50 protein-coding genes (2 of these 50 only partly in view) are annotated in these 57,544 nt (G+C 65.9%); 14 read left to right on the forward strand and 36 right to left on the reverse strand.

The genetic code is table 11. The features are described from left to right. Window positions 1-758: the final stretch of a valine--tRNA ligase gene (locus KW836_RS27315; RefSeq protein ID WP_175139243.1), read on the forward strand. Its footprint begins 2,137 nt before the window's first position; only the last 758 of its 2,895 coding nucleotides appear in the window; its start codon lies off the left edge, out of view; its stop codon occupies window positions 756-758. Between the two features lie 114 nt (window positions 759-872). Here the strand turns inward: KW836_RS27315 and KW836_RS27320 are convergent, their stop codons facing one another. The 8 genes from KW836_RS27320 to rpsP all read right to left on the reverse strand — a co-directional run bounded on the left by KW836_RS27320 (window position 873) and on the right by rpsP (window position 7,239). Beyond that, window positions 873-2,162 (reverse strand): FAD-binding oxidoreductase, encoded by a 1,290-nt coding sequence (locus KW836_RS27320; RefSeq protein WP_218345279.1) that lies wholly within the window; start codon window positions 2,160-2,162, stop codon window positions 873-875. A gap of 13 nt (window positions 2,163-2,175) precedes the next feature. Then, window positions 2,176-2,907 (reverse strand): amino acid ABC transporter ATP-binding protein, encoded by a 732-nt coding sequence (locus tag KW836_RS27325; protein ID WP_175139245.1) that lies wholly within the window; start codon window positions 2,905-2,907, stop codon window positions 2,176-2,178. Then, window positions 2,904-3,557, reverse strand: a complete 654-nt coding sequence (locus KW836_RS27330; protein WP_175125042.1) for an amino acid ABC transporter permease — start codon at window positions 3,555-3,557, stop codon at window positions 2,904-2,906. The genes KW836_RS27325 and KW836_RS27330 overlap by 4 nt, the downstream gene beginning before the upstream one ends. A gap of 145 nt (window positions 3,558-3,702) precedes the next feature. Continuing rightward, complete coding sequence (locus KW836_RS27335; protein ID WP_218345280.1) at window positions 3,703-4,458, reverse strand: ABC transporter substrate-binding protein; 756 nt, start codon at window positions 4,456-4,458, stop codon at window positions 3,703-3,705. 96 nt (window positions 4,459-4,554) lie between these two features. Then, window positions 4,555-5,226: a helix-turn-helix domain-containing protein gene (locus KW836_RS27340; RefSeq protein ID WP_218345281.1), complete on the reverse strand. Its 672-nt coding sequence runs from the start codon at window positions 5,224-5,226 to the stop codon at window positions 4,555-4,557. Between the two features lie 105 nt (window positions 5,227-5,331). Beyond that, window positions 5,332-6,234: a tRNA (guanosine(37)-N1)-methyltransferase TrmD gene (gene trmD / locus KW836_RS27345; RefSeq protein WP_255596368.1), complete on the reverse strand. Its 903-nt coding sequence runs from the start codon at window positions 6,232-6,234 to the stop codon at window positions 5,332-5,334. Next, window positions 6,234-6,851 (reverse strand): ribosome maturation factor RimM, encoded by a 618-nt coding sequence (gene rimM / locus KW836_RS27350; RefSeq protein WP_175125044.1) that lies wholly within the window; start codon window positions 6,849-6,851, stop codon window positions 6,234-6,236. The genes trmD and rimM overlap by 1 nt, the downstream gene beginning before the upstream one ends. Window positions 6,852-6,978: 127 nt before the next feature. Further along, window positions 6,979-7,239: a 30S ribosomal protein S16 gene (gene rpsP, locus KW836_RS27355; protein WP_008165084.1), complete on the reverse strand. Its 261-nt coding sequence runs from the start codon at window positions 7,237-7,239 to the stop codon at window positions 6,979-6,981. Between the two features lie 482 nt (window positions 7,240-7,721). On the opposite strand from rpsP, the gene KW836_RS27360 reads away from it, so the two are divergent. Next, window positions 7,722-8,303: a hypothetical protein gene (locus KW836_RS27360; RefSeq protein WP_175125045.1), complete on the forward strand. Its 582-nt coding sequence runs from the start codon at window positions 7,722-7,724 to the stop codon at window positions 8,301-8,303. 122 nt (window positions 8,304-8,425) lie between these two features. On the opposite strand, the gene KW836_RS27365 is transcribed toward KW836_RS27360, so the two are convergent. From KW836_RS27365 to panD, 14 genes are all read right to left on the reverse strand, one after another. Further along, window positions 8,426-8,695, reverse strand: coding sequence for a sulfurtransferase TusA family protein (locus KW836_RS27365; protein ID WP_175125046.1), 270 nt, complete (start codon window positions 8,693-8,695; stop codon window positions 8,426-8,428). Continuing rightward, window positions 8,695-11,319: an alanine--tRNA ligase gene (gene alaS, locus KW836_RS27370; protein ID WP_191577042.1), complete on the reverse strand. Its 2,625-nt coding sequence runs from the start codon at window positions 11,317-11,319 to the stop codon at window positions 8,695-8,697. Before alaS ends, KW836_RS27365 begins: the two co-directional genes overlap by 1 nt. An 80-nt stretch (window positions 11,320-11,399) precedes the next feature. Beyond that, window positions 11,400-12,425: a type II secretion system protein gene (locus KW836_RS27375; protein WP_218345282.1), complete on the reverse strand. Its 1,026-nt coding sequence runs from the start codon at window positions 12,423-12,425 to the stop codon at window positions 11,400-11,402. A 47-nt stretch (window positions 12,426-12,472) separates the two neighbouring features. Continuing rightward, a complete protein-coding gene (locus KW836_RS27380) occupies window positions 12,473-13,090 on the reverse strand; it encodes a type 4 pilus major pilin (RefSeq protein ID WP_175184951.1) in 618 nt (205 codons plus the stop codon). Window positions 13,091-13,151: 61 nt separating this feature from the next. After that, complete coding sequence (locus KW836_RS27385; protein WP_218345283.1) at window positions 13,152-14,288, reverse strand: general secretion pathway protein; 1,137 nt, start codon at window positions 14,286-14,288, stop codon at window positions 13,152-13,154. Further along, window positions 14,281-16,056: an ATPase, T2SS/T4P/T4SS family gene (locus tag KW836_RS27390; RefSeq protein ID WP_255596371.1), complete on the reverse strand. Its 1,776-nt coding sequence runs from the start codon at window positions 16,054-16,056 to the stop codon at window positions 14,281-14,283. The genes KW836_RS27385 and KW836_RS27390 overlap by 8 nt, the downstream gene beginning before the upstream one ends. Further along, a complete protein-coding gene (locus tag KW836_RS27395) occupies window positions 16,053-16,547 on the reverse strand; it encodes a hypothetical protein (RefSeq protein WP_218345284.1) in 495 nt (164 codons plus the stop codon). Before KW836_RS27395 ends, KW836_RS27390 begins: the two co-directional genes overlap by 4 nt. Then, the gene (locus tag KW836_RS27400) at window positions 16,534-17,895 is read right to left on the reverse strand and encodes a hypothetical protein (RefSeq protein WP_370633083.1); all 1,362 of its coding nucleotides are present in this window, start codon (window positions 17,893-17,895) and stop codon (window positions 16,534-16,536) included. Before KW836_RS27400 ends, KW836_RS27395 begins: the two co-directional genes overlap by 14 nt. 2 nt (window positions 17,896-17,897) lie before the next feature. Then, complete coding sequence (locus tag KW836_RS27405) at window positions 17,898-19,523, reverse strand: hypothetical protein (RefSeq protein WP_255596392.1); 1,626 nt, start codon at window positions 19,521-19,523, stop codon at window positions 17,898-17,900. Next, window positions 19,520-20,431: a TcpQ domain-containing protein gene (locus KW836_RS27410; RefSeq protein WP_218345285.1), complete on the reverse strand. Its 912-nt coding sequence runs from the start codon at window positions 20,429-20,431 to the stop codon at window positions 19,520-19,522. The genes KW836_RS27405 and KW836_RS27410 overlap by 4 nt, the downstream gene beginning before the upstream one ends. A gap of 211 nt (window positions 20,432-20,642) precedes the next feature. Beyond that, window positions 20,643-21,983, reverse strand: a complete 1,341-nt coding sequence (locus KW836_RS27415) for an extracellular solute-binding protein (RefSeq protein ID WP_175125053.1) — start codon at window positions 21,981-21,983, stop codon at window positions 20,643-20,645. A gap of 4 nt (window positions 21,984-21,987) precedes the next feature. Next, a complete protein-coding gene (locus KW836_RS27420; protein WP_175139256.1) occupies window positions 21,988-23,244 on the reverse strand; it encodes a D-amino acid dehydrogenase in 1,257 nt (418 codons plus the stop codon). Between the two features lie 127 nt (window positions 23,245-23,371). Then, window positions 23,372-24,418, reverse strand: a complete 1,047-nt coding sequence (locus KW836_RS27425; RefSeq protein ID WP_175139257.1) for a CDP-6-deoxy-delta-3,4-glucoseen reductase — start codon at window positions 24,416-24,418, stop codon at window positions 23,372-23,374. Between the two features lie 69 nt (window positions 24,419-24,487). Further along, a complete protein-coding gene (gene panD, locus KW836_RS27430) occupies window positions 24,488-24,856 on the reverse strand; it encodes an aspartate 1-decarboxylase (RefSeq protein ID WP_039883066.1) in 369 nt (122 codons plus the stop codon). A gap of 207 nt (window positions 24,857-25,063) precedes the next feature. Between panD and sugE the strand changes: the two genes are divergently transcribed. Beyond that, entirely contained in the window at window positions 25,064-25,381 is a 318-nt protein-coding gene (sugE, locus tag KW836_RS27435) for a quaternary ammonium compound efflux SMR transporter SugE (RefSeq protein WP_175125056.1), read from the forward strand. A 67-nt stretch (window positions 25,382-25,448) separates the two neighbouring features. Here the strand turns inward: sugE and KW836_RS27440 are convergent, their stop codons facing one another. From KW836_RS27440 to KW836_RS27465, 6 genes are all read right to left on the reverse strand, one after another. Continuing rightward, window positions 25,449-26,321 carry an MOSC domain-containing protein gene (locus KW836_RS27440; RefSeq protein WP_218345286.1) on the reverse strand — a complete coding sequence of 291 codons (873 nt, stop codon included), beginning with the start codon at window positions 26,319-26,321 and terminating at the stop codon, window positions 25,449-25,451. A gap of 122 nt (window positions 26,322-26,443) precedes the next feature. Beyond that, window positions 26,444-27,370 (reverse strand): ectoine hydroxylase, encoded by a 927-nt coding sequence (gene thpD, locus KW836_RS27445; protein WP_175125058.1) that lies wholly within the window; start codon window positions 27,368-27,370, stop codon window positions 26,444-26,446. Between the two features lie 15 nt (window positions 27,371-27,385). Further along, entirely contained in the window at window positions 27,386-27,784 is a 399-nt protein-coding gene (locus KW836_RS27450) for an ectoine synthase (RefSeq protein WP_056571502.1), read from the reverse strand. Then, entirely contained in the window at window positions 27,781-29,088 is a 1,308-nt protein-coding gene (gene ectB / locus KW836_RS27455) for a diaminobutyrate--2-oxoglutarate transaminase (RefSeq protein ID WP_175125059.1), read from the reverse strand. Before ectB ends, KW836_RS27450 begins: the two co-directional genes overlap by 4 nt. A 124-nt stretch (window positions 29,089-29,212) precedes the next feature. Beyond that, window positions 29,213-29,773 carry a diaminobutyrate acetyltransferase gene (gene ectA, locus KW836_RS27460; RefSeq protein WP_175125060.1) on the reverse strand — a complete coding sequence of 187 codons (561 nt, stop codon included), beginning with the start codon at window positions 29,771-29,773 and terminating at the stop codon, window positions 29,213-29,215. Further along, complete coding sequence (locus KW836_RS27465; protein WP_246282994.1) at window positions 29,770-30,318, reverse strand: MarR family winged helix-turn-helix transcriptional regulator; 549 nt, start codon at window positions 30,316-30,318, stop codon at window positions 29,770-29,772. Before KW836_RS27465 ends, ectA begins: the two co-directional genes overlap by 4 nt. Before the next feature lie 274 nt (window positions 30,319-30,592). Here KW836_RS27465 and KW836_RS27470 point away from each other — a divergent pair, with 274 nt between their 5' ends. Both KW836_RS27470 and KW836_RS27475 read left to right on the forward strand, forming a co-directional pair. Beyond that, window positions 30,593-31,525, forward strand: a complete 933-nt coding sequence (locus KW836_RS27470; RefSeq protein WP_218345287.1) for a MurR/RpiR family transcriptional regulator — start codon at window positions 30,593-30,595, stop codon at window positions 31,523-31,525. Between the two features lie 47 nt (window positions 31,526-31,572). Then, the gene (locus KW836_RS27475; protein WP_218345288.1) at window positions 31,573-32,913 is read left to right on the forward strand and encodes an aspartate aminotransferase family protein; all 1,341 of its coding nucleotides are present in this window, start codon (window positions 31,573-31,575) and stop codon (window positions 32,911-32,913) included. A 52-nt stretch (window positions 32,914-32,965) separates the two neighbouring features. Here the strand turns inward: KW836_RS27475 and KW836_RS27480 are convergent, their stop codons facing one another. From KW836_RS27480 to parE, 4 genes are all read right to left on the reverse strand, one after another. Continuing rightward, a complete protein-coding gene (locus tag KW836_RS27480) occupies window positions 32,966-34,168 on the reverse strand; it encodes a DUF418 domain-containing protein (RefSeq protein WP_218345289.1) in 1,203 nt (400 codons plus the stop codon). 79 nt (window positions 34,169-34,247) lie between these two features. After that, on the reverse strand, window positions 34,248-36,584 hold the full coding sequence (parC, locus tag KW836_RS27485; RefSeq protein WP_218345290.1) for a DNA topoisomerase IV subunit A: 2,337 nt from the start codon (window positions 36,582-36,584) through the stop codon (window positions 34,248-34,250). Window positions 36,585-36,629: 45 nt separating this feature from the next. After that, entirely contained in the window at window positions 36,630-37,229 is a 600-nt protein-coding gene (locus tag KW836_RS27490; protein WP_218345291.1) for a YcxB family protein, read from the reverse strand. After that, window positions 37,229-39,190 carry a DNA topoisomerase IV subunit B gene (gene parE, locus KW836_RS27495; RefSeq protein ID WP_191577059.1) on the reverse strand — a complete coding sequence of 654 codons (1,962 nt, stop codon included), beginning with the start codon at window positions 39,188-39,190 and terminating at the stop codon, window positions 37,229-37,231. The genes KW836_RS27490 and parE overlap by 1 nt, the downstream gene beginning before the upstream one ends. A 324-nt stretch (window positions 39,191-39,514) precedes the next feature. Between parE and trxA the strand changes: the two genes are divergently transcribed. Both trxA and rho read left to right on the forward strand, forming a co-directional pair. After that, complete coding sequence (gene trxA, locus KW836_RS27500) at window positions 39,515-39,841, forward strand: thioredoxin TrxA (protein WP_006218534.1); 327 nt, start codon at window positions 39,515-39,517, stop codon at window positions 39,839-39,841. 116 nt (window positions 39,842-39,957) lie between these two features. Continuing rightward, the gene (rho, locus tag KW836_RS27505) at window positions 39,958-41,217 is read left to right on the forward strand and encodes a transcription termination factor Rho (protein ID WP_043541410.1); all 1,260 of its coding nucleotides are present in this window, start codon (window positions 39,958-39,960) and stop codon (window positions 41,215-41,217) included. A 63-nt stretch (window positions 41,218-41,280) separates the two neighbouring features. Here rho and KW836_RS27510 read toward each other — a convergent pair whose 3' ends face one another. Beyond that, window positions 41,281-44,913: a YhdP family protein gene (locus tag KW836_RS27510; protein ID WP_218345292.1), complete on the reverse strand. Its 3,633-nt coding sequence runs from the start codon at window positions 44,911-44,913 to the stop codon at window positions 41,281-41,283. Between the two features lie 103 nt (window positions 44,914-45,016). Here KW836_RS27510 and glnE point away from each other — a divergent pair, with 103 nt between their 5' ends. Together glnE and KW836_RS27520 are read left to right on the forward strand one after the other, a co-directional pair. Next, complete coding sequence (glnE, locus tag KW836_RS27515; protein ID WP_218345293.1) at window positions 45,017-47,812, forward strand: bifunctional [glutamate--ammonia ligase]-adenylyl-L-tyrosine phosphorylase/[glutamate--ammonia-ligase] adenylyltransferase; 2,796 nt, start codon at window positions 45,017-45,019, stop codon at window positions 47,810-47,812. 48 nt (window positions 47,813-47,860) lie between these two features. Beyond that, window positions 47,861-48,535 (forward strand): epoxyqueuosine reductase QueH, encoded by a 675-nt coding sequence (locus tag KW836_RS27520; protein ID WP_218345294.1) that lies wholly within the window; start codon window positions 47,861-47,863, stop codon window positions 48,533-48,535. Window positions 48,536-48,649: 114 nt separating this feature from the next. Here the strand turns inward: KW836_RS27520 and KW836_RS27525 are convergent, their stop codons facing one another. Next, on the reverse strand, window positions 48,650-49,639 hold the full coding sequence (locus KW836_RS27525) for a quinone oxidoreductase (protein WP_175125070.1): 990 nt from the start codon (window positions 49,637-49,639) through the stop codon (window positions 48,650-48,652). A gap of 50 nt (window positions 49,640-49,689) precedes the next feature. Further along, window positions 49,690-50,667: a DMT family transporter gene (locus KW836_RS27530; protein ID WP_175125071.1), complete on the reverse strand. Its 978-nt coding sequence runs from the start codon at window positions 50,665-50,667 to the stop codon at window positions 49,690-49,692. Window positions 50,668-50,736: 69 nt separating this feature from the next. Between KW836_RS27530 and KW836_RS27535 the strand changes: the two genes are divergently transcribed. The 5 genes from KW836_RS27535 (at window position 50,737) to KW836_RS27555 (ending at window position 56,515) form a co-directional block, all read left to right on the forward strand. After that, window positions 50,737-51,624: a DMT family transporter gene (locus KW836_RS27535; RefSeq protein ID WP_175184936.1), complete on the forward strand. Its 888-nt coding sequence runs from the start codon at window positions 50,737-50,739 to the stop codon at window positions 51,622-51,624. Between the two features lie 31 nt (window positions 51,625-51,655). Beyond that, window positions 51,656-52,180 (forward strand): MarR family winged helix-turn-helix transcriptional regulator, encoded by a 525-nt coding sequence (locus KW836_RS27540; RefSeq protein WP_175185189.1) that lies wholly within the window; start codon window positions 51,656-51,658, stop codon window positions 52,178-52,180. Window positions 52,181-52,274: 94 nt separating this feature from the next. Next, window positions 52,275-53,690: an efflux transporter outer membrane subunit gene (locus KW836_RS27545; protein ID WP_175125073.1), complete on the forward strand. Its 1,416-nt coding sequence runs from the start codon at window positions 52,275-52,277 to the stop codon at window positions 53,688-53,690. 21 nt (window positions 53,691-53,711) lie between these two features. Next, window positions 53,712-54,905, forward strand: a complete 1,194-nt coding sequence (locus KW836_RS27550; RefSeq protein WP_175125074.1) for an efflux RND transporter periplasmic adaptor subunit — start codon at window positions 53,712-53,714, stop codon at window positions 54,903-54,905. After that, complete coding sequence (locus KW836_RS27555) at window positions 54,902-56,515, forward strand: DHA2 family efflux MFS transporter permease subunit (protein ID WP_255596380.1); 1,614 nt, start codon at window positions 54,902-54,904, stop codon at window positions 56,513-56,515. The genes KW836_RS27550 and KW836_RS27555 overlap by 4 nt, the downstream gene beginning before the upstream one ends. A 91-nt stretch (window positions 56,516-56,606) precedes the next feature. On the opposite strand, the gene KW836_RS27560 is transcribed toward KW836_RS27555, so the two are convergent. Then, window positions 56,607-57,544, reverse strand: partial view of a hypothetical protein gene (locus KW836_RS27560; RefSeq protein ID WP_175125075.1) — the 3' portion only. The gene runs 22 nt beyond the window's last position; 938 of the gene's 960 nt are visible here — the last part of the coding sequence; its start codon lies off the right edge, out of view — the gene reads right to left on this strand; its stop codon occupies window positions 56,607-56,609.

Genomic DNA, 57,544 nt, shown 5'->3' on the forward strand with positions numbered 1-57,544 from the left:
GTTTCGACAACATCGCCAACGCGCTCTATCGCTACGTGTGGGACGAATACTGCGACTGGTATCTGGAACTGGCCAAGGTGCAGATCCAGACCGGCACGCCGGCCCAGCAACTGGGCACCCGCCGCACGCTGATCCGCGTCCTGGAATGCGTGCTGCGCCTGGCCCACCCGATCATCCCGTTCATCACGGAAGAGCTGTGGCAGAAGGTGTCTGTCGTGGCCGGCAAGCGCAAGGAAGGCGTTGCCGCCAGCGTCAGCGTGCAGCCCTACCCGAAGGCCAACCCGGATGCGGTGGACACCGCCGCCGAAGCCGACGTGGCCGAACTGAAGGCGCAGGTCGAAGCCGTGCGCGCGCTGCGCGGCGAGATGAGCCTGTCGCCCGCCCAGAAGGTGCCGCTGTGCGCCCAGGGCGACGCGCCGATGCTGACGCGCAACGCGCCGTACCTGGCCGCGCTGGCCAAGTTGAGCCAGGTCGACGTGCTGGACGTGCTGCCCGACGCCGGTGCGCCGGTGCAGGTCGTGGGCAGCAGCCGCCTGATGCTGCACGTTGAAGTCGACGTGGCCGCCGAGCGCGTGCGCCTGGACAAGGAAATCGCCCGTCTGGCCGGTGAAATCGCCAAGGCCAAGGGCAAGCTGTCCAACGCCAGCTTCGTCGAACGCGCGCCCGCTGCCGTCGTCGAGCAGGAAAAGGCCCGCATGGCGCAGTTCAGCGAAACCCTGCAGAAGGTGCAGGAGCAGCGCGCCAAGCTGGGCGACTGATCCCAGCGCCTGATGTGAAGCCCAGAAACCCCGGACACCGTTGCGGGGTTTTTGTTTTGGGGGGTTGTTTTTTGATGGGGTTGGCGGGGATCGGGTCGCGGACGCGGCCGTTCCTCAAACCCCGCCGTCCGTCATCCGATACCAGCTCACCACCGCATTGACGTACAGGCGGCGGAGCGGATACAGCGGAAACGGCACGATCGGCGACAGCGGCACGGGCAACGCATTGGCATCGCCGGTGGCGACGTATTCGGCCATGGCCGCGCCCATGCAGGTCTGCAAGCCGACGCCGCGGCCCTGACAGCCGATGTCCACCAGCAACCCGGGCTGCGGCGCATGCAGATGCGGCAGATAGTCGCGCGTGACGGCAACCCGGCCGCACCAGCGGAATTCAAAGGGCGTGCCCGCCACCTGCGGAAACATCTTCACCATCACGCGCTCAAGATGCGCCCAGTCCGACTCGCCCTTGGGCTCGCGGAACGGACCGCGGCCACCCATCAGCAAGCGGCCCTGGTGATCCAGACGAAAGTACAGCAACAGATTGCGCGTGTCGGAAGTGACGTGGCCCTCGGGGAATATGCCCGCGCGGACGCGGTCCGGCAGCGGCGCGGTTGCCACCTGGAACGTGTTGGCGTCGATGATGGACGGCTTGAGACCGGGCCACAGATCGCCGCCGTAGGCATTGGTGCACATCACCACGCGATCGGCGCTGACCGAGGGACCGCGAGCCGTGGACACCGTCCACTTGCCGCCGTCACGCCTCAGACCGGTGACAGGCGTGTCGGTGTGCAGCGTCGCGCCCGCATTCAGCGCGGCGCGCGCCAGGCCCCGCGCGTAACTCAGCGGCTGCACCGCCCCTGCCCGCCGGTCGACCCATCCGCCCAGGTATTTGTCCGCGCCGATCAGGCGCGCGACCTGCGCGCGGTCCAGCGGCTGGGCGTCCACACCAAGGCGCGCCCATTGCGCCGCGCGGCCTTGCGCGATGCGAAGCGCCTGCGGCGTGTGCGCGCCCTGGATCCATCCGGCGCGCACGCGCGGCACGTCCATCGCATGCCGTTCGATCAGGTCAAAAACCACGTCCGCCGTCGCGCCGGCAAACCGTGTCAGCCGCTCGCCGCGCTCGGGGCCGAACATCGAAATCAGATCATCCGGGTCGTACTTCAAACCGGGAATGACCTGACCGCCGTTGCGGCCCGATCCGCCGAAGCCAATCTCGCGCGCCTCCAGCAGTACGACCTTCACACCGCGCTCGGCCAGGTGCAACGCGGTGGACAAGCCGGCATAGCCGCCACCGATCACGGCGACATCGGCCTGCGCGGACGCGTCCAGCGGCCCGGTGGGCGGCGGCGGCGCCGCGGTGGCCGCCCACAGTGACGGGGAAAGCGGAAACGGCGCTGGCTGCATGGGGCTTCCTTCCTTACATGGGATGCAGCACGCGCCGCAGGAAGTCCTGCGTGCGCGGATGCTGCGGATGATTCAGCACTTCGCGGGCGGCGCCCTGCTCCACCATGACGCCGCCGTCAAAGAACATGACACGGTCGGCGACCTCGCGCGCAAAGCTCATTTCGTGGGTGACGACGACCATCGTCATGCCGGCCTCGGCCAGCTTGCGCATGACGCCCAGCACATCGCCGACCAGTTCGGGATCGAGCGCCGAGGTGGGCTCGTCGAACAGGATCGCCTTGGGTTGCATCGCGAGCGCCCGCGCGATCGCCACGCGCTGCTGCTGGCCGCCGGATAGCTGATTCGGATGCGCGTGCTCCTTGTCCGCCAGCCCCACGCTGGCCAGCAATTCGCGGCCGCGCTCCACCGCCTGGGCGCGAGGTTCCTTCTTCACGAAGATCGGGCCTTCGATGACGTTTTCCAGCGCCGTGCGATGCGGAAACAGGTTAAAGCGCTGGAACACCATCGCCACCTGCGTGCGGATCGACACGATGGAAGGCGCATCGCAATCGACGAGCTCGCCGTCCACGGTGATGCGACCGGCGTTGTAGCGTTCCAGTCCGTTGATGCACCGCAGGATGGTCGACTTGCCCGAGCCGGACGGACCCACCACACACACGACCTCGCCCTGCTCGACTTCGGCGTCGATGCCCTTCAGGACCTCGAGCGGACCAAAGCTCTTCCTTACGCCTTGCAGGCTGATCATTTGATGGCGCTCCGCTTTTCCAGATGCCGCACCAGCAGGATGAGCGGCACGCACATCACCAGGTACATCAGCGCCACCAGCGTGAACACCGTGGCGTTCTTGAAGGTGGATACGGCGATGAGCTTGCCTTGCAGCGCCAGCTCGGCGACGGTAATGGTGGACGCCTGCGACGAGTCCTTCAGCATCATGATCATGATGTTGCCGTACGGCGGCAGGACGATCTTGACGGCCTGCGGCAGCACGACGCGCCGCATCGTCAGGCCCCAACCCATGCCCATGGCCATCGCCGCCTCGATCTGACCTCGGTCGATCGCCTGGATGCCGGCGCGGAAGTTCTCCGCCTGATAGGCCGAATAGGCGATGCCCAGGCCGATGATGGCCGCATGCACGGCGCTCAGCGACACGCCCATGTCCGGCATCACGAAGTAGATGTAGAAGAGCAGCACGATGATCGGAATGCCGCGCAACAGATTGACAAGGCCCGCGCTGAAGCCCGACAGATACTTGTTGCCGGACACCCGCATCAACGCCCATACCAGGCCCAGCACCGTGGACAGCGCAAGGGAACCCAGCGTGACCAGAATGGTAAGCTTGGCGCCCTCCAGCAGGATCGGCATGAACTCTGCCGCGTCTTTCAAGAATTCCGTCATGAGTCCACCCGCTCCGAGAAGACAGCCCGCGATGACCGCTTGGGAAACGGCCAGAGAAGTGCCGCGGATGCGCTGCGTCCGCCGACGCGACCGAACGCGCCGGCGGGATGCTGCAAATGCTTGAACTGAGGCGGCCCGACCGGCATCACGCGCCGCCCAGGCCCCACTTCTTCAGGATCGCGTCGATGGCGCCGTCGGCTTTCAGCTTGACCAGCGCCTTGTTGATCCGATCAAGCAGCTCGGTGTCGTCCTTGCGCGTGGCAAGCCCAAGGCTTCCCATGATCGTCGGCTGGTACGACTGCGCCATCTTCAGGTTGGGATAGTTGCCCTGCGACAGGACGTACGCGGCGATGGGATAGTCCATGAAGCCGCCCTGGATGCGGCCGGCGTTGGCGTCGCGCATCATGTCTGGCGGGTTGTCGTAAAGCTTCACTTCCTTGAAGACGCCGCTCTTTTGAATGGGCTCGACAAAGGCAGTGCCGACCTGCACGCCGACGGTCATGCCCTTCATATCGGCGAAGGACTTGTATTCCTTGTTGTCGGTCTTGAGCACCATCAGGCCCTCGCCGTAGCGATAGACGGGCTCGGAAAAACTCACCACCTGCTGGCGCTGCGGCGTGATGAACATCGCCGCCGACACGATGTCGATGCGCTTGGATGTCAGCGATCCGATCAGCGCGGAAAATGCCATGGGCTCGATCTGCACCGAGAAACCGGCCTCCTTGCCCACCGCTTTCACGATATCGACCATCACGCCCTCGATGCTGTTCGTCTTGGTGTCGAGAAAGGTGAATGGGCTGCCGGTGGGCGTGGACCCCACCTTCAATACCGTCTGGGCTTGGGCGCCCGCCGCCATGGACAATGCTGCGAATACAGAGACAACAAGAGTCTTGAATTTCATGACATATCCTCATCGTGGCAAAGAAGGCCGGGCCGCGCGTGACGCGTCCGGTGGCGGCACGCTCCCCGCGCGTTCCGCCGCTTGAGTGCTGCGCGCTCAGGGCGCTTGTGGCGTGTTGTCCTCCGCGGCTTGAGTGATGTTGGAGATGGCCCAGATGACCTCGGTCGTCTGCGTCCCCGGATTGCACCAGCGGCGCGGCGTGCTGCTGGCGTAGCAAAAGCTGTCGCCCGCTTGCAGGCGGATGACGCGGTCGCCCACCCACAGTTCGAGCACGCCCTTGAGCACCAGGCCGATCTGCTCGCCCTGCCCCGTCACGAAGAGCTCGGTGCCGGTGGAGCCGCCGGGCGCGATGGATGCGCGGCACAGGTCCATGCTGCGGCAGGCCGCGGGCGTGAACATCTCTTTGCTGATGCCCTTTTCCTTCAGGTCGATATGGCGGTGCGTGCCCGCGCGGGCTACGCGGCCATCCTCTTCGCCGCCGGTATGCTCGGCGTTGCGCAACAACGCATTGACCGACACGCGAAACTCGCGCGCCAGGAGATGAAGGACTTTGACGGAGGCCGAGCTCAACCCTCTTTCGATCTGGCTCAGCAGGCCGAGCGACATGCCGCAGGCCCGGGCGACGTCAGCCAGCGACCGTCCCTGTTGCTTGCGCAACTGACGCAACTGCTGACCCAGCCACAGATCGACGGCCGACTCCGGCCGCTGCGCGTGGGCGGGCGACGAGGGTGCTGCGCTGGCACGGCGAACGGCGGCAGAGCGGCTCATATGAAAATTTCATGTGCATGTAATTTTCAATACTAAGGAGCCGCAAAAACGCCCACAATCCAGGGACTTCCCTAGCGTTGTGGGCGTGGCGGGCCGGCGCTACCGTCAGGAAGCGTCGGACGAATTGGGCTTGGGATCGGGGCTGGAATCCGGGGTGGTGTCGGGCTGGTTCTGCCCCGTGGGCGCGGCATCCGCGGCGGGCTTGCGCGGGCGACGGCGTCTTGTGCCCGGCTCCGCAGGCAACGGCGTGCCGGCCAACTCGGCCAGATAGCGCTCGTCCAGCTTGCTCAGCCAGCCTTTCGCGCGCGCCGATTCGATGAGTTCGGGCCGGCGTGCGGCAGTCAACGCCAGCGACCGCTCGCGCCGCCAGCGCGCGATATTGGCGTGATGGCCGCTTAGCAGCGGCGCCGGCACCGCTTCGCCCTCGTAGACTTCCGGGCGCGTGTAGTGCGGGCTGTCCAGCAGGCCGGACAAGGTGTCGTTGAAGGAATCCTGCAGGGCGGAATCGCCGTCGTTGAGCACGCCTGGCAAAAGACGCACGGCGGCATCGATTACGGCAAGCGCCGCGATTTCACCACCGGAGAGGACGAAGTCGCCGAGCGAGATTTCCTGCGTGACGCAGCGATCAATGAAGCGCTGGTCCACACCTTCGTAGCGGCCGCAGATGAGAATGAGGCCATCGCTGGCAGCCAAGGCTTCGGCGCCCGCCTGGTCATAGCGCCGGCCGACCGGCGCAAGCAGCGCCACCGGGGCGGGACCCAGGCCCTGTCCGGCGCGCGCCTGCTGGGCGGCATTGACGGCGGCTTCCAACGGGCCCGGCATCATCACCATGCCGGGGCCGCCGCCATAGGGGCGGTCGTCCACGGTGCGATGTACGTCATGCGTGAAATCGCGGGGATTCCAGGCATGAAGCTGCCACCGGCCATGGGCGTGGGCCCGGCCGGTGACGCCGAGGTCGCGCACCACCCCGAACATTTCGGGAAATAGCGTAACGACGTCGATACGCATCAAAAATCCGCGGGCCAGTCGCTGTCGATGCGGCGGGCAGCCAGATCAACGGCGTGGATATGCGCGCGTACGAACGGCACAAGCATTTCGGCGGGTCGGCCCTTGGCGTCCAGGACGGGTTCGGGGCTTTCGCCTTCACCCTTCTGCAGCAGGACCTTCAACACGGCGTGAGCGCCGTTGTCGAGGACCTCGCTGACCACGCCAATTCGGGCGGGTTCGCCGTTGGCGCTGGAGTACAGCGCGCAACCAATGAGATCAACCCAGTAGTATTCGTCTTCCTCGGGCGCGGGAAATGATCCGCGCGGCGCTTGCACGGTATGTCCGCGCAACGCTTCGGCCTGGTCGCGATCCGTGATGCCCTGCAGTTGCGCCACCACGGTGGCTCCCTGCGAACGGACTTGCAAGATCTTGAATGCGACAGGCGCAGACGCGACAGCGCCCCGCGCCAATTCAGGCACAGGGCGAGTCAACCACCATTGAGACGCTGAGAGCAGCACTTCGGCGTTGGCCGAATGCGGCTGCACTTTAACCCAGCCTTTCACACCGTAGGCTGCAGTGATGCGGCCCAGCTCGACCAAATCCGTAGGCGCCGCGTTTGAGGTTGCGGCATCAGGCATTTATCGTGCTCTTTATCAGGCTTGGATAGCAATGAAGCAGCCAGGAATATCCGCTTTCAAGCGCGAGGCTCTAAGCGTGGAAAAACCTGCTGCTCCAGAATCAGCTAAGGATGTGCGTCGCGGGCAATTAGGCCGCGGCGGAAACCTTGGCCGAGTATTCCTTGACCAGACGCTCGACGGCGGGCGACAGTTGCGCGCCGGTGCCGGTCCAGTACTGCACGCGATCCAGCGCAATGCGCAGGTTTTCCGTGCCTTCGCTAGCCACGGGGTTGTAAAAACCCACGCGCTCGATAAAACGGCCGTCGCGACGGTTACGCGAATCGGTGGCCACCAGGTTGTAGAACGGACGCTTCTTGGACCCACCGCGGGCCAGGCGAATCACCACCATAGGTAATCCCTTGAATTAGTTGTGAAAAACGGGAAATTCTAGCACTGAAAGGAGCCTGCTGGCAAATGCGAGTGCCGAAGAATCTGTGATGCGGTGCGATTTGTATCCTAAAACACCACATCCGGGTATTCTACAAGCACGAGCCCAGCCCTGCTGCGGCTCGATCTGCAGGTGCCCCCGGCATCATTGCGTTCGAGGCTGAGCGCGCGGTTTCGCCGGCGCCCACATCTGCGGCCTACCCCGGTTGTCATGCGTTTGAGCAGTTGGTGCGTCTGAAGAGCAATCTGATTGGAGAGATCGGATTTCATGTCGACCCGCGCAATACGCTACGCCCTGCCCTTGCTGGCCGCCATGAAGCGGCAGCCTCCTCCTGCCACCTCGACTTTGCTGCAAGCGCCCGGAAGATCCAGGCTGCGTTGCCGCGCCCCTGCCTGACTCCGCTTTTTCCCCACAAAAAGTCGTTTAACTGGAGTGTGCAAACCATGAAGAACCAAAAATCAGTCTTCTCACCCGTTGCGCGCCTGGCGATGGCGGGATTGCTGGCGGGAGCGCTGGCGTTGCCCACCGAGGCGCCCGCGCGCGTGATCGGGGCGGCACTGACGACGGCCTCCGGCCAGGTGACGGCGGTGGACCAGGCCAGCCGGACCATCACCCTGCGCGGCGCCGACGGCAATACCGTGGACATCGTGGCCGGACCGGACATCCGCAACTTCAAGCAGATCAAGGCGGGCGACACGCTGACGCTGGACTATTACGAGTCGGTGGCCGTGGACGTGCGTCCCGCCGGTTCCGGTGCGCCTGAAGTCGTGACCGAGACCGCCGCGACACGGTCGGCCAAGGGCGCGATGCCCGGCGGCGCAGTGGGCCGGCAGACCACGATCACGGCCGAGATCTGGCACATCAACCGGAGCGCAAACCTGGTGATCCTGAAGGGCCCCCAAGGCGGCAGGCGCACCATCCAGGTCAGGGATCCGGCGCTGCGCGCAAAACTTCAGCAGTTGAAGGAAGGTGATCTGGTGGACTTCACGATCACGCAGGCGGTCGCCGCGGCCATTCACAGGTAGGCAAGGACACGCCGGTATAAAGGGCCGCCCCAAAAAGGCAAAAAAATTCGCCAAACTGACGCCCGCAAAGAACAAGGCCCGCTTTCAAGCGGGCCTTGTTCATGAAGCGAATGCCCGCCCGGCTAGCGCCGGCGCAGGAAATGCACGCAGCGGCCGTCGGCCTCTTGCTGCGCGACCAGCGCATTGCCGGTCTGACGCGCAAACGCCTGAAAATCGCGGATCGCATTGCGGTCCGTCGTGATGACGCGCACGACCTGCCCGCTTTCCATCGTTGCAAGCGCCTTCTTGGCGCGCAGGATGGGCAAGGGGCACGTCAGCCCGCTGGCATCGACATCTTGGTCGAACACCGGCGCCTCGGCGCCGGCATCGAGACGGGAATCGACGTCGCTCATCAGAGGCGCTCGTCCACCCACTTCTGCACGCCAGCGATGGCTGCGGGCAGCGCAGCGATATCCGTGCCGCCGCCCATGGCCATGTCGGGACGGCCACCGCCCTTGCCGCCCACCTGGCTGGCGACAAAGCCCACCAGATCGCCCGCCTTGATGCGGTCGGTCAGGTCGGCGGTGACGCCACCGACCACGCTGATCTTGCCATCGGCCGAGCCGGTGGCCAGCAGCACGACAGCAGGCTTCAGGCGATCTTTCAGGTTGTCGACCATGCCGCGCAGCGCCTTGGGATCGACGTCGCCGATGCTGGCCGCCAGAACCTTGATGCCCTTGACGTCGACCGCGGCGCTGGAGGCCAGGTCATTGCCGGCGCTGGCCGCGAGCTTGTTGCGCGACTGCTCCAGTTCCTTTTCGAGCGTCTTGACCTGGTCTTGCACCTGCGCAATGCGCGCCGGCAGATCGGCCGGGGTGCTGCGCAGCATGCCGGCCACCTGGGTCAGCAAGGCGTTCTGGTTCTGCACCCAAGCCAGCGCATTGTCGCCGGTGATGGCTTCGATGCGGCGGACGCCCGCGGCCACGCCGCCTTCGGACACGATCTTGAACAGGCCGATGTCGCCCGTGCGGGTAACGTGCGTGCCGCCGCAGAGTTCGCGCGAGAAGCCGATGTCGAGCACGCGCACGGTATCGCCGTATTTTTCACCGAACAGCGCCATGGCGCCGCCCTTGACCGCATCGTCGTAGCCCATGACCTGGGCAACGGTGGGATGGTTGGCCAGGACTTCGGCGTTGACGATGGCTTCGACTCGGGCGATCTGCTCAGCCGTCAACGGGGCATCCTGCGCGAAGTCGAAACGGGTCTTGTCGGGATCAACGAGCGAGCCGCGCTGCTGCACGTGCGCGCCCAGCACCTGGCGCAACGCCTTGTGCATCAGGTGCGTGGCCGAGTGGTTGCGCACCGTGCGGGCGCGGCGGACGGCGTCCACGCGGGCCAGCAGCGTGTCGCCGACGGCCAGCGAGCCGGATTCCAGCGTGCCGTGATGGCCGAACACGCCGGACTGGATCTTGAGGGTGTCGGCGACGGCAAAGCGCACGCCATCGGCTTCGAGCAGACCGGTATCGCCGACCTGGCCGCCCGACTCCGCATAGAACGGGGTGGCGTCCAGCACGACGACGGCGCTTTGGCCGGCCTTGACTTCCTGCACCTGCGTGCCGTCCACGTACAGGGCCGTGACCTTGACGTTGTCCAGCTCAAGCTTTTCGTAGCCTTCGAAGCGCGTTTCGGCGCCTTCGTAGCTGAGGCCTTCGGCCATCTTGAACTTGCCGGCCGCGCGGGCCTGGTCACGCTGGCGTTCCATGGCGACTTCAAAGCCGGCCATGTCGACTTCGACTTCGCGTTCACGGCAGATGTCGGCCGTGAGGTCGACCGGGAAGCCGTAGGTGTCGTACAGCGTGAACAGCGTGGTGCCGTCCAGCACGCCGCCCTTGGGCACGTTGGCCAAGGCGGTGTCCAGGATGCGCATGCCGTGTTCGAGGGTTTCGCCGAAGCGTTCTTCTTCCTGCTTGAGGACCTGGGCCACGCGATCCGCGGCGGCGGCCAGTTCCGGGTAGGCCTCGCCCATTTCGGCGACGAGATCCGGCACCAGGCGATGGAAGAAGGGTTTGGTCTGGCCCAGCTTGTAGCCGTGCCGCAGCGCGCGGCGCACGATGCGGCGCAGCACGTAGCCGCGGCCTTCGTTGCTGGGGATCACGCCGTCGACGATGAGGAACGAGCAGGCGCGGATGTGGTCGGCGATGACCTTGAGCGAGTTGTCTTCGAGGTCCTTGATGCCGGTTTCGCGCGCGGCGGCGGCGATCAGATGCTGGAAGAGATCGATTTCGTAGTTGGAATGCACATGCTGCAGGACGGCGGCGATGCGTTCCAGACCCATGCCGGTGTCGACACAGGGACGCGGCAGGCGCGGCATGTTGCCGGCGGCGTCGCGTTCGAACTGCATGAACACCAGGTTCCAGATTTCGATGTAGCGGTCGCCGTCTTCTTCGGGGGATCCCGGAGGGCCGCCCCAGATCTCGGGGCCGTGGTCAAAGAAGATTTCGGAGCACGGACCGCAGGGGCCGGTGTCCGCCATCTGCCAGAAGTTGTCGGACGCGTAGCGTGCGCCCTTGTTGTCGCCGATGCGGATGATGCGTTCGGTCGGCACGCCCACTTCCTTGGCCCAGATGTCGTAGGCCTCGTCGTCTTCCTGGTAGACCGTCACCCAGAGCTTTTCCGCCGGCAGCTTGTAGACCTGCGTCAACAGCTCCCAGGCGTACTGGATGGCGTCGCGCTTGAAGTAGTCGCCAAAGCTGAAATTGCCCAGCATTTCGAAGAACGTGTGGTGGCGGGCGGTGTAGCCCACGTTCTCCAGGTCGTTGTGCTTGCCCCCGGCGCGCACACTGCGCTGCGACGAGGTGGCACGCGTGTACGACCGCGATTCCTTGCCCGTGAAGACGTCCTTGAACTGGACCATGCCCGAATTGGTGAAGAGCAGGGTCGGGTCGTTGCCCGGGACGAGCGACGACGAGGGAACAATGGTGTGTCCCTTGGACTTGAAGAATTGCAGGAACTGCTGGCGAATCTCGGAGGATTTCATCGTGGATGAAGCAGAATTTAGGGCGAATCGCCAATTATAGAGGGTTGGCGGGGATACGCGGGATATGGGCGGAATGGCCATCATCGGACGCAGACGAAACCCGTGGTCCAACCCTCGGTTTCCGTCCATTTCCCGCCGGCGGACACGATGACCTCGGCGTAGCCGGGCGGGCAGGAACACTGGCCCGTGCGAGGATTGGCCGTAGACAAGCCCGTGTAATGGAAGCAGCCGAGCGGATAGTTGGTGCTGTAGGCGCCCCCAAAGCCTCCGCTTGCCTGCGTCCAGATGCCGGATTCGCAGGAAAGCAGCTGACCGGCGGCCGAGGTGGCCAGCGTTCCGCTTGAAACGCCGCAGGCATGGCCTGGGATCTCCCGGGCCCCGACGGTGACGTAACCACCGGCGTCCACGTTGCCTGCAACAGACAGATCGCCTTGCAGATCCGGATCGCGGGTGTCGCGCATCTTTACATAGCCGCTCATGTCAGGCTGCCCGGCGCCAGCGCCCGCCCACAGGGCAAGCGTGCCAGGCGGATACGCGAGCGCGTCGGCCGCCGGCGGGTTGGGAAACGCATAGGCGGCGCCTCGCAACTGGAACGGCGCTTGTGGCCACACGGCCCCGCCATAGCCGCCCGCGGACGCGATGACCGAAGCCATGGCGACCTCGTCCGGCAATTGCGTCCCCTTTTTCAGCAAAGGTTTGTCGGCAGCGACGACGCCGTCGATCCGGCAAGGCTCGTCGGGGCAGGCCTGGCTGCGCAGGAGCCGGATGTCCGCGCCGAAACCCAGCGCCGACCGGTCGGGAAAGTCCGCAGGCAGGTGGCCTTGCACCCGAAGCTCGGAAAGCGTGGGCCGCAGCGCGTCGGCGAACAGCGGCTGGCCCTGGCTGTCCTGAGGCGGCTCCCCCTTGGTCAGCGCCTCGGAGTGCCGGGACAGCACATCCGTCACCGCCAGCCGGATCTGCGTCAGCCAAACGCCCGTTGAACGGGCGGCAGATGCCTCGATGCCGTGGACGACCGCGTTGGATGCCCAGATGGCGATGGCCGTGGTGATGGCCAGCGCCAGCGCCAGGCCGATGAGAGAAAAGCCTGCCTGCTGCCGGGACAACAACGGACGCTGATGCCCCGCCGGGAAAAGCCGAACCTCCCGGTGCGCGCTCATCGTGCAGTGAAGACAAAAGTGTTTACGTCGCCCTGGCTGCACTGCGCCTGGGCCTGCGCGGCGCGGTATGGCGTCGCGGGATTGGCGATTGAATCCTTGACGACCTTGGCGCCGCTGCTGCCGCTGATGGAGATGATTTCCGACACGCGTTGAAGCACGGACGCGAGCGCTGGGCAGGCTGCGTGGCTGACATTGGTGAGCGTGAGCGTGAACGCCGAGCCCATCCCCGCGCCATCGACGGACGCGGGCTCGACCTGCACTACGCCGCTGCCGCCGATGCCGGAGCCGCCCAGGCCGTGCGCCACGCTCGCCGCGGCGCCCGCGCCCTGCACCGAGAGAACCGTGGAGTCGCGCAGCGCGTTGGCCAGGGCGCCGGTGTCCAGCCCCGTGTACGGTGTCACGCCACCGCCTTGCGCGTTGATCTTCATGCTGGCGATGAACCGCTGCAATTCTTCGCCGACCTTCGGCACTTTGTTTTCAATGACATACCCGCCAATGGCAGGGATGCCGACGATGGCGATGAGCAGGACGATGGCCGTGACGATGGACACTTCCATCAAGGAAAATCCACGCTGGTTCGCACCAAGGGATCGGGACAGACTGACTGCGTTCATGAATATCCTCATTGATTAAAGTGCGCGGCGAGCCGCGCCGTTTCCGCCAACCCGCGGAGCACTACTGGCTGGCATAGAAATTGGTCAGTGCTTGACGCAGCTCGTCTATCACCGCGTAATGCCACAGCGTGATGCCCAGCACCGAGGCCAGGGAAAGGATCAGCAAGCACCAGCGCAGCACGAGCGCCTGGCGCCGCACCCGGGCCAACAGGCGGACCTCGACGCGCTGGCGCACGCGGGCCAGGCCCGGCTCGACGCCGAGCGCGTCCATCAGGTCCGCCATGTACCACCACGTTTGGGAGTCCAGCAGTCCGGTGCCGAAGATTTCTGCGCCGCTGGCGCCTGCGTCGATGCGGCCAAGCATGGCGTGCAGATGCGAGAGCAGCCACGGCGAGGCGTCGCGCGCCTGCACGGCCAGCGCGCGGCGCAATCGCGTGTCGGCCGCGCCGTGCTGCCGGATGAGCACGGCCAGCAGCGACAGAAAGCGGATGGCCTGGAAATCGCGATACAGCCGCCAGAGCAGCCAACGGTCGAGCACGGCGCGAAGATCACCGGTGAAGTTCGCCAGCGACCAGAGGGCGAGCATGACCACGCCAAATATCAGGACGACCCACAGCGCAAGCCACTGCTTCAAGCCGCCCGCCAAAGCGAACAGCCCGCGCGTGAGCGACGCATAGTCTTCGGCGGGCACGGCCTGAAAGACCTGCTGCAGCCGTGGCACGCTGAAGAACGGAATGGCGCACAGCAACGCGAAGGCTACCAAGGCGGCAACGACGCCCGTGGCGGCTGCCGACAGCAATGCCGACCAAGCCTCGGACGCCAAGCGGACGGCGCGCGCCAGATCGCGCAGCGCCGCGGGCAGATCGCCGCCTTCTTCCTGCACGCAACTGAGCAGCAGGCATTCGTCGTGCGGCAGCGTGTCGGACCAGGCGACGCCCAGATCCCCGCCGGCGCCCAGATACGCGGCGGCCCAGTGCTGACAGAGGCGGCCGCGCACCGTCTCGGGCCCGTACCGGCTGGCGTCGTCCTCGAAGATGTCGCGCAGGCTCTTTCGGCCTTGCGTGCCTTCGACGACATCCGCCAGATATTCGTAGTAATCCGCGCGCTGCGGCCGAAAGCGCAGCGCGTCCAGCCGTAGCTGGCGTGTACCTACTGACCGCAGGGACCCGCGCGATGCCGGCAACGCGAGATCAGCCATGGTGCGCTCCTTCAGAGCGGGCCGTGCCGGCCTCCTGCGCAAGCGCCGCGGGCTGTAGCGAAGCGGCCGATCCCGTGCGCAGGCTGGGCACGATGGGCAATTCGAACCGGCGCAACAGCGTGCGCGGATCGATCTCTCCCAGGCTCGTCCGATACAGCGCGCAATCCAGCGCCCGCGCGCCGCGCGTGCCGGCGTCTCGCCACGCACTGCGCGTGGCAGGCTGGAACTGTTGCTTCAGTGCGTGGTTGTCGCGCTGACGCACTTGGTCTAGAAAGCCCGGCACGCGATCGGGTTCGATCATTTCGGCGGCAACGCTGCGCCCCGCCGTTCCGTTCAATTCCGGCATGTGATCGCGCCGGCACGCGGGGCAGCCTGCTTCGTTTCTGACCCGGAGCGACTCGGCGTGCAGATCGAACGCGTCTTGCATGCCCAGCACCCAGCCGCGCCAGTCCCATGCTTGCGCATGCCGAGCGTAGACGCCCGACCACAGGCTATCGACGGGCAATGCGCAGCCGGGGCACAGGCGTGGCAGCAGCGTCTGATAGATCAGGAGCTTCAGGATGCCGGGCGACGCGAGAAACTCGCGTGACACGCCTATGGCGTCGGATGCCAGGCGCTCGGGAATCATCGCGGCCGATCCGGCGTGTGTCGTGGCGTACAGGCTGACGCCGGAACTGGCGAGATCCATGAACGCGCGGCCGGTCTGCGTGTCGCGGATCTCGCCGATCAGCAGGTCGTTCATCGCCGAGCGCTTGATGGTCTTGAGCTTGGCATCCAGCGTCGGCCACGCCGCGTCCGCCAGCGCGCCCGACAGCGTGTTCTGCAACGCGTTGCCAATGTGGTATTCCACCGGGTCTTCAAGCGTGATGACCTTGCGCGTGGGCGCGATGCCGCGCATCAGCGCGGCGATGGTGGTGGACTTGCCCGAACCGACCACGCCCGCCAGCACGATGGCCCCACCCTCGCGCTCACGCACCCGCAACAGGGTTTCGGCCTGGCCGGGCAAGTATCCCAAGGCCAGGAGGTCGCCGTTGACGGTTGCGTCCAACCGCAGGATCCGCAGGCACACGGAAGGCCCCGCGTCCGCCGCCAGCGACGCCCAGCGCAGCACGATGGGCGCCGCGTCCACGGTTAGCGAAATGCGCCCCTGCTGCTCGAGCGCCGGATCGAACACGGCGCCATTGCCGCCGCGTACGTCCATCCACGCCACGGCAAGGACTTCGAGCAGCGTGGCGCTGGACAGGCCGGCGAAACGGTCGGAGCCGACGTACTCGCCGTGGATGGTGTAGCGAATTTCGCTGGCGTCACGCCGCTGGTCCACGTTGATGTGGACGTCGCTGGCGCCTTGAACCACGCCCCAGCGGACGATGTCGAGAAACAGGGCAGCGAGCGCCGAGGCGCGTTCGGCCGGGTTGGCCCGCGCTGAGCGCCCGGGGCTGGGCGCCGTGTACTGGCCGCGCGCGATCATCAGCAGGAGCGGCGCCGGGACGACGTATCGCGCGGGACTTGCCATGCGATAGCCAGCCGCCTTCACCATGCGCTCGACCTCGTCGATCTGATCGCCGACGGTGTATTCCTTGACGGCAAAGATCGCGGCCAGGCCGCCCTCGAGCAGGACCGGGCACAAGCGTCCGGCCAGCGCCGCCAGATCAAACTGACGGCTCAGAGCGCGCACAAAGGCGGGATCCATGCCAGCGACGTCTTCGGGCGTATGCAGCTCGGGCGGGCGAACGAGCGTGTCCGCGATGGGCTGGGTCTGCGTCATCATGGGTGTCCGCCCCCGGCGTCAAGGCACGCGGTCTGGTCGCGGCCGTCGCGCTGCACGCGGACGCAGGCGCCGTCGATGGCCAGCAGACGATACGGCGCGGCCAGGCTGCCTCCCGCCACGGGATCGGCGCGGCCAGCCCGATAGCGCTGCAACGTGCCATTGACGACGATGTCAACGTTCAAGCGGCTCGCTGTGCCGAAAATTGCGGTCACGCGTATGTCGTCCGCCGGGCGTCCCGCGGGCGGCGCCATCAGGCCTTTCCCTTCGTTCATCGTGCAAAGACCCGGGATCTGGCAGTCGGACATCGCGGCCGCCGCGTCCGCGCGCAGCAACGTGCGTACGGTTTCGACCTCGGGCCAAGGTTGCGGCGCGGACGCCGGATCCGCGCCTTGCGCATGGCCCGCCGACACTACCGCGGCGCTCAGTGCAATACCGGCAAGCGTTCGCCCGGCTACGCACCCGCGCGGGATGCAAAGCTCATTCCTGTTCATAAAGTTCTCCCTGCAATTCGGCGACTAGCGCACTGGCCACGAGGCTGGGCCGCGGTTGCGGCTGCACGGTCACCACAAGGCGCGACCAGCGTGCCGCGGATACCGGTCCCGGCATCAACGCCATGGACCGCAATGGCCCATGCAAGGCCAGACTGCGCCGCCGCACGACGGGCATGCCCGACCGCGCTGGATTGGATTGCACTGCGCTCGCCTGCCTGGCCGCCGGCTGCTGGGCCGCAGGCTGGCGCGGCCCATGCGGCATGAGCGGCACGGAATGCGACAGCGCGACGGAAGCGAATGCTGGGCGTAGTCCTTGCAGTCCGCCCGCCACCCGCGTGTCGACGTGCAGCGACGAAGGCAACGTCATGTCGGCAATCCGGATCGGCTCGGACGCCAGGCGCCACGCCAGCGTGGCTTCCTCGAGCGGCTTGAACGACACCTGCCAGCCCGCTGGCAACAACGCGTGCAGGCCATGATTCGTGGCCAATGGGTGAACGCGGGCGTACACGGCCGCGCAATTCCAATGCTGCGCGCCAGCGTCGCAGTGCGCGCGCCGCAACGCCCAGCCCTGCACCTGCACCGGCAGCGCCGCCACGCTTGCGAGCAGGCGCGTCAGCTCCGTCGGCGGCTGGACTGTGGTGGCGCGCAACATCGCCTCGTAGGCATCGGCCACCGGGTCCCGAACGGCAACGGGCTGCGGCGGCGCTGCCTGTCTTTGCGAGAACGTGCTGGCGCCGGCGTTCCACAGTGGCGGCGCTGCCGCGGCAAGCCCGACGCACGCCAGAAAGAGACGCAATGCGACGGGCAGCTCGGCCCAACGCGAAGGCAGCGCGGTAAGCGCGGCGCCGGCATCCACGGCCTGAATCAACGCGGACCACACCTGGTCTGGCGCGCGCTCCGCGAGGGACGGACGCTGCGCGAGCAGTGCCCGCTGTTCCTGCTGGGCTTCGTCAAGCGAACCGAACACCCGGTCGGTCTGCGAGAGGACTGCGCCGCCGTGCGCGGCGACAAGCCAATGGCGCCCGTCCGGCAGCCGAACCAGGCTATGACCGCCATCGGGGTGCAGCAAGGCGAACAACTGCGCGGCCGATTGCGGCGGCATCGCGGACGGCGCGCCAGCGCGGCGCTTGAATCGCGCACCCCGGAGTCCGGCGCGGATGCGTCCATAGCCCGCGACCATGGCGGGCGATCCGCCCACCACGTAATGCGTGGCGCGCAGGCGCCGTCCGCGCGACCGCGCGAGCTTGGGGACGTTGGAACCGATAAGCGCGAACCAGCGCAAGCCGAACGCCAGCGTTCGTTCGGCGCCCGGGCAGTCGATCAGCAGGAGTTGAGGGGCCCGGTTCACGATCAGTACCCTTCCTCGACCTGAGCCGTCACGAGGATCAGCGTCGTGTGGCGTTCAGTGGCGGCGCGGTCCACGCCGCCCGCGAGCAGCGGCAGTCCCGGCGCCAGCCGTTGGCGATCGTGCTGGTCCTGCGTGCGGTCAAAGCCAGCCACAATCATGGGCTGCCCCGGCCGCAGTTCGATCTGCTGTACCGTGCCGCTGCCATCGACCGTGATCTGCTGCACTTGCACCTGATTGGCGCTTTCGCCGAAGGTGATTGTTTTCAGGGGCTGCGCGACCGCGTTGTCATACGCGATGGAAAGCAGGATCTGCCCGTCTTCCTGGATGTCCGGCACCAGGGTCAGGAACGAGCCGACGGTTTCTTCTTTTTGGCTGATCGAGACGGCAGGCAGCGATCCGTTCGCGCCAGTGGCGGTCATGCCGGGCATGGCAGTGCTCTGCACGCGATCAATGTAGGAGAACGTAGTCCTGACGGCATGCGAGACCGGCCGGCGGTTCAAGGTGAGAACCGGGATCTTGCTGTGCCGCACGACCGCGCCCATCGCACTGAGGGCGGACACGATGGCCTGCGAGCCCTGGAATGGTCCCGCGCTCGATGCGGCTTGAAGCAACCCTGCGCCGGTGGCCGGCACGCCGGGCACGGCCAGCCGCGCCGTGGCGCCTGCGGCTGCATAAAGGGCATTCCAGTCGAGTCCCCCCGCGGCTTCCGTGTTGGCGATAAAGGTGATTTCCTCGAAAAGCAGGCGGACACGGCGGGTCAACGCCTTGTTCTCGCGTTCCAGATAGCGTGCGACCCGGTCCAGTGCGTCCGGCGTATCGGTGACGACCAACGTGGCTGCGCCTTCCACCGGCTCTGCAATAACGCCGGATCGAGTGAGGAAAGGCAGAACGTTTGCGCGCAGGATGGCCAGCGCGTTGTGTTCGCCCGCGGCCAGCGTCGTGTTGGAGGTGCTTTCGAAGCCCTCGCCTTCCGCGCTGCCTGAGCGGCCGAGCCGCACGTCGACCTTGCTGGCGAGCGTCAGGGCGCGCAGATCGAAGACGCGCGTTTCGGTGCGGTAGAACTCGAGCGCGTTGTGTTCGTAGCGCCAGTGCACCGAAAAGCGTGCGGCCAGCGCGTCGAGCAGATCGGCGAGCGGCTGAGGATCCGCCCGCACTTCAATGCGCGCCGGTGCGGCGAGAGCCACCGCGCCGCTGACGGCAAGACGCGGCAGGAATTGGTCGGGGGGAAGCAATGCGTCGGGACGCACTCGAACCGCAATGCCCGTGGCGGCTGTCAGGCGCTGCGCCAGCGTGGAAAGATCTGCGTCGTCGGCCAGCATGAGCGTGGTTTTGACGTTTTCGCGTAATGCGGGCGGCAGCGCGACCTCGCGCGCGAGCGGTTGCGGCTTGCCCGCCAGCCAGGGCGTGGAGACTTCCTGCGCGGCGATGCGAGCCTGCCGATCAGACAAACCGTCCGCAAAGGCCTGATGGCGGGTGGCGGCGTCCGCATGCCGGCCGCTGGCCGCGCGTTGCATGATCGTGACCTGCTCGGACACCGAACAGCCACCGAGAACGCACGAGAGCACCGTGCAGGCAAACGTTCTGGTTGCCGGAGCGCGCGTGGCGCAAGCAAAAGAAAGGAACCTCATGCCGCGGCTCCTTTGGGCGTGGCCGCCCGCGAGCACGATTGCGCAAGCGGCACGACGCGCAGGACGCGGTTGCCATAGAAGCAGGGTTGCAGCGGCCGGTCGGCCAGTTCGGTGGCGCCGAGCAGCCCGCGCACTGCCGTTTTGAAGTCGCCGGAGAATTCGGCCGTGGCCGCCAGCGGGATATCGACGTCTACGGCCCAATGCTGTGGTTCGAACGTCCAGCCCGACGCGCCGGCCCAGCGCGCCAGCACCGCGCGCAGCGTGGCGTCGGGTGGCGCGGCCCGAAACGGGGCAGCCTGCGCGCCATCGTGCGTGTCGGTGGACGTCGCGCCCGCAAGCGTGGCGGACTGCGCGGCATGACGGCTCGACGCTTCTGTGCCGGCCAGCGCGCTCCCATCCGAGCGCGGAGCCAGGTCATCGACGAGCTTGGTGTGCGAGGTGAAATCCGCCCGCGGACGCTGCGATGCATCTACGGCAGTTGCCGGGGTCTGCACCATACGCGAGGCGGATTGGGTCAAGGGCGACGAAATGTCCGCCGCACCATGCGCCCGCTGCGCGTGAGCAGTCAGCCTGCCGCCGCGAAAGCGCAGTGCTTTCCATGCACCAGCGACCACGACGTAAGGGTCGCGGCGCACATAAGGCAACGGGAGTTCGCCGCCATCACCTGCACCGAAGATGGCCGGCAACGGCTGGCCCGGCTGGAATTGCAGCCAGGTCTCGCGCCCGTCGTCGAAGACCTGCAGCGGCGCGACGGCGGGATCGCCGGATAGTTGCCAGTCGAAGCGGAACCCTTGCGAGAACGGCTTGGCCGCCTGCCAGGAGGTGGTGTCTCGGCCTGAGCCCGGGCCCGACCACGTGCATGCGCCCAGGCAAGACAGCCCGGCCGCCAGAAAGAAGATTCGTACCATGCCTCACCGCGAACAAAGCGCGCATCGGAAGCGACACGCTTGAACGGCATGGTGGCCGAGCGCCGGAGGCGCCGCCAGACTGGCATGTACGGACGGATGGATTCATCCACCCAGCGCGCGCGACGAATCCGGACAACAAAAAAGCCTGGTCCGTAGACCAGGCTTTCTTCTGCTGCGCGGCGCTGCGAGAGCGCGCCGCTATGCGGCGCGATCAGCGCTGCGTGGCAATGGTGCGCGCCTGCGCGGCGGCATTGTTCAGCGCAGAAACGGGAGGCACCTTGCCATCGAAGGCGTCGGTGAGTTCCTTGTTCAGCACGGGTTCGATGCGCTCGTAGTTGGCCATGCGGAAACCGCGTGCGTTCTGGACGGGCTTGGCGCTCATCGAAGCCACGAACGCCTGCGCGCCCGGGATCTTGCTGTAGAACGACACGTCCGAGGCACGGAAGGCGGCTTCGGTCAGCGGCAGGTAACCCGTGCGCTGATGCCATTCGGCGGCGACCACCGGCTTGGACAGCCACGCCAGGAACTGCGCGGTGGCCTTTTCCTGGGCCTGCGGATGGCCTTCAAGCGCCCACAGCGCCGAACCGCTGACGAAGGGCTTGCCGCCCTCCTTAGTGGCTTGCTCGTAATAAGGCAGCGGCGAGACGCCGAAGGACAGCGACTTGGTGGCGAGGAACTGGCCGAGCGCGCCCGAATTGGCCGTCAGCACGGCGCATTCGCCCTTGGCGAACAGCTTGTCGGAGGCGTTGTCGCCGGAATACGCCGTAAACAGCAGCGAGCGCTTCCAGCTGACCATCAGCGAGATGTGGCGCATGTACAGCGTGTCGAACTGCATGGCGGGCGCGGCGGATTTCTTGGTGACCGCGTCCAGGCCGTTGTTGTTGCTGGTGAACAGCTGGTTGTTGACCGGCGCCAGGTTCTCGAGGTGGACCGCGACCTGATCGCTGGATGCGTACGGGCAGTCGATATCGGCCACGTCGCGCAGCTTCAGGAGTTCGGCCTGCAGCGCGGTCCAGGTGCGCGCCGGCTTGTTGGGATCGAGACCAGCCTTCTTGTAGGCGGCGGTGTTGTAGAACATCACCGGCACTTCGGCCATCCAGGGGAAAGCCAGCAGGCGGCCCTTGCTGTCGCGGGTGAAGCTGCTGGTGGCCGGCACGAACCAGTTCAAGTCCTTGATCGGATACTTGGCCAGCAGTTCGTAGAGCGGCAGCACGGCTTTGTGCTGGGCCACGACTTCGGGCGAGTGGTTATCGGACAGTTGCAGCAGGTTCGGGCCCTTCTTGGCCTTGACCGCGGACACCGCCTCTTGCTCCAAGGCAGTCGGCGACGCGAAGCCGCGCAGCGTCACTTTGACGTCGTCCTGCTCCTTGTTGTATTGCTTGGCGAGCTTTTCGAACTCGGCCTTGTTTGCATCTGTCAGGGTGTGCCAGACCTGGATTTCGACGGGTGCGGCGTTTGCCACGCCGGCCATCGCCATCGCGGCGCCAAACACCCATGCACGCCGGCTGGCGAACATCGCGCGGGCAACGCCCGCCAATTGCAGTTTCTTCATAGGTTCACAGACCAAGAAAAGGGAATTCCGGTTCTGGCCGCCGTCCACTGAGCAGATCGGCCAATGCCCGGCCCGAGCCAACACCCATCGTCCAGCCAAGCGTACCGTGTCCGGTATTGATATACAAATTCGGAATACGGCTGCGGCCGATGATGGGCACGTTCGAGGGAGTGGACGGGCGCAGGCCCGACCAATAGCTGACGCGCTCGAAATCGAGCGCGTCGGGAAAGAGTTCTTTGGCGAGGCGGGTCAGGGCCTCGCAACGGCCGGTATTCAGGCTGCGCGAATAGCCGGAAAGTTCCGCCGTGCCTGCCATGCGCAGCCGGTCTCCCAGCCGCGAAAAGACAATCTTGTGGCTGCTGTCCGTCAGGCTGACGGTGGGGGTCGCACCCGGATTGCGCACCGGGAACGTGGCCGAATAGCCCTTTGCCGGATACACGTTGCACGGAATGCCGAGGGGACGCAGCATCGCGGGGCTGAAGCTGCCCATGGCGACCACATAGGCGTCGGCCGACAGCGTGGCATAGCGGCCGTCGGGCTGGATGAGTTCGATGCCCGTGACCGCGCCGCCCTGCGTCAGGAGCCGGGTGGCGCGCGTGTTGTACTGGAATTCGACACCCGCACGGGCGCAGTGTTCGGCCAGCGCGACGGTAAAGAGGTGCACGTCCCCGCTTTCGTCCTCGGGCGTGTAGTCGCCGCCCACGATCGTGGCGCGATGCGGCGCCAGCGCGGGCTCGATGGCGATGACTTCGTCGGTGTTCACGACGCGGCGCTCGACGCCGAAGTCGCGCATCAGGCCGGCGGCACGCTGGGAGTTTTCGAATTCGTGGGGATCGCGGTAGAAATTCAGGATGCCGCGTTCCAGGTGGTCGTACTGGATGCCGAGTTCGGCGCGCATGCCGCGCAGGGTGGCGCGGCTGTATTCGGCCATGCGCACCATGGCGCGGATGTTGGGGGCCAGCCGGCCAGGCAGGCATTCGCGCAGGAATGCCAGGCCCCACATCCACTGCCGCCAGTCCAGTTGCGGACGGAACAGCAGCGGCGCGTCGTCGCGGAACATCCACTTGAGCAGCTTCATCGGCGCCTGGGGATTGGCCCAGGGCTCGGCGTAGGAGACGGAAATCTGCGCGCCATTGGCAAGGCTGGTTTCCTGCGCGGGACCGGTGCAGCGGTCTATGACCACGACGTCATGACCCGCCTGGCTGAGCCACCAGGCGCTGGAGATGCCGATAATGCCGCTACCCAATACCGCTACTTTCATGCCCGCATCGCTCCTTGCATGCCGGTTGCGTGCGCGGACCCGATGTCCGCGTACCCCCGGCAGGCCGCTGCCAAAGCAGTTTACCTTGCCGCTTTGCAGCCGCCTAAGTAATAAAAAAACATATTACTTAAGACCCGGCCTTCGCCAGATCGGCCTCGGACGTGAAGGCGTCCGCGTAGAACTCTTCCGGCGGCAGACCGTTCTGGGCGCTGAACTCGCGGCGGGCCGCATCGACCATCAGCGGCGTGCCGCAGGCATAGACCTGGTGCCCGGAAAGATCCGCGATGTCGTGCATCACGGCTTCGTGGACGAAGCCGGTGCGGCCGGTCCAGTTGTCTTCCTGCAGCGAATTGGACACCACCGGCACGTAGCGGAAGTTCGGCAGTTGCGCGGACCAGGACTGCGCCAGCGCGTCCATGTAAAGGTCTTGCGGACGGCGGCCGCCCCAGTACAGCGCGACCGGGCGGTTGATGTTCTTGTGGATCATGTGTTCGACGATCGCCTTGACGGGCGCGAAGCCCGTGCCGCTGGCCAGCAGAACGATCGGCTTGTCGCTGTCTTCGCGCAGGAAGAACGATCCGAAGGGCCCTTCCAGGCGCAGGATCTCGCGTTCCTTCATCTGCGTGTCGCCGGCGCCGAACACGTGATCGGTGAAGAGGCCCCCCGGCATGTGCCGGATGTGCAGTTCCAGCGGGCTGCCGGTGTGCGGCGCGCCAGCCATCGAATAGCTGCGGCGGCGGCCGTCCTTCAGGATGATTTCGACGTACTGACCCGCGTAATAGCGGAACTGTTCGGAAGCCGGCAATTGCAGCTTGAGGACCGTGACGTCCGGCGCGACGCGTTCCATGGTCTGGACGCGCGACGGCAGCTTGCGAATCTGGATGTCGCTGGCCAGCCGGACCTCGGTGGATTCGACCACGAGGTCGGATTCCGGCCGGGCCTGGCAGAACAGCGTGTAGCCGTCGGCCAGTTCTTCCGGCGACAGGATCTGCGCGGGGTACTGGCCGGCGTCGAACTCCCCGGACACCACTTTGCCCTTGCAGGTGGAGCACGCGCCGTTGCGACAGCTGTAAGGCAGGACGATGCCCGCCGCCAACGCGGCGTCGAGCACGGTCTGGCCGGGCTCGACCGGGAATTGATGCTTGCTGGGTTGGATGATGACCTGGAAGCTCATGATGAAACGGTTCAGAGGCGACGAAGCGCTATCCGGCTGTGCCGGGAAGGCGCTCCGCCCGGCCCGGCGTCATGCCGGGAACTTGCGGATTTCCTTGACGCGGTTGGCGTCGTCCACGAGCACCACCTGGGGCTTGTGCTTGGCCGAATCTTCTTCGGACATCGGACCGTACGTGCAGATGATGAGCAGGTCGCCCACCTGGGCCCGGCGCGCAGCCGCGCCGTTCAGCGAGATGGCGCCGCTGCCGCGGGCCGCCTTGATGATGTAGGTGTCGAAGCGTTCACCGTTAGTCACGTTGTAGAGTTCGATGCGTTCGAACTCGCGCATGCCGGCAGCGTCGAGGAGGTCTTCGTCGATGCCGCAAGATCCTTCGTAGTGAAGGTCGGCTTCGGTGACCGTGACGCGGTGCAGCTTTGCCCGCAGCATGATGCGTTGCATAAAAAATTCCTGGTTTCGCGGCCCGGACCGCGAAGTGTTGCAAGGTTGATGCCCGGCATCCGGATTTGCCGTCGAAAGCCGGTATTCTATAATTTTTGCCGCAGCGGGACGGCCCGTTGCTGCGCACAGTCAAACGGCTGGCGCGTTTTCCGGGGACGACCCCATTTATGCCGGCGCCTTGCCGGCAACGCAACATGGGAGTCGTGAATGACCTGGATCATCCTGGTATTGGCTGGCCTATTTGAAATCGTCTGGGCCGTCGGCCTGAAATACACGCACGGATTCACCCGGCTTGGCCCCTCCATCGTTACGGTGGGCGGCATGCTGGTCAGTTTCTGGCTGCTGGCCCTGGCCATGAAAACCCTGCCGCTGGGCACGGCCTACGCCGTGTGGGTGGGTATCGGCACGATTGGCGCCTTTGTGGCCGGCATCGTGCTGTTCGGGGAGTCGGCGAGCTGGCTGCGAATCGCCAGCGTCGCGTTGATCGTGCTGGGCCTCGTTGGCCTGAAGCTTTCCACGCCGTAAGGCTCCGACCGGGCTGGGCTTAAGGCACAGGGTCCAGACCAGCCCCCAGCCCCGTTCGGGCGGCGCGTCAGAAATCCAGTTCGATCTCGACGGCGTCGCCCACCTTGAGCCGCGCCCCCGCCGGCGCATCCAGGATGGCGTTCTGGCCGAACACCACGCCGATGTCCAGATTGCGGTAACCCGCCAGCGTACGGCCCGGTTCCTCGTACTGCTTGGCCGTGCGCTGATCGATGTCCGGAATCGAGCAACGCGTGCACGGCTTGACGAACGCCATCCGCACCCCGGCCGCCGAAATCATGGCGGTGTGGTCTTCCTCGAAGGCTTCCCATTCGCCCTCGACCACGATATTGGGACGGAACCGGTCCATGGGCACGGCGTCGACGCCCTTGGCCTGCAGCCGGGCATTCAGGTCGTCCAGCGACGCCTGGTTGGCGATCAGCAGCGGGAACCCGTCGGCAAATCCGAAGCAGTGCTCGCCCACGAAGGCGTCGGCCAGGTCCGGGTGCGCATCGACCCAGCGCGACACCCAGTCGGGCTTGGCGTCGCGGCGCGCCGCGGCGTCCACCTTGAGCAGGCCGCACGGCGTTTGCAGGAACTGGGTCAGCCATTGGGCGGCCGCTTCGCTTTCGCGCCGGGCCGTGGTGGTGTCGGCCCAGACGCCGACCGTGAGGGCGTCGCCGTGCAGACCCGATCCGTCCAACGCGATATCCAGGTCAGCCATGCCAGGCGCCGACAGCCGCAGCGCGTCAGCAGTGAGCGCCGTGCGGATGAGCGCCATGGCCGGCCATTGCCGTTGCGTCATGAACTGGCCCGCGGCGTCCACCACCATCCAGCGCCGGTCATGCGCAAGGCCCGCGCGATCGATGGGAGATTCGGTCAGATCGATGCCCGCGCAGGATTTGACGGGGTAGATATGCAGGCTGAGGATGCGGGCGGACATGGCGGCGATGGCTCAACGAGTGGCGAATGCCGCAGAGAATACAAGAAATGCGGCGCGTCGGACCGCCCGAAAGAGACAAAAAAAGCCCGGGACTAGCCCGGGCCAGATGAGGTGGCGGTTGCTCAGCCGCCGACCAGCTTCAAGGTGTCCAGCGGCGTGACCGCCTTGAATCCCTTGCGCGTCGCGATGTGCTCGGGACGCGGGGTCAGCCCGTACTTGGGCGGGTTCAGGGTGTTCTCCATGCTGTTGTAGACCATGAAGACATTGGCGCGGGGCCACGGCGAAATGTTGCTGTTCGAGCCGTGCATCGTGTTGCAGTCGAAGAACACCACGGAGCCGGCCTTGGCCGTCATCGTGCTGATGCCGCCCTGCTCCACCAGCAATTGCAGGCTGACAGGATCCGGCACGCCGTATTCCTGTTTCTTCAGCGACTGCTTGTAGTGCTCGTTCGGCGTCTCGCCGACGCACGAGATGAACTGCCGATGCGAGCCGGGCACCAGCATCAGCGGGCCGTTGCATTCGTTGTTGTCGGTCAGCAGCACCGAGCAGCTGAGCGCACGCATCGACGGCATGCCGTCCTCGACGTGCCAGGTTTCAAAGTCGGAGTGCCAGTAGAACTCCTTGCCCTTGAAGCCCGGCTTCATATTGGCGCGCGACTGGTGGATGTAGACCTCGGAGCCGAGAATCTGACGTGCCACGTTGACCAGGCGCGGATCGCGCACCAGCCGTGCCAGCATCGGATTGAGCACGTGCACCATGAAGATGGAACGCACGGCGTTGCTGCCCGGCTCGGTGATGGCCTCTTCGCGGCGGACGATGGACGGGTCGCGCGTCATGCGCTCGACCTCGGCCGACAGCGCACGCACCTCGGCCTCCGTGAACAGGTTCTCCAGCAGCAGGAAGCCGTTGCGGTCGTACTGGCCGACCTGCTCTTCGCTCAGGGCGTTGGCATACTTGCCGTCTTCATAGACGACCGGATCCTGGCGGGAAATGATGGCGGAACTGCGATCCGTACGGGAGGCGTACGGATCCTGCGCGGGTGAGATCATGCGAACCTCCTTTTATCAGGCCGCGACCGCATCGGGCAGCGCGTAGACACCTTCCTTGTCGTGCACTTCCTGGCCGGTCAGCGGCGGATTGAAGACGCAGATGACGCGCAGCGGCTCCTTGCCGCCGCACAGCCAGTGCTCGTCGTTTTCGTTCAGCGCGTAGACCACGCCGGGGCCCAGGTCGTATTTCTTGCCGTCGGCAATGGTCTCGATCGAACCGTCGCCCTCGATGCACCAAACCGCCTCAAGATGGTTCTTGTAGTGGATGTGCGTGCGGCCGCCCGGGAAGATGGTGGTCTCGTGGAATGAAAAGCCCATGCCATCCTTCTTCAGCAGCACGCGGCGGCTGACCCAGGTGTCGGTGCGGACTTCGTCGGCAGTGCCGATCACATCTTTGACATTACGTACGATCATTGACGTTTTCCTCCAAATTTCAGGATGCGGGCAGACTGCCCCTCATCGGCCAGCGCTTCGGCCACGCTGGCCTCGATCAGATCCAGGCCCTTGGCCAGCAGGTCTTCCTCGATCGTCAGCGCGGGCAGCAACTTCAGCACTTCATCGTGCGCGCCCGACGTTTCGATCACGACGCCCTTCTTGAAAGCGCATTGGGCGATGCGGTTGGACAGCGCCGGATTGCCGTTGGACACGAGGCCCTGGATCAGGCCGCGGCCACGCGCCGACAGGCCGGCGTTGGGATAGCTGTGCACCAGGTTTTCAAGCCAGTCGCCGACCAGGCGTTCCTTGCGCTGGATGTCGGCCGTGAATGCGGCGTTGGTCCAGTAGGTTTCCAGCGCCTGCGTGGCGGTGACGAACGCCAGGTTGTTGCCGCGAAAGGTGCCGCTGTGCGCGCCAGGCTTCCAGATATCCAGTTCGGGCTTCATCAGCACCAGCGACATCGGCAGGCCAAAGCCGGATAGCGACTTGGACAGCGTGATGATGTCGGGGCGGATGCCGGCGGTTTCGAAGCTGAAGAACGTGCCCGTGCGGCCGCAGCCGACCTGGATGTCGTCCACGATCAGCAGCATGTCGTGGCGCTTGCACAGCTTTTCCAGCTCTTTGAGCCAGCGCAGCGTGGCCACATTGACGCCGCCTTCGCCTTGCACCGTTTCCACGATGACGGCTGCCGGCTTGTCCATGCCGCTGCTCGGGTCTTCCAGCATGCGTTCCATGTACGCCATGGTGTCCACGTCCGGACCGAAGTAGCCGTCGTAGGGCATGAAGGTCGTGTTGCCGAGCGCGTAGCCGGCGGCGTCACGGAACTTCATGTTGGCCGTCGCGGCCAACGAGCCGCCGCTCACGCCGTGAAAGCCGTGCGTGAACGAGATCACGTTGGGACGGCCCTTGACCTGGCGCGCGATCTTCAGCGCGGCTTCGACGGCATTGGTGCCGGTCGGGCCGGTGAATTGCAGCGTGTACTGCCAGTTGCGCGGCTTGAGCAGCACGCGATCCACCGTCTCCAGGAAACGCTTCTTCGCGCTGGTGGCCATGTCCAGGCCGTGGACGACGCCGTCCGCCTGCACATACTCCAGCAGCTTTTCCTTGAGAACAGGATTGTTGTGGCCGTAGTTCAGCGTGCCTGCGCCGCTGAAGAAGTCGATGTATTCGGTGCCATCTTCATCGATGAGCGTCGAGCCACGGGCCTGATTGAATATCACGGGAAACGACCTGATGTAGCCCCGCACTTCAGACTCCATGCGGTCAAAGATCTTCAAGTCCATGATTAATCCTCCCTTTTCAACTCATTAATTGACGGACGGCCTGATCCCGCCAGGTGCGGCAAGCGCACCCGGACAGTTAGAACCATCCCGGTAACTCGATAAGCCCTTCAGGCCTGTGACGCCCCTATGGGGACGGCAAGGCGAACGGACCTATCCTTAACAGCATCTCGTCGTCATGGTCCGCGCCGCCGAAGAGTTGCCGGTCGAAGAACGGCTGTTCGGAAACGTGGGCGCCTACTTCGGCGGCCAGGCCGGCGAAGGTGCGGCGCGAAGCCTGGTTGTCAGGCCCCACCGTGGTTTCAAGATAGCGGACATGCGCCAGGCCCTTGCGCTGCAAGAGTTCCCGGAGCATGGCGCGGCCAAGGCGTTGGCCGCGAGCGCGGGCGTGCACCGCAACCTGCCAGACGAACAGGACGTCGGGGCGGGACGGGTCCACATATGCGGAGATGAAACCATTGATGCGTCCCCCGGCGCTTTCAGCCAGGACGCAGGTGTCGCGGAAGTGCTCGCACAGGAGCAGGTACGCGTAGAGGGAATTCAGGTCGAGCGGCGGGCACTCGGAAATGAGGCGGTGGATCGCGGCGCCGTCTTTGCGGTCGGGCAGACGCATGGTATGGGTCTGCGCGCTGACCGCCGGCGCCACGGCACTTGAGAGTATGGGGGAGTCCAGTTCGTTTTTCTTCATGCAACGATTCCCGATTCTGGGGGTGCCCCGCCCGTGGGCACTTCAAGGATGGGCGACGACACGTCTCCATGCGTGTCGACTGCGGCCTGACCGTCCTGTTCCATGAGCGTCACGATGCGCTCCAGGGACAGGGTGATGGTGGCCTGTTCCAATTCCGGCAAGGCATTGAGCGCGTCAGCCAGATGCTTTTGCAGCGGCGACGGCGCGCCTTGCGCCAATTCCTGTCCCGCCTCGGTGGCGGTGACGAACACGATGCGGCGGTCTTCACGGCCCCGCTCGCGGCGGATGAGCGCCTTGTCTTCCAGGCGATCCAGGATGCCGACCACCGTGCTGGGGCTGACGTGCATCTCGCGGCTGATCGCGGTGGCGGTCATCGGACCGTTGGCGATCACGGTGCGCAGGCACATCAGCTGCGGCGCAGTGATGTGACTGACCGCGGACAACTGGCGCGAATGCAGCGCGATCGAACGCGTGATGCGGCGCAGGGCTCGCAAAATGCGCAGGTCGTACTGCTGAGTGGTTTCGGTTTTCGCGGCGTCAGTCATGGATACAGATGGTTCGGGCAAAATCATTTCTACACGAATCATATGCGCCCGATTTATTCGAGTCAAACAAAAACCCGGGCACGATGTAAATAAATGAACGCGGATTTGGCGAGGATGACCGCAGTATGAATGGACTTGTCAGCACGCTGGTTCCGCTATGCCGGGGGGCTGTGAGCGGCATCCGCCTGCTGGCTGGCCCGAACAAAAAAACATATGTTTTGTTCATGATGTTTTATTTATCATATGTTTTTACCGTTTATCCGGTCCTGCCAACATGTCCTTGCCCGTTTCCCTGCTCGCCACCCTCCAGGCAAAGCTGGAACAACTGCCGCCCGAATTGCAGCGGGCGGCGCGCTGGGTCGTGGCGAATCCCGCGCAGGTGGGACTCTGGTCGATGCGCCGGCAGGCGCAGACGCTCGGCGTGGCGCCCGCCACGATGTTGCGCCTGGCTCGCGCATTGGGCTATGGCAGCTACGAGGATTTCCGCCAGCCGTTCCAGCAGGCGCTGGCGGCACAGGGCGAGCCGGGCCTGCGCGACCGCGCGGCTGCCCTGCAGGCTGCGGCGGGTGCGTCCGCCGAACCCGGCCACGATGCATTGACCGGGTATCAGGTCCAGGCCATTTCCTCGGTCTGCGCACTGAACCCGCCCGCAACGTTCGACGCCACCGTGCAAACCCTTTTGGACGCGCATCAGGTCGGTTTCCTGGGCACGCGCTCGGCCTTCGGCATCGCGTTCCAGATGCGCTACGCCTATCAGCTCGTGCGGCGCAACAGTGTCCTGATCGACGGGCTGGGCGGCGCGCCGGCCGAGCAGATCGACAACCTGGGCGCGGGCGATGCGCTGATCGTCATCTCGCAGGCCCCCTACCCCGCCGCCACCGTGGATCTGGCGCGCCAGGCCGCGCGGCGCGGCGTGGCCGTGGTGGCGCTGACCGACGACCCGCTGTCACCGCTTGCCGGAGACGCCCGCCACACGCTGCGCTTCGCCCCGTCCGACCGCGATGGCGTGCAAGCCAGGCCGGCGCGCCAGGGGCCGGGCTCGTTCTTCCACACGACCGCCGGTCTGCTTGGGCTGGCCGAACACCTGATCGCACGGCTGACGGCCCTCGGCGGCGACGCGGTGCTGGACCGGCTGGCCGAAGTCGAGCAGCGCCTGCGCACTGACAACGTCTATTGGACCGGCGCCCCCGCGCGCCGCCACGGCTGAGGCGCCCGAGCCAACGCCACCCTCAACCTGACCCAGGAACCCGCAGCATGAGCCAAACCCACATCCTGCATCGCTCCCTTCGCCATACGCCCCCCGTCGCCGTGCGCGGCCAGGGCGTCTGGATCCATGACAGCGCGGGCCGCGCGTATCTGGACGGCTCAGGCGGCGCGGCCGTGTCCTGCCTGGGCCACAATCATCCGGACGTCCAGGCGGCCCTGCACGCGCAGATCGACGCGCTGGCCTATGCCCACACCAGCTTCTTCACCACCGAGGTCGCTGAAAAGCTGGCGGCCCGCCTGGTGGCGGACGCGCCCGCCGGCACCTCGCACGCCTACTTCGTGTCGGGCGGGTCGGAAGCGGTGGAAGCGGCGCTCAAGATGGCGCGCCAATATTTCGTCGAAATCGGTCAGCCGCAGCGCCGCCACATCATCGCGCGGCGGCAGAGCTATCACGGCAATACGCTCGGCGCGCTGGCGGTCGGCGGAAATGCCTGGCGGCGCGCACAGTTCGCGCCGCTGTTGATTGAGGTCGAGCACGTTTCGCCGTGCTATGCCTACCGCGACCAGCGCAGCGACGAAACCGCCGAACAATACGGCGAGCGGCTTGCAGAGGAACTGGACGCGGCCATCCTGCGCCTCGGCCCCGACTCCGTCATGGCATTCGTGGCCGAGCCGGTGGTGGGCGCGACGTCTGGCGCGGTGACCGCCGTGCCGGGGTACTTTCGCCGCATCCGCGAGGTCTGCGACCGCCACGGCGTGCTGTTCATCGCCGACGAAGTGATGTGCGGCATGGGCAGGACCGGCACGCTGTACGCCGTCGAACAGGAAGGCGTGACGCCGGATCTCATCACCATCGCCAAGGGGCTGGGCGGTGGCTATCAGCCGATTGGGGCAGTCATGGCGCAACAGCACATCGTGCAGGCCATGCAGCAAGGCAGCGGTTTTTTCCAGCATGGCCACACGTATCTTGGCCACGCGCTGGCGTGCGCGGCCTCGCTGGCGGTGCAGGACGTGATCCGGCGCGACGGGCTGCTTGAGCGCGTGCGGGTGCAGGGCGCAGGCCTGGCGCAGCGTCTGCAGGCGGCGCTGGGCGAACACCCGCATGTGGGCGACATCCGCGGCCGGGGTCTCTTCATGGGCGTGGAGCTGGTTCAGGACCGCGCCACCAAGCAGCCCTTCGATCCCGAATTGACGCTGCATGCGCGGATCAAGCGCGAGGCGATGGGGCGGGGTTTGATGGTGTATCCGATGGGCGGCACCCTCGATGGACGACAGGGCGATCACGTCCTGCTCGCGCCGCCCTTCATCATTTCCGACGACGAACTGGATCAACTGACGGAACGGCTGACCGGCGCCATCGACGCCGCGATCGCGCAGACGCGGGGTTAGGCGTCCACCGCAACGGCCGCCGAGCGGCGATCCTCCGCCCCGCGCCGCCTGATCAGCCTGCGCCCGCCCGCCGCCAGGGCGGGCGCGCGCCGATGGTGAGCGCGCGCAGGAACCATTCCACGGGTCCATAGGCGTGATGCCGCAGCCACCAGGCAGACAACGGCAACTGGGCGGCAAAGATGGCCACCGCAATCAGAAACGCGGCCAGAGGCGTCACGGCGGCGTACAGCCGCAGGCCCCACGCCGTGAAAAGAAACGCGCAGACCACCGATTGCATCAGGTAGTTGCTCAGCGCCATCCGCCCCGCCGGGGCCAGCCAGACCCCAAGGCGCTCGCCCGGCCCCGTGCCGAGCGCCAGCAGGAACGCCGCCCCGTACGACAGGCTCAGGAGCGGCGCGGTGAACAGGCCCACGGCCAGGCCCGGCAATTCCCACATCACGCGCGCCTGCGGCAAGGCGCTGGTGGCATACGCCGCTGCGCCGGCCAGTCCGGGCAGGACGCACAGTGCGCACAACAGCCCCAGGGCGCGGCGCGAGCGCCAGGGATCCGCCAGCGCATTGCGCCGCCCCAACGCGTACCCGGCCAGGAACATGGCGAAGACGAACGGCCCTTGCACGAACAGCACCGTGAACCAGATGGCTTCGGTGAGTTCCTTGATGTGCTGCGCGATCGTAGTGCCGACGGTGCCGCGGTACGCCTCGATGGAGGCCAGTGCGTCGGCTTTGTATTGCAGCGCGTAGCCGGCCGGAACGGGGTCCAGGAAGCTCAACGCGCCCAGAATCCCCCACACCGCCGACGCCAGCGCAATCAGCCACAGGGCAACGCGCAGCGCCCGGCGCGGGTCCATGCGCCGACATAACAGCAGCGCAAGGCCCAACAAAGCGTAGGTCACCAGGATGTCGCCCTGGTAGAACAGGATGGCGTGCGCCATGCCCAAGGCCGCCAGTCCCAATAACCGGCGCAGAAAGCGCGGCGCGAAGGCCGCGTCGGCGCGCTCGGCCGCCGACATCTGCAGCGTGAAGCTGTAGCCGAACAGGAAGGAAAACAGCAGGTAGAACTTGGTTTCGAACAACCAGGCGACCAGCCAGCGGACCGTCACGTCCACGGGGCTGGAATACACCGGATCCGGCACGCCTCCGCCATAGAACGGAAAGGCGAAGACGTTGATGTTGACGACCAGGATGCCGAAGAGCGCGAAGCCGCGCAGGGCATCGACGTGCGCAAGGCGCGGCCGGGCGGCGAGGTCGATGCTCATGCGGGCCTCTGGAAGGCAACCCGGCGGCGCAAGTGGCGCGCGCCGCCGGGCGTTTTCGGCGTCAGGTGGCGCGCAGGCGTCAACCCAGCACCGGCGACAGCAACGGCTGCTTGGGCCGCACGTCCAGCGCGCGGCCCTTGCGGGCCCGCTTGCCGACGTAGACGGCCAGGTCCGCACCCGCCAGGATGTCCTCGGTCATCTTGTTGCGATAGATGCCGGTGGCGCGCAAGCCCTTCGGGCCGATCGGCACGGTCTGGTCGAGCTTGTCCGCACCGTCCAGTCCCATCAGGATGGTGCCGCGTCCGCCGCCCGACAGCGACTTGACCTCGTCCAGGCCGAAGACCAGGAACTTGCCCTTTTGCGACAGCAGCGCCAGTTGCTGGGCTCCCGCAAACAGCGGCACCGGACGCAGCAGTTCGTCGCCCGTTTCCAGCGTGATGAACTGCTTGCCTGCACGCTGGCGGCTGACCATGTCGGACAGCTTGGCCGCGAAGCCATAACCGCCGCGGGTGGCCAGCAGCCAGCGGCTGTCGGCCGAGGCAGCGATCGTATGGACGATGCGCGTGCCGGATTCCAGGTCGATCATCGTGGTGACCGGTTGGCCGTCGCCACGCGCCGACGGCAGCCCGGACACCGGCACCGAGTAGACCCGCCCGTTGTCGCCGACCGCGATCAGCGTGTCGGTGGTGCGGCATTCGAAGGCGCCGTACAGGTCGTCGCCCTGCTTGAAGCCGAATTGCGAAGCGTCATGGCCGTGGCCCTGACGCGCGCGCAGCCAGCCCTTCTGCGACACGACCACGGTGACCGGCTCGTCCAGCACCTTGGTTTCCAGCACGGCGCGCTCGGCGGTTTCGATCAGGGTGCGGCGCTCGTCGCCATATTGCTTGGCGTCGGCTTCGATTTCCTTGATCAGCAGGCGCTTGAGCGTCGTGGGGTTGTCCAGCAGCTCCTGCAGCGAGATCTGCTCCTTGCGCTTGTCGGCCAGTTCCTGCTCGATCTTGAAGCCTTCCAGGCGCGCCAATTGGCGCAGGCGCATTTCCAGGATGTCTTCGGCCTGGCGCTCGGACAGCTTGAAGCGTTCCATCAGGGCGGCGCGGGGCTCGTCGGATTCGCGGATGGTCTGGATGACCTCGTCCACGTTCAGGTAGACGACCATGCGGCCTTCCAGCACATGGATGCGGTCGATGACCTTATCCAGGCGGAAGCGCGTGCGGCGCACGACGGTGTTGGTGCGGAACGCCAGCCACTCGACCAGGATGTCGCGCAGGCCCTTCTGGCGCGGCCGGCCGTCGGTGCCGATGCACACCAGGTTGACGCTGGCGCTGCCTTCCATGCTGGTCTGCGCCAGCAGCGTGTTGACAAACTCGTCGCGGTCCACCCGCGAAGTCTTGGGTTCGAAGACCAGACGCACCGCGGCGTCCTTGCCGGATTCGTCGCGCACGGCATCCAGCAGGTTCAGCATCACGGCCTTGGCCTGCGTCTGCTCGGGCGTCAGGCTCTTCTTGCCCGTCTTGACCTTGGGATTGGTGATTTCCTCGATTTCTTCCAGCACCTTCTGGCCGGACGTGCCCGGGGGCAGCTCGTTGACGACCAGTTGCCACTGGCCGCGCGCCAGTTCTTCAAACTGCCAGCGCGCGCGCACCTTGAGCGAGCCGCGGCCCCCTCCGTAGATTTGCGCGATATCGGCAGCCGGGGTGATGATCTGTCCGCCGCCCGCGAAGTCCGGGCCGGGGATCATGGCGTACAGCTCCTCGTCCGGCAACTGCGGCTGCTTGATGAGCGCCACGCAGGCCTGGGCGACTTCGAGCAGGTTGTGCGGCGGAATCTCGGTGGCCATGCCGACCGCGATGCCCGACGCGCCGTTCAGCAGCATCACGGGCAGCCGCGCCGGCAGCATCTGCGGCTCTTGCTGGCTGCCGTCGTAGTTGGGCACGAAATCGACGGTGCCCTCGTCCAGCTCGTCGAGCAGCAGCTTGGCAATGGGCGTGAGCCGCGCTTCCGTGTAACGCATGGCGGCGGCGTTATCGCCGTCGCGCGAACCGAAGTTGCCCTGGCCGTCGATCAAGGGATAGCGCAGCGAGAAGTCCTGCGCCATGCGGACCATCGCGTCGTACGCAGCCTGATCGCCATGCGGATGGTATTTACCCAGCACGTCGCCCACGACGCGCGCGGATTTGACGGGCTTGGCGCCGGAGCCCAGCCCCATCGCCTGCATGGCAAACAGGATGCGGCGCTGAACGGGCTTCTGCCCGTCGCCCACGTCGGGCAGCGCGCGGCCGCGCACCACGGAAACCGCGTAGTCCAGATAGGCCTGTTCCGCGTAGCGCGCCAGCGTGATGGCGGCGTTGCCGTCGCCGTCGCCGTCGCCGCCGGGCGGGTTGGAGTCAAACAGGCCGGGTTGATTGCTGTCGGTCATGATGGTTTCAGGTAAACAAATTCATCGAAACGGCGTCAATGCGCCTCAGGCGGACGGGGCCATGAGCTGGGTGTCGGCAACGTGCGCGCGGATCTGGGCGCGCACGGCTTGCAGCGTGGCGGCGTCCTGCCCGCGCTTGGGGATGATCACGCCCTGCAGGGTGCCGAGGATGACGTAGAGATGTTCGGGGGTTTCTTCGACCCGCCGCACGTCGGTCCACGCCATCTGCCCGGAGGCGGAGGCCGTACTGTCGGTGACGCCGTCGGGGCCGAAATCAAGTTCGTGCCGCCCCAGATACAGGGTGTCCGGCTGCTTGGCCAGCATGCGGCGCGTGTTCATCCGCACGAGTCCGGGCAGCACGTATTCATAGGCCAGGGCCAGCAGCGCGAGGATGCCCAGCCCGACCGCCAGCCCCTGGAAATACACCGGCAGAATCGCGCCCCAATTGGGTCCCTTGCCGTCCCAGGTCTGCCAGATCAGGTACGCAAGCAGCGCGACGATCATCAGGATGCCGAAGCGCAAATGAGACCGGTAGCGGCGGCGGCGAAGTTCCGGCCGTTTGTACACATAGGCGGCAAAATCCGCGTAGTCGTCGGCGGTCAGGTCGACGACCATGCGGGATTGCCCGGGCGCGGACGGCGTCATCAGATGTCGAGCTCCGCCAGGTTGCCCTTTTCTTCGATCCACGCGCGGCGTTGCGAGGACTCGCCCTTGCCCATCAGCATGTCGAACATGCGGGTGGTGTCGTCGGGCGTCTGGTCGCCGTAGCCCACGGGCAGCAGACGGCGCGTGTCCGGGTTCATGGTGGTTTCCCACAGTTGCTCGGGGTTCATTTCGCCCAGGCCCTTGAACCGGCTGACGGCCCACGCGCCTTCGCGCACGCCTTCCTTGCGCAGCTTGTCCTGCGCGGCTTCAAGTTCGCCTTCATCAAGACAGTAGATCTTGCGCGCGGGCCGCTTGCCCTGCGCGGGCACATCCAGGCGGAACAGCGGCGGCTTGGCGACGTACACGTTGCCAGCCTCGACGAGCTTGGGGAAATGCCGGTAGAACAGCGTTAGCAGCAGCACCTGGATGTGCGAGCCGTCGACGTCCGCGTCCGACAGGATGCAGATACGGCCGTAGCGCAGGCCGGACAGGTCGGGCGAGTCGTTGGGACCGTGAGGGTCGACGCCGATGGCCACGGAAATGTCGTGGATCTCGTTGTTGGCAAAAAGACGGTCGCGGTCGACTTCCCAGGAATTGAGCACCTTGCCGCGCAGCGGCAGGATGGCCTGGAATTCCTTGTCGCGGCCCATCTTGGCCGAGCCGCCGGCCGAGTCGCCCTCGACCAGGAACACTTCAGTGCGCGTGGCGTCGCTGGACTCGCAGTCAGTCAGTTTGCCGGGCAGCACCGCCACGCCGGAACTCTTGCGCTTTTCGACTTTCTGGGCCGAACGCTGGCGCGCCTGCGCCTGCCGGATGGCCAGTTCCGCGAGCTTCTTGCCGTATTCGACGTTGCTGTGCAGCCAGAGGTCGAGCGCGCTCTTGGAAAAACCGCCCACCAGCCGCACGGCGTCCCGGCTGTTCAGGCGTTCCTTGATCTGGCCCTGGAATTGCGGATCCAGCACCTTGGCCGAGAGCACGAAGCTGGCGCGGGCGAACACGTCTTCGGGAAGCAGCTTCACGCCCTTGGGCAGCAGGCTGTGCAGTTCGGCAAAGCCCTTCACCGCGCCGAACAGACCTTCGCGAAGGCCGGATTCATGCGTGCCGCCGGCCGGCGTGGGAATGAGGTTGACGTAGGACTCGCGTACCGCGTTGCCGTCGTCAGTCCAGGCCACCACCCATTGGGCGCCCTCGCCTTCGGCGAAGTTTTCATGGTCGGCGCCCGCGTACTGTTCGCCTTCGAAGAACGGCACCATCAGTTCGGCGCCCGCCAGGGCCTCGGCCAGGTAGCCGCGCAGGCCGTCCTGATACTGCCAGGTCTTGGTGTCGTTGGTTTTCTCGTTGACGAGCGTGACCTTCACGCCCGGCAGCAGCACGGCCTTGCTGCGCAGCAGATGCGTCAGCTCGCCCAGCGGTATATTGGGGCTGTCGAAGTATTTGGCGTCCGGCCAGACGCGCACGCGTGTGCCGGACTTCTTGCGGCCGCCCTGATCGTAGGGCGCCAGGGGTTCGGCGACGTCGCCCCCCTTGAACACCAGACGGCTCACGGCGTTGTCGCGCCAGACGATGACTTCCAGGCGGGTGGCGAGCGCGTTGGTGACGGACACGCCGACGCCGTGCAGGCCGCCCGAGAAGGCGTAGGCGCCGCCGCCCGCCTTGTCGAACTTGCCGCCCGCATGCAGGCGCGTGAACACGAGTTCGACGACGGGCGCGTTTTCTTCGGGGTGCAGGCCGACGGGAATGCCGCGGCCATCGTCCTCGACGGACACGCTGCCATCTGCATGCAGCGTGACCTGGATCTGTTTGCCGTAGCCGGCCAGGGCCTCGTCTGCGGCGTTATCAATGACCTCCTGCACGACGTGCAGGGGGTTTTCGGTGCGGGTGTACATGCCCGGGCGCTGCCGCACGGGTTCCAGCCCCTTCAGGACGCGGATGGACGCCTCGTTGTAACGTGGAGTGGCCAAGTTATCCCCAACATCTGTGGAAAAAAACCGACATTTTACGGATAAGCCTAGATTCTGCGCGGCTCCGGGTGGGATGCGCACGACCTGACCAGGTCCGATTTCGGTAGGATGATGACAGTCACAACCGCCGATCCGGGCTTTGACTTCCCGGACCGCGACAGCTGCGCCGCAACATCCTACACAAAAACCTGCAAACCCTGTTGTTATTAACAGTGGTATGCCTGTTGTTATTGACAGTGGTATGCTTGAGTCCATTCCACAAACAAGAACAACGGCAAGGCGCGTATTCACGCGCCTTTTGCTGCCGAACCGAGAATCACCATCATGAGCGACCAAATCAAGAACGTCAGTGACGCCAGCTTCGATGCCGATGTGTTGAAATCCGGCCAGCCGGTGCTGGTGGACTACTGGGCTGCCTGGTGTGGCCCCTGCAAGATGATCGCCCCGATCCTGGAAGAAGTCGCCACCGAATACGCTGGCCGTCTGACGATCGCCAAGCTGAACGTGGACGAGAACCAGGGTACCGCCACCAAGTACGGCATCCGCGGCATTCCGACCCTTATGCTCTTTAAAGACGGCCAAGCTGCCGCCACCAAAGTTGGCGCGCTGTCGAAGTCGCAACTCACCGCATTCCTGGACGGCGCGTTGTAAATCGCGTGCTGTAAACGAGGGCGCCGCCGCATAGGCGGCGCTCATTCAGTACCGCGCGAGCCCGTCCGTGGCGCGCCGCCAGACCCTCCTTTACTTTTCCCCCAACACTCACCGCGATGCACCTCAACGAACTGAAGGCGCTGCACGTCTCGCAGCTGCTCGAAATGGCCGCTGGCCTGGAAATCGAGAACGCCAACCGCCTGCGCAAGCAGGAACTGATGTTCGCCATCATGAAGCGGCGCGCCAAGCAGGGCGAGCAGATCTTCGGCGACGGCGTTCTTGAAGTCCTGCCCGACGGCTTTGGTTTCCTGCGTTCGCCGGAAACCTCGTATCTGGCCAGCACCGACGACATCTACATTTCTCCGTCGCAGATCCGCCGTTTCAATCTGCACACCGGCGATTCCATCGAAGGCGAAGTGCGCACCCCCAAGGATGGCGAGCGCTACTTTGCCCTGGTGAAGGTGGACAAGGTCAACGGCGTGGCCCCTGAGGCGATCAAGCATCGCATCATGTTCGAGAACCTGACGCCGCTGCATCCGAATCGCGTCATCCGCCTGGAACGCGACATCAAGAGCGAGGAAAACCTCACCGGCCGGATCCTCGACGTCTTCGCCCCCATCGGCATGGGCCAGCGCGGCCTGATCGTCGCCAGCCCCAAGTCCGGCAAGACGGTGATGATGCAGCACATCGCGCATGCCATTACCACCAACTATCCCGACGCGGTCATGATCGTCCTGCTGGTCGACGAACGCCCGGAAGAAGTGACCGAAATGCAGCGCACCGTGCGCGGTGAAGTGGTGGCGTCGACCTTCGACGAACCCGCCACGCGTCACGTGCAAGTGGCCGAAATGGTCATCGAAAAGGCCAAGCGCCTGGTCGAAATGAAGAAGGACGTCGTGATCCTGCTGGACTCGATCACCCGTCTGGCCCGTGCCTACAACACCGTCGTGCCGGCTTCCGGCAAGGTGCTGACCGGCGGCGTGGACGCCAACGCCCTGCAACGCCCCAAGCGTTTCTTCGGCGCGGCGCGCAACCTGGAAGAAGGCGGCTCGCTGACCATCCTGGGCACCGCGCTGATCGAAACCGGCAGCCGCATGGATGAAGTCATCTATGAAGAATTCAAGGGCACCGGCAACTCCGAAGTCCACCTCGAGCGGCGCCTCGCAGAAAAGCGCGTCTACCCGTCCATCAACCTGAACAAGTCGGGCACCCGCCGCGAAGAGCTGCTGATCGCCCCGGACCTGCTGCAGAAGGTGTGGGTGCTGCGCAAGTTCATCCACGACATGGACGAAGTCCAGTCCATGGAGTTCATCCTGGACAAGATGCGCGCCACCAAGACCAACGCCGAATTCTTCGACATGATGAAGAAGAAGTAAGCGGGACCTCCGCGCCAAAGAAAGCCGCCCTTGCCAAGGGCGGCTTTTTTCATGGGCGGCGGCTCAATGTTCGATGAATTCCGGCATCCGGCGCGGCGTGGCATTCGCGGGGCGCGGCGTCTGCTTGGCCGGTTCCTTGCCGGCTTCGATCGGCTCGATGCTGGGATCGTCCCAGCTGCCTGTGACGGCGTATTCCATGGTCATCGCGCGGGCGAGCGGCTGCTTGAGCAGCCATTGCGTGACAAAAGCGCCCAGGCCGATCAGCGGATTGACCGCCAGGGCGGTGACCATCGCCGCGCCGCTGGCGTCCAGATTCGGAATCACCACCGCTTTCATGTCCCAGCGTTCCTTGACGAGGTTCACGCCTCCGGCCAGGACGATGGCCGCGACCGGCCCGTTGATCTTGTAGCCTTCGGTGGTCAGCATGCCGTCGGCCACCTTGACGTTCCCGCGAATGGTGTCGAACGGAAAGCCGTCGCGCAGCAGGTTGGTGGGATTGACGTCCAGCCGTGCCAACCGCTGCAGCGATTGCAGCGACAGCAACTCCAAGAGGCGCGCGGTGCGGGAATTCACGTGCATGAAGCGGCCGTTGTCCAGGCTGACGACCACGTCCCCCACCACGTCGGCAATGTTGTGTGTCCACGGCAGGTTGCGCCAGGTCGCCTTGCCCTGGATCGTTCCCTTGCCGTTGGACACCACGTTCTCGAAGCCGATCCGGCCCATGAAGTCACCGACGTTCTCCAGCTTCAGCAACGCGTCGACGGTCAGGCCGCGGTTCGGACCTTCCAGCCCCCAACTCCCCGTGGCGTTCAGGGCCGCCGAATCGTTGGTGATGGACAGCTTGTCCAGCCGCCACTGCCGTCCGCGTTCCAGATTGGTGCCCGTGACCTGAAGCGCCCCCAGGTTCTTGCCGTACAGCATGAACTGGTTGGCTTGCAGGTCGATGGCGGGGATGTCGGACAGGTCGTTGCCGGACGCCAGCGCCTTGTCGGCCTGGTTGGCGTCTCCCTCGCCCGCGATCGACAGATGTTTCAGGCGAGCGGTGATCTGGCCGGCGATGGCGCCCTGCGCCTCACGCCACTCCAGCGTGCCCGCCGCCTGCCGCGATTCCAGTTCGACGCGCCAGCGCGCCGGCGCGGGACGCGTGGCGTACAGCGTCAGGTCATTGAAGGTGAAACCGCTGGCGTGCAGCACGCTGGCCGCCAGGCTGATGCGCTCGGGCTGCGGCAGGATGGGCTTGGCGGGCGGCCTGCCCTTGACGGGCGGCTCGTCGAATCCGTCCGAAACCTTTTCCCAGCCGTCCATGTCCAGCTCGGGCAGGCTGGCGTTCAGGCTCAGCCCGCGTTCCGGCAGGCTGGCTGGCCGCCCGACGCCCAGCGCCCCGCGCGAAAAATACGACGACGAGCCATCGCCCGGGTCCCGCTCGAACAGCGCATTCACGTTGTCGCCCAGGCTGGCCGTGAGCCAGCGCCGGTCGCGCGCGCCGCGGTCCTGTGCCGGCGACCATTGCAGCTTCAACAGCTGCGCGGACTTGGCGGGCTTGCCGGCCGGCGCGGGCATGTCGATCGCCATGCCGACCAGGTCGGACTCGGCCGAGATGTCGATCGCACCGCCCTTCAGGTAGATCAGCCGGCCCTTGTACGCCGCACGCCCGGTAAAGCGCGACATCGACGGCGCGCGGCTCAACTGCGACAGGCCGGGCCCCGATAGCGTGCCGTCAAAACGCAGCGCGTCCGTGCCTTGCGCCAGCGTGCCGTAGATGTTGACGGGGCCGCCCAGGAACTGCGCGCGGATGCCCTTGGTCTGCACGCCTTTTTCCGAGAATTCCAGATCACCGTGGATCTGGCTGAGCACCGGAATCTCGGGCATGAAGCTGAACGAATTGTCCGAGAACTTGATGCGCCCCACCACTTGCGTGTCATCGGTGTTGAGCAGCGGCACGGTCAGATCGAGCGGCATGCGCCAGTCGCCGGTGCCGTGCGCCTCGTCCAGCGCCCCGTCCAGCAGCTCGCCCAGCGGAGAATTCGCCGCCAGCGCCAGGTACGCCGCCACCGGCCCGGAGGTGTCGCCAGTGACGCGAAGCTGTGAGTCGTGCTCCATGTTCGGAATGGCGGCTTTCACCTTGCCCAGCGTGACGGTATGTCCCTGCCCGGTATGGGCCACAGCGCCGCCGGCGCTATCCAGCGCGAGGCTCACCTTGTCGATGCGAAAACTGCCCGACAGGTTTTCCAGCATCGGCCAGCCCTTGTGGTGTTTGCGCGCCGGCGCGTAATCGACCTTGGCGCCGGAATAGTTGCCGGCGATGACGAACTCGCCGGTCGAGCCCGGTGCGCCATACGGAAAGTCGTCCAGATCGCCCTTGAGCGTGATGGCCGCCGAATGCATCTGCCCGGCGGGCAGGCCGGTCGCCAGCCATTCACGGGCGTCCGCATTCACCTCGAGCGGCAGATACCGGTGAATGGCCGACATCGACCCGCGGACCATCGTGCCGCGCACGTCAACGCTGCCCGCCGCGGTCTTGCCTTCGGGCCGCCATTGGCCTTGCAGGCGTGCTTCCAGGTCTTCATTGGCAAGGCGCAACTGCGCCACGTCGACGAACCAATGCGCCGGATCCGGCCCCTTGACCTGGGCATCGAGCTCCAGGTCGTCGGCCCGTAGCGTCGGCGTCTCGAAGACGCCGGGCAGCGTCACGCGCAGTTGATGCACCGCCCCCTTGACGGCCACGTCAGGCGCGCCCTTGCTGCGCCCCAGCGGCACGCCTTCGATCTTCACGTAATCGCCAGGCCACACGGAAAAGCGCAACTGGCCCGAGCCGCTCTGGACAGCGGGGCCGTCCGGCGCCGAAATCCAGGACACGCCGCGCACGGCGACATCGCTGGTAAGTTCGGTGAACTTGCCATGATCCAATTGCCACCACGCCCGAGCCGCCAGCCGGCCGGCGACCGCGGGCACGTCGATCCACGGCGCCCAGGCCTGCGGCTCCACGTCGTCGGCCTGCGCAAAAATCTGGCCGCTCCAGTTGGCGGGCTTTTTGGCGTCGACGCCAAACAGTCCACGGTTGAATTCCCCGCGCAGTTCCAGCTTATGCGCCAGCGCGGGCCCTGCGGAGGCCTGCAGCACGAACCGGTGCGACAGGCTGCCATTACGCACCAGGAAGTCGACGCCTTCCAGTGTCAGTTCCGGCGCCTGGCGCAATTCGTCCTGCCAGCGCAGCGTGGCGTCGCTGACCAGCAGCTCGCGCTGCGCCGCCAGCCAGCGCAGGCCCGGATGATTGAGGTCGGAGGCATGGTCGCTCGCATTCAGGTCGATGTCCTGACCGGCGACCCACAGATGATTGGACGCGTCCCGCCGCAGCGTGAGTTCCGGCTTTTCCAGCCGCAGCCGCACCAGCGTGGGCGACAGCGACAGCAGGCTGCGCCATGCCACGACCGCGGACACGGACGGCAGGCTCAATACCGGATCGGCCTCGTCGTCGTAGACCTGGACGGCAGCGAGATCGAGCCTGGGATTGAGCCCTTGCCAGTTCGCCTTGATCGCGCCGATCGTAACGCGGGCGCCCAACGCCTGACTGGCGTAGGCTTCGATCTGAGGGCGCCACTGATCCACCCGCGGGAGGACCCAGTAGCGCACGCCCAGAAACCCGATGGCGACGACGCCATAGACGGTCAGCGCGGCCCAGAACAGGCTGCGGAGCACTTTTTTTGGAACAGACACGGATCAGTGGGCAGGAGGAGATGTCTTGCAGTATCGTCCCCACTTATACCTGAAACACGTCCATCCGTCTGCCGCCCTTTGCACCATGTCGAAACCATCCTTGATCGCTCCCGCCCTCGCCTGGTCCGGCCATCTGCGCCGCCGCCTGGACGCCCACCCGGACCTGGCCGCCTGGTTGGACGAGGCCGTGAAACACCCCGTGACACCCGACCTGATGGCGCAATGGCAGAACGAACTGGCCGGCCCCGCCTCGGCCGCCTCCGCCGCCTTGCCGGTGGACGTCTGCCGCATGGTGCTGCGCAAGCTGCGCGAACGCGTCTTCAGCGTGCTGATCGTGCGCGACCTGACCGGGCAAGCGCCGCTTGAAGAGGTGGTGGGCGCCATGACCACGCTGGCGGACATGGCAGTGGCTGCCGCCTACCGCAGCGTGGCGGCGGAACTGTCGGCCGTGCACGGCATGCCGCGCGACCCGGCCACCGGCAAACCGCAGGAAATGCTGATCGTCGGCATGGGCAAGCTGGGCGGCTGCGAACTGAACGTTTCGTCCGACATCGACCTCATCATGCTGTACGGCGAAGAAGGCGAAACCGACGGCCCGCGCCGCATCAGCCATCACGAGTTCTACGGGCGCCTGACCCGCCGCATGATGCCGGTCCTGTCCGAGGTGGACGCCAACGGCCAGGTGTTCCGCACCGACCTGCGCCTGCGCCCGGACGGCGACGCCGGTCCGCTGGCCTGGAGCCTGGATGCCCTGGAGCACTACCTGATCGGCCAGGGCCGCGAATGGGAGCGCTATGCATGGCTGAAGGCGCGGCTGATGCCCGCGCAGGCGTTCGAAGACAGCGACAGCGCCGCGCAGGCCCGGCAACTGGAAAGCCTGCGCGTGCCCTTCGTCTACCGCAAGTATTTCGATTTTGACGCGCTGGCCGCGCTGCGCGCGCTGCGCGAGCGCATCCGCCAGGACTGGCAGCGCCGCGCGTCGGCGCGCAATGGCATCGACAGCGCCAACAACATCAAGCTGGGCGACGGCGGCATCCGCGAGATCGAGTTCGTGGTGCAGCTTGCGCAATTGATTCGCGGCGGCCGCATGCCGGCGCTGCAAAAGCGGGGGCTGCTCGAAGCGCTGCATGCCGAGTGCGTGGCGGGTCTGATCCCCGAGGACGATGCCCGCCGGCTGGAAGAGGCCTATCGTTTCCTGCGCCGCACCGAGCATGCGCTGCAGTACCGCGAAGACGAGCAGACCCACCTCTTGCCCGGCGACCCCGACCTGCGCGCCGCCCTGGCCGCGGCGCTGGGGATGACGCCCGAAGACTTTGAAAGCACCTTGGCGGCACACCGCGAGTTCGTGTCGCAGACCTTCCGCAACGTCTTCCGGATGGTCGGCATGGGCGAGGAAGAAGCCGCACCCGCCACCGCCCCGGACGCCACCGCAGACGCCACGCCGTCCAGCCAGCCCGAGCCTGACAGCGAATGCGAACTGAGCGAGCAGATCCGCCAGGCGTTCGGCAACGATGCAGACGATCTGCTGCGCCGCGCCGAGACGCTATCGGGCAGCCATCGCGTGCGCAGCCTGCCAGAAAGCAGCCGCCGCCGTATGGAGGTTCTGCTGCCGGCCGCCCTGCGCGCCGCGCTGCAGACGCCGGCGCCGCATGAAGCGGCGGTGCGCCTGTTCGACCTGATCGAAAAGATTGCGCAACGCAGCGCGTACCTTGCCTTGCTTGCCGAGTATCCGGACACGCTGGCGCGCGTGGCGCGCATGGTGGCCGCCAGTCCGTGGGCCGCGCAGTACCTGACGCAGCATCCGCTGCTGCTCGACAGCCTGATCGACTGGCGCACGCTCTTCGAGCCGCTCGACTTCGGCCAGATTGCCCGGCAGCTCACCGCAGATATGGACGCCTGCCGCCTGCCGGACGGCGATCCGGACGTCGAACGCCAGATGAACCTGATGCGCGACGTGCAGCGCCAGGCCAGCTTCCAATTGCTGGCGCAGGACCTGGAAGGCGAGCTCACCGTCGAAAAGCTGGCCGACCAGTTGTCGGCGCTGGCCGACCTGCTGCTTACCGAAACCATCCGTCGCGCCTGGCCGCTCGTGAACAAGGTCCCGGGCGCCGAGCCGCACTTTGCCGTCATCGCGTACGGCAAGCTGGGCGGCAAGGAACTGGGCTATGCGTCCGATCTTGACCTGGTGTTTCTGTTCGACGACCCGCGCGACGACGCGGCGGAGGTCTACGCCAAGCTGGGACGGCGCATGTCGTCCTGGCTGTCGACCATGACGTCCTCGGGCCGGCTGTACGAAACCGACCTGCGCCTGCGGCCCGACGGCGACGCGGGGCTGCTGGCGGTCTCGCTGGAGGCCTTCGAGCAATACCAGCACAAGCACGCCTGGGCGTGGGAACACCAGGCGCTGACCCGGGCGCGTTTCGCGGCGGGCGACGCCAACCTGGGCGAGCGCTTTGAGAAGATCCGCGAGGACATCCTGGTGGCGCCGCGCGACACGGCCGCGTTGCGCAACGAGGTGCTGGCGATGCGCGAAAAGATCAATGCCGGCCATCCCAACACCACCGACCGCTTCGATCTGAAGCACGATCGCGGCGGCATGGTCGACGTGGAATTCGTGACGCAGTACCTGGTGCTGTGCCACGCGGGCACGCATCCGGTGCTGGTGCGCAACCTGGGCAACATCGCGCTGTTGCGCCTGGCCGGCGAAGCCGGGCTGATCCCGCCGGACCTGGCGGCGCGGTCGGGCGACGCCTACCGCACGCTGCGGCGCGTCCAGCACCAATTGCGTCTTCAGGGTGTGGAAAAGGCCCGCGTGGCGCCCGACCAGCTGCAGTCAGAACGGGCCGCAGTCCGCGAGCTCTGGACGACGGTGCTGGGCTGATGGCAACTCGTCGTAAAATAAGGGTTTTTCCGCTGTTGCCTGACCGCCATGTCTGAACTCGTCCGCCCCAAACTCGACCTGCCCGCCGGCCGCAGCAAGGTGCTGATGCATTCGTGTTGCGCGCCCTGTTCCGGCGAGGTCATGGAGGCCATGACGGCCTCCGGGATCGATTACGCGATCTACTTCTACAACCCGAACATCCATCCGGTCAAAGAGTACGAAATCCGCAAGCAGGAGAACATCCGCTTCGCCGAGCAGCACGGCATCGAATTCATCGACGCCGACTACGACATGGACAACTGGTTCGAGCGCGTCAAGGGCATGGAAAACGCGCCCGAACGCGGCGAGCGCTGCACGGCCTGCTTCGACATGCGCTTCGAGCGCACCGCGCTTTACGCGCACGAGCATGGCTTTGACACCATCACCAGCTCGCTCGGGATCTCGCGCTGGAAGGACATGAACCAGATCAACGGCTGCGGCGAACGCGCCGCCGCGCGCTACGACGACCTGATCTACTGGACCTACAACTGGCGCAAGGGCGGCGGTTCGGCGCGCATGATCGAAATCAGCAAGCGCGAGAACTTCTACCAGCAGGAATACTGCGGCTGCGTCTACTCGCTGCGCGATACCAACCGCCATCGCCGCTCGCAGGGCCGCGAACGCATTCACATCGGCGTCAAGTTCTACGGCAAGGAAGACCTGATCAACGAAGAAAATCTCTGATCAGCGGGCGGTGCGCTCCGCACCGCCCATAAAAAAGCCTGGCAGTCCGCGCATCGCGCGTCCTCCAGGCCCGCTGCGGCGCCCCACGGGGCGCCGCAATGCTTTGTGTTGCGATCAGTCCAGCGTCAGCACCGTCGCGCCCGTCGTCTTGCGCGAAGCCAGCGCCGTCTGCGCCTCGCCCGCCTGCTCCAGCGTGTAGCGCTGGTCGATGCGGACCTTGATCTTCTTCTTGAGCACCAGGTCGAACAGTTCTTCGGAAGCCGACTGCAGCTTTTCCAGCGTGTTCACGTGGATGCCCAGCGAGGGGCGCGTCACGTACAGGCTGCCCTTCTGGTTCAGGACGGCCAGGTTCACGCCTGCCACGGGACCCGAGGCGTTGCCGAAGCTGACCATCAAACCGCGCGGCTCGATGCAGTCCAGCGAGGTTTCCCACGTGTCCTTGCCCACGCCGTCATACACCACGGGCACCTTCTTGCCGCCCGTCAGTTCCAGCACGCGCTCGACCACGTTTTCACGCGAATAATCAATGGTTTCCCAGGCGCCGTTCTCGCGCGCCAGTTCCGCCTTTTCCGGGCTGGAGACCGTGCCGATCAACTTGACGCCGAGCGCCTTGGCCCATTGGCAAGCGATCAGACCGACACCGCCAGCCGCGGCATGGAACAGGATGGTCTCGCCGCCCTGCAGGCGGTACGTCTGGCGGAACAGGTACTGCACCGTCAGGCCCTTGAGCATCAGCGCGGCCGCTTCATCGAATTCAATGCCCTTGGGCACCTTGACGACCTGCAGGGCCGGCACGTTGCGAGCCTTGGCATAGGCGCCGATGGGGCTCTGGCCGTAGGCCACGCGGTCGCCCTTCTTCAGGTGCTTGACGTCAGCGCCCACAGCGGTCACCACGCCAGCGCCCTCGAAACCCAGGCCGTGCGGCAGCGGATGCGGATACAAGCCCGTGCGGAAATAGATATCGATGAAGTTCAGACCGGCAGCGTGCTGCTCGATCGTGACTTCGTTGGCGGCCGGCGGCGGCACTTCCACCTCAACCAGCTTCAAAACTTCAGGACCACCGTGCTGCTCGATACGAATTGCCTTGACGAGATTGCTGGCCATGCTGGCCTCCTTTCATTGGAAATAATGCGAATTGACCAAAAATGCAGACTTCACCGCGTGGACTGCCTGTCGTCCTGCGCGGGCGGCGTGCGCATGGCGCCGCCCCCCATCAACGCAAACACCCCCGCCAGCACCAGGACGGTTCCGCCCATCTGCCACACGGTGATGGGCTCGTCCAGGAACCACGAGGCCAGGAACAGCACCGACACCGGTCCCACCATGCCCAGCAGCGAAGCAGTGGGTGCGCCGATCAGCGACACTGCCCACATCAGCATGAATACCGGCACCACCGTGTTCAGCGTGGCGTGAATGATGGAATAGCCATAGACCGCGGCGGGCTGGATCAGCATCGACGGCGGGTGCACGACAAAGAACTGGATGATGCAGGCCACGCACGACACCAGCATGGCATACGCCACCAGCCGCGTCGGGCCGATCCGCTTGATCAGTTCCCCGGAGCAAATCAGGTACACAGAATAGCTTGCAGCCGAGCCGAAAACGAACAAAGACCCTAACAGCACCTCGCCGCCCCCGCCGAAGGACAGGTCGTGCGCAAACACCAGCACCACGCCGGCGTACGACAGCACCATGGCCAGCCATTGCCGGCGCTCGATCGGCCGCTTGAACCAAAGGGCCGACAGCAGCACGACAAGCGAGGGAGACAGAAACAGGATCAGGCGTTCGAGGCTGGCGGTGATGTAGCGCAACCCCAGGAAGTCGAGGAAGCTGGACAGGTAATAGCCCAGAAGACCAAGCACGCACACCTGCAAGCGTTCCTTGGTGGTCATCACCACGATCTCGCCCCGCGCCGCGCGGCGCGACTGGCGCCACGCCACCACCGCGAAGAACGGCATCGCGAACAGCATCCGAAACGCGATCAGCGTGACCGCGTCGATTCCGTAGCGGTAGGTGAACTTGACGACGATGGCCTTGGCGGAAAAGAGGATGGCGCCAAGCACCGCCATGGCGATCCCGGCGGCGCGGCTGGAGGCCAGCGGGAGCGCCGTAAGCTTGGCAATACGATTCATGCGATGATTTTAAGTTCACCGCAAAAATAATTGCACGCCTTCTCTGATGCAGACCGCTTCCTTCGCAGCATGACCCGACACCGCGCCCTCACTTATATCCATATTGCCGCCGTGCTATTCGGCCTGACCGGCGTGTTCGGCGAACTGATCCAGGCCAGCGCCGCCGTCATCACGCTGGGACGGGCGCTGTTCGCGGTCGTGGCGCTGGGCATCTTCGCGCGCATGCGCCGCAAGCCGCTGCTGGGCGTGCTGACCCCGGCGCAGCTGTTCGTGCTGGTCCTCGCGGGCGCGCTGCTCGCGGCGCACTGGGTCACCTTCTTCATTTCCGTGAAGGTGGGCGGCATTGCCATCGCGACGCTCGGCTTTGCCAGTTTTCCCGCCTTCATCACCCTGTTCGAAGGCCTCATCTTCCGCGAGCGCGTCCGTCTTGCCGAATGGCTGTTGCTGGGCCTGGTGACTGCCGGCCTGGTGCTCGTCACGCCTTCGTTCAACCTGGCCGACCAGGGCACCATCGGACTCGCGTGGGGCCTGCTGTCCGGCCTGAGCTTTGCGCTGCTGGCCTTGAGCAACCGCCGCTCGGCCTCCGGCATGGATCCGATGCAGGTGGCCTGCTGGCAGAACGTGGTGGTGGCGCTGGTGATGGTGCCCTTCGCGATCGGCCAACTGCCTGCCCTGCCCGCGCTGGACTGGTTCTGGCTGGCGTTGCTGGGCGTTTTCTGCACCGGGCTGTCCCATTACCTGTTCGTCTCCAGCCTGACCCGGCTGAACGCCCGCAGCGCGGGGCTGGTGATTGCGCTGGAACCGGTCTATGCCATTGCCTTCGCCTGGGTGCTGTTCAGCCAGGAGCCGACGCCGCGCATGCTGGCCGGCGCTGCGCTGATCGTGGCCGCCATCGTCTGGTCCGGTCTGCGCAAGCAGGCGCCGGCGGCCGAACCCGCGGCAAAGATACAGCCTTGACAATAACTGACTAGGCAGTAAAATGCGCCGCATGACTGCCGCGCCTTCCCTGCCCACGCCCGTATCCTCCGAGTCGCCCGACACCCCGGTCCATTACCGCAACGACACGCGTTGCATGGCCGAAGACAACGCGGGCTACCTCATCAAGCTGGCTTATCACTCCCTGAACCGCATGCTGGACCAGGAGATGGCGCCGCTTGACCTCACCGCCATGCAATGGCGTCCGCTGGCCATGGTGTTTCTGGGCCGTGCCGATACGCCCGCCGAACTGGCGCGGCTCAACGACATGGACACCGGCGCCATGACGCGTGCGCTAGACCGCCTGGAAGCCAAGGGCCTCTTGCGCCGCAACCGCAGCCAGGAAGACCGCCGCGTCGTCAAGATCGAGCTCACCGAACTGGGCGAGGCCAAGGCCCGCGAAATCCCCGCCAACATTGCCCGCGCGCTCAATCATCACCTGCGCGGCTTTTCGACCGACGAGGTCAAGCAGCTCATGCACTTCATGCGACGAATGATCGCAAACGGGTCCGCGTCCGGCTCCCCGGCCGATCGCTGACCCCACGCCCCGTGCTGGAGCCGGGGTTTTTATTTGGCATAATCGTTGCCTAGGCAAATACAGATTAATCAATTACTTTCAGCTAACAGTCAGGATGAAACGCCTTTTATCTACCGCATTGGTGCTCGCCCTCGCCGGTTGCGCGCTGATGGAGCCGGCGCCCAAGCCCGTCGCCGCGCTTGATGCCGCCAAGCTCGGGCTGACCGGTCAAGCCACCGAATGGCCCGCCGCCCAATGGTGGGAACGCTACGGCGACCCGCAGCTCAACGCACTGATGACAGAAGCGCTGGCAAACAGTCCGTCAATGAGCGCCGCGCAGGCGCGCCTGGCCAAGGCCAACGCCGCCGTCGGCATCGCGCGCGCGCCGCTGCTGCCGCGCGTGGACGCGGGCTACACCCTCAATCGCGAGCACCTGTCCAAGGACTACATCTACCCGGCGCCGCTGGGCGGCTCCGTCGTCAGCGACAACCGGCTGGCGCTGGACTTCAGCTACGAGCTTGATTTCTGGGGCAAGAACCGTTCGCGCCTGCAGTCCGCCGTGTCGCAACAGGAAGCCGCCAGCGCCGACGCGCAAGCCGCGCGCAACCTGCTCGCCAGCGCGACCGTGCGCGCCTACCTGAACCTGCAGAACGCGTTTGCCCAGCGCGACGTGCTGAACCGCGTGATCGCACAGCGCGCTGAAGTTCTGTCGCTGACCCAGGGCCGCTACTCGGCCGGGCTGGACACGCAGGTTGAAGTCAAGCAGGCCGAGTCGTCGCTAGCCTCCGGCAAGGTCGAACTGACCCAGACCGACACCACGCTCGCCCAACTGCGTAACCAGGTCGCCGCCTTGGCCGGCGCCGGCCCGCAGCGGGGACAGGATCTGGTTCAGGTGTCACTGACCGCACCGGCCGGCGCGGTCCCGGCCAGTGTTCCGCTCGACCTGCTCGGTCACCGGCCCGACGTCACGGCCGCCCGCTGGCGCGCCGAGGCGGCGCGCCACGCCATCGACACGGCCAAGGCCGAGTTCTATCCCAACGTGAACCTCGCCGCGTTCGTCGGCTTTCAGGCGATCGGCACCGGCAACCTGCTGGGCGCCGACGCCCGCATGGCCGGCATCGGTCCGGCCATCACGCTGCCCATCTTCCACGGCGGAGAACTCAACGCCAATCTCGCGGGCCGCCGCGCCGATGCGGACCTGGCGGTGTCGGACTACAACCAGACCGTGCTGGACGCCGCACATCAGGTCGCCGACGCCCTGGACGGCCTGCGCCTGCTGGACCAGGAAAAGGCCCAGCAACGCCAGGCGCGCGAGGCCATCGAGGCCGCCTACGCCCTGGCCGTCGACCGCTACAAGGCCGGCATGGGCAATTACATCACCGTGCTGATCGCGCAGACCGGCGTGCTGACGCAGGCCCGTCTTGAAACGGACCTGCGCATCCGCGCCTATCAGCTCGACGCCAACCTTGCCACCGCCCTGGGCGGCGGCTATGCGGCGCAGGCCGAGCCTGCCCCGAACTCCATTCATTGAACGATCCCGGATTCAGACGTCATGAACGCTGCCACTCCCACCACCCATCCCGCCCGTAAACGCCTCCTGCTGACGGCGACCGGCGTTTTCATCGTTGCCGGCATTGCCTACGGCATCTGGTGGGCGCTGTTCGGCGCCCATTTTGAAAGCACCGACGATGCCTACGTGCACGGCAACCTGGTGCAGATCACGCCGCAGGTGCCCGGCACCGTGGTGGCCATCGAAGCCGACGACACCGAAACGGTCACCGCCGGCCAGCCGCTGGTCCGCCTCGACCCCGCCGACACCGACGTCGCCCTGCAGCAGGCGCAAGCCAAGCTGGCGCAGACCGTGCGCCAGGTTCAGACCTACTACGTGCAGAACGATGCGCTGGCGGCCGACGTCGACCTGCGCAATGCCGACATCCTGCGCGCCCAGGCTGAACTGACCCGCGCGCAGAGCGACGTGAAGCGCCGCCAGCAGCTCGCCAAGTCGGGCGGCGTCAGCGGCGAGGAAATCCTGCACGCCGAGGTCGCGCTCAAGTCCGCGCAGTCCGGCGTTGCGCAAGCCAAGGCGGCGTTGGCCGCCGCGCAGGCCAAGCTGGCGACCAACCAGGCGCTGACGCAAGGCACCTCGGTAGCCGATCACCCCGACGTGCGCCAGGCGGCCGCCGAGCTGCGCAACGCCTGGCTTGCGCAGTCGCGCACCGTGCTGCCCGCCCCCGTGGGCGGCGTGATCGCGCGTCGCAGCGCGCAGGTCGGCCAGCGCGTCGCCCCCGGCGCCGCGCTGATGACCGTGGTGCCGCTGGACCAGGTCTGGGTCGAGGCCAACTTCAAGGAAGGCCAGTTGCGCAAGATGCGCATCGGCCAGCCGGTCAAGATGGTGGCCGATCTATACGGCAGCTCGGTCACCTACCACGGCACCGTCGCCGGGCTGGATGCCGGCACGGGCGCCGCCTTCGCCCTGCTTCCCGCCCAGAACGCCACCGGCAACTGGATCAAGGTGGTGCAGCGCGTCCCCGTGCGCATCACGCTGGACCCCGAAGACCTCAAGCAGCATCCGCTGCGCGTAGGCCTGTCGATGGACGTGGAAGTTGACGTCGGCAAGGACGATGGCGCCCCGCTCACGCAGGTGGCGCGCAAGGAACCGGCCTGGTCGACCCGCGCCTTCGAGCCCGCCCACAATGAAGTCGACGCAATGATCGCGAAGATCATCGCCGCCAACGTCGCATCATGAGCACGGCCGCCCAGCCCGCGGGCGCCGGCGCGCCCCAAGAAGCCGCCCGCCCGCCGGGCACCCATCCGCCATTGGAGGGCGCGACCCGCATCATCGGGTCCATTGCACTGTCGACCGCGGTCTTCATGAACGTGCTGGACACGTCCATCGCGAACGTGTCCATTCCCACCATCTCCGGCGACCTGGGCGTGAGCACCAGCCAGGGTACGTGGGTCATTACATCGTTCGCGGTGGCCAACGCCATCACCGTGCCGCTGACCGGCTGGCTGACGCAGCGCTTCGGACAGGTGCGCCTGTTCCTGATCTCCACGCTGCTCTTCGTGCTGGCGTCCTGGCTGTGCGGCTTTTCGCCCTCGCTCGAGGCGCTGATCGCGTTCCGGGTGCTGCAAGGCGCGGTGGCCGGCCCGATGATCCCCCTGTCGCAGACGCTGATGCTGGCCAGCTTTCCGAAGTCCAAGGCAGGCATGGCGCTGGCGGTCTGGTCTATGACCACACTGGTGGCGCCGGTGGCCGGCCCGCTGCTCGGCGGCTGGATTTCCGACAACTACACCTGGCCCTGGATCTTCTACATCAACGTGCCGGTGGGCCTCCTGGCGGCCTGGATCAGCTGGCGCATCTACGGCAACCGCGAATCCGTCACGCGCAAGCTGCCGATCGACAAGCTCGGCCTCGTCCTGCTCGTGGTCTGGGTAGGCGCGCTGCAGATCATGCTGGACAAGGGCAAGGAGCTGGACTGGTTTGCCAGCCCCACCATCATCGCGCTGGCGGCGATTGCGTTCGTGGCCTTCGTGTTCTTTCTGATCTGGGAGTTGACCGACGCGCACCCCGTAGTGGACCTGCGCCTTTTCAAGGTCCGCAACTTCACGGTGGGCGCGCTGACGCTGGCGGTGGCCTATGGCGTCTTCTTCGGCAACGTTGTGCTGCTGCCGCTCTGGCTGCAAAGCAACATGGGCTACACGGCGACCTATGCGGGGCTCGTGACTGCGCCGGTCGGACTGCTGGCGATCCTGCTCACGCCCATCGTGGGCAAGATGCTGGCCACGCGCGACCCCAGGCAGATCGTCACGGTCGCCTTCCTGATTTTTGCGCTGGTCTGCTTCATGCGCGCGGGCTTCAACACCCAGACGGACGTGCGCACGCTGATGATCCCGACCATCATCCAGGGCGCAGCGATGGCGGCGTTCTTCGTGCCGCTCACGTCGATCACGCTGTCCAGCATGGAGCCTTGGCGCATCCCGGCGGCATCCGGGCTGTCGAACTTCCTGCGGCTGACGGCGGGCGCGTTCGGCACGTCGATTTCGACGACGCTGTGGGAAAACCGCGCAACGCTGCATCACGCGCAGCTGACCGAGATTGCCCGCCCCGGCCAGCAGGCGTTCGACCAGACCATGAACAGCTTGCAGAACGGGCTGGGCGTCTCGCACCAGCAAGCGCTCACCATGGTGGACGGGCTGATCAATGCGCAGGCCTTCACGATGTCGGCGACGGACGTGTTCTACGCGTCCGCCGTCATCTTCCTGCTGCTGACGGGCCTGGTCTGGTTCGCGCGGCCGCGCGCGTCCAAATCGGGCGGCGGCGGTGCGGCGGAAGCGGCTGCCGGCGCGCACTGATACGATCGCATCGGCAAAAGCACAAGGCGCCTCGCGGCGCCTTGTTTTTTTCTGATGCTCGGGTTGGCCTGGCGGCGTCCGCACCGCCGGATCAGTCCTTGAGCAGCGTGCGCCAGTCCTTGCGTTCGATGATGTCAGCCGACAACGCGCTGACCGGCGACAGATTGAACACGGACACCCCCCGCGCGCGCCACAGCGGCGATGCAAAGCGGAAAGACGGTTCGATGTAGCGCGGAAAGTTGCGTGTCAGACGGCTGGTCTGTGGCTTGCCGCCCTCATCGTAGAAACGCAATCCGCCCTGCACGGTCAGGTCCAGCCCGTGCACGTAGACTTCGCGCACCCCGCCGGACATCAGGACCTGAAGGGCCGCATACGCGACGGTATCGGCATCGAATACCCCCAGCGAGGCATCGAAGCTGTAGCCCAGCCCCTGCTTGGCGTCCAGCAGTTCGACGTCAGCCGAGGCCGCCGCAATGCGCTTGAGCACTGCCGGCGCGGCGCTACGCTCGTAAGCGCGCTTGGATATCAGTTCGATGATGCAGATGCGGCAGCGGATGTGTTCCTGGGGGATGCCCTGCATGATGTAGCGCAGCACCTCCGGAAACACATACAAGGTCAGGTCGCTCGCGACGATCTCTCGCACCAGGTCGATGCGGTCGCGCACGAAGTTCTGGTCGATGATGCAGTAATACTTGAACTTCAGACCAAACTTGCGCGACAGCGCGATGGCGCCATTGACGCCCATCGCCACGCCGATATCCATCCGGTCATAGGGAATCTCGGCGATCGACGGGCCGCTCAGGATCAGATGCACCACCTTGTCGGCGGGATCGTAGCCTTGGGATAACGGCGTGACGGGCAGCGAACGACCGAAGGCGCGATACCCGCTGATCGCGCCTTCCTTGTCGCGCCAGATACGGACGAACGGCCACAGATGCTGATTGTGCCGCTGCGTACGCGAGCGCAGCATGCGAAAAAGCTTGCGCACGAAGCGGTCGGCCCGCCCGCCGCCCACGTGATCGGAGGGGG

It is taken from the genome of Achromobacter sp. ACM05, from assembly GCF_019218915.1.
Lineage (GTDB): Bacteria > Pseudomonadota > Gammaproteobacteria > Burkholderiales > Burkholderiaceae_B > Achromobacter > Achromobacter animicus.

Coding starts and splice junctions, on each gene's coding strand:
- KW836_RS27320 (WP_218345279.1), bottom strand. CDS start 2,162: ATGCAGCCAGCGCCGTTTCCGCTTTCCCCGTCACTGTGGGCGGCCACC.
- rpsP (WP_008165084.1), bottom strand. CDS start 7,239: ATGGTGGTGATTCGCCTGGCCCGCGGTGGGTCCAAGAAGCGTCCGTTC.
- sugE (WP_175125056.1), top strand. CDS start 25,064: ATGACCTGGATCATCCTGGTATTGGCTGGCCTATTTGAAATCGTCTGG.
- KW836_RS27340 (WP_218345281.1), bottom strand. CDS start 5,226: ATGAGCCGCTCTGCCGCCGTTCGCCGTGCCAGCGCAGCACCCTCGTCG.
- KW836_RS27410 (WP_218345285.1), bottom strand. CDS start 20,431: ATGGTACGAATCTTCTTTCTGGCGGCCGGGCTGTCTTGCCTGGGCGCA.
- rho (WP_043541410.1), top strand. CDS start 39,958: ATGCACCTCAACGAACTGAAGGCGCTGCACGTCTCGCAGCTGCTCGAA.
- KW836_RS27465 (WP_246282994.1), bottom strand. CDS start 30,318: ATGACTGACGCCGCGAAAACCGAAACCACTCAGCAGTACGACCTGCGC.
- thpD (WP_175125058.1), bottom strand. CDS start 27,370: ATGATCTCACCCGCGCAGGATCCGTACGCCTCCCGTACGGATCGCAGT.
- trmD (WP_255596368.1), bottom strand. CDS start 6,234: ATGCGTATCGACGTCGTTACGCTATTTCCCGAAATGTTCGGGGTGGTG.
- KW836_RS27360 (WP_175125045.1), top strand. CDS start 7,722: ATGAAGAACCAAAAATCAGTCTTCTCACCCGTTGCGCGCCTGGCGATG.
- KW836_RS27540 (WP_175185189.1), top strand. CDS start 51,656: ATGACTGCCGCGCCTTCCCTGCCCACGCCCGTATCCTCCGAGTCGCCC.
- alaS (WP_191577042.1), bottom strand. CDS start 11,319: ATGAAATCCTCCGAGATTCGCCAGCAGTTCCTGCAATTCTTCAAGTCC.
- KW836_RS27440 (WP_218345286.1), bottom strand. CDS start 26,321: ATGTCCGCCCGCATCCTCAGCCTGCATATCTACCCCGTCAAATCCTGC.
- rimM (WP_175125044.1), bottom strand. CDS start 6,851: ATGCCTGATGCCGCAACCTCAAACGCGGCGCCTACGGATTTGGTCGAG.
- KW836_RS27395 (WP_218345284.1), bottom strand. CDS start 16,547: ATGAACAGGAATGAGCTTTGCATCCCGCGCGGGTGCGTAGCCGGGCGA.
- KW836_RS27555 (WP_255596380.1), top strand. CDS start 54,902: ATGAGCACGGCCGCCCAGCCCGCGGGCGCCGGCGCGCCCCAAGAAGCC.
- KW836_RS27405 (WP_255596392.1), bottom strand. CDS start 19,523: ATGAGGTTCCTTTCTTTTGCTTGCGCCACGCGCGCTCCGGCAACCAGA.
- KW836_RS27420 (WP_175139256.1), bottom strand. CDS start 23,244: ATGAAAGTAGCGGTATTGGGTAGCGGCATTATCGGCATCTCCAGCGCC.
- KW836_RS27490 (WP_218345291.1), bottom strand. CDS start 37,229: ATGACGCCGTCCGCGCCCGGGCAATCCCGCATGGTCGTCGACCTGACC.
- KW836_RS27550 (WP_175125074.1), top strand. CDS start 53,712: ATGAACGCTGCCACTCCCACCACCCATCCCGCCCGTAAACGCCTCCTG.
- KW836_RS27530 (WP_175125071.1), bottom strand. CDS start 50,667: ATGAATCGTATTGCCAAGCTTACGGCGCTCCCGCTGGCCTCCAGCCGC.
- KW836_RS27535 (WP_175184936.1), top strand. CDS start 50,737: ATGACCCGACACCGCGCCCTCACTTATATCCATATTGCCGCCGTGCTA.
- KW836_RS27325 (WP_175139245.1), bottom strand. CDS start 2,907: ATGATCAGCCTGCAAGGCGTAAGGAAGAGCTTTGGTCCGCTCGAGGTC.
- KW836_RS27520 (WP_218345294.1), top strand. CDS start 47,861: ATGTCTGAACTCGTCCGCCCCAAACTCGACCTGCCCGCCGGCCGCAGC.
- trxA (WP_006218534.1), top strand. CDS start 39,515: ATGAGCGACCAAATCAAGAACGTCAGTGACGCCAGCTTCGATGCCGAT.
- KW836_RS27525 (WP_175125070.1), bottom strand. CDS start 49,639: ATGGCCAGCAATCTCGTCAAGGCAATTCGTATCGAGCAGCACGGTGGT.
- KW836_RS27390 (WP_255596371.1), bottom strand. CDS start 16,056: ATGATGACGCAGACCCAGCCCATCGCGGACACGCTCGTTCGCCCGCCC.
- KW836_RS27335 (WP_218345280.1), bottom strand. CDS start 4,458: ATGAAATTCAAGACTCTTGTTGTCTCTGTATTCGCAGCATTGTCCATG.
- KW836_RS27545 (WP_175125073.1), top strand. CDS start 52,275: ATGAAACGCCTTTTATCTACCGCATTGGTGCTCGCCCTCGCCGGTTGC.
- KW836_RS27450 (WP_056571502.1), bottom strand. CDS start 27,784: ATGATCGTACGTAATGTCAAAGATGTGATCGGCACTGCCGACGAAGTC.
- KW836_RS27365 (WP_175125046.1), bottom strand. CDS start 8,695: ATGAGCGACGTCGATTCCCGTCTCGATGCCGGCGCCGAGGCGCCGGTG.
- ectA (WP_175125060.1), bottom strand. CDS start 29,773: ATGAAGAAAAACGAACTGGACTCCCCCATACTCTCAAGTGCCGTGGCG.
- KW836_RS27415 (WP_175125053.1), bottom strand. CDS start 21,983: ATGAAGAAACTGCAATTGGCGGGCGTTGCCCGCGCGATGTTCGCCAGC.
- ectB (WP_175125059.1), bottom strand. CDS start 29,088: ATGGACTTGAAGATCTTTGACCGCATGGAGTCTGAAGTGCGGGGCTAC.
- KW836_RS27330 (WP_175125042.1), bottom strand. CDS start 3,557: ATGACGGAATTCTTGAAAGACGCGGCAGAGTTCATGCCGATCCTGCTG.
- KW836_RS27425 (WP_175139257.1), bottom strand. CDS start 24,418: ATGAGCTTCCAGGTCATCATCCAACCCAGCAAGCATCAATTCCCGGTC.
- glnE (WP_218345293.1), top strand. CDS start 45,017: ATGTCGAAACCATCCTTGATCGCTCCCGCCCTCGCCTGGTCCGGCCAT.
- KW836_RS27385 (WP_218345283.1), bottom strand. CDS start 14,288: ATGGCTGATCTCGCGTTGCCGGCATCGCGCGGGTCCCTGCGGTCAGTA.
- KW836_RS27380 (WP_175184951.1), bottom strand. CDS start 13,090: ATGAACGCAGTCAGTCTGTCCCGATCCCTTGGTGCGAACCAGCGTGGA.
- KW836_RS27475 (WP_218345288.1), top strand. CDS start 31,573: ATGAGCCAAACCCACATCCTGCATCGCTCCCTTCGCCATACGCCCCCC.
- KW836_RS27470 (WP_218345287.1), top strand. CDS start 30,593: ATGTCCTTGCCCGTTTCCCTGCTCGCCACCCTCCAGGCAAAGCTGGAA.
- parC (WP_218345290.1), bottom strand. CDS start 36,584: ATGACCGACAGCAATCAACCCGGCCTGTTTGACTCCAACCCGCCCGGC.
- panD (WP_039883066.1), bottom strand. CDS start 24,856: ATGCAACGCATCATGCTGCGGGCAAAGCTGCACCGCGTCACGGTCACC.
- KW836_RS27480 (WP_218345289.1), bottom strand. CDS start 34,168: ATGAGCATCGACCTCGCCGCCCGGCCGCGCCTTGCGCACGTCGATGCC.